At 67.2% G+C, this 42,686-nt stretch carries 39 protein-coding genes, 1 tRNA gene and 1 pseudogene (1 of these 41 only partly in view); 13 read left to right on the top strand and 28 right to left on the bottom strand.

What is annotated here, in order from left to right; translation table 11 throughout:
* Positions 1 to 760, top strand: partial view of a baeRF2 domain-containing protein gene (locus ACWEO7_RS17175; protein ID WP_452424333.1) — the 3' portion only. Its footprint begins 317 nt before the window's first position; only the last 760 of its 1,077 coding nucleotides appear in the window; the start codon falls outside the window, past its left edge; it ends in the stop codon at positions 758 to 760.
* 9 nt (positions 761 to 769) lie between these two features.
* Here the strand turns inward: ACWEO7_RS17175 and ACWEO7_RS17180 are convergent, their stop codons facing one another.
* The 13 genes and pseudogenes from ACWEO7_RS17180 to ACWEO7_RS17240 all read right to left on the bottom strand — a co-directional run bounded on the left by ACWEO7_RS17180 (position 770) and on the right by ACWEO7_RS17240 (position 15,247).
* A complete protein-coding gene (locus ACWEO7_RS17180; RefSeq protein WP_452424335.1) occupies positions 770 to 1,456 on the bottom strand; it encodes a PAS and ANTAR domain-containing protein in 687 nt (228 codons plus the stop codon).
* A gap of 214 nt (positions 1,457 to 1,670) precedes the next feature.
* Positions 1,671 to 1,922 (bottom strand): S1 RNA-binding domain-containing protein, encoded by a 252-nt coding sequence (locus tag ACWEO7_RS17185; protein WP_452424337.1) that lies wholly within the window; start codon positions 1,920 to 1,922, stop codon positions 1,671 to 1,673.
* Between the two features lie 231 nt (positions 1,923 to 2,153).
* Positions 2,154 to 3,761 (bottom strand): carboxylesterase/lipase family protein, encoded by a 1,608-nt coding sequence (locus ACWEO7_RS17190; RefSeq protein WP_452424339.1) that lies wholly within the window; start codon positions 3,759 to 3,761, stop codon positions 2,154 to 2,156.
* Positions 3,762 to 4,358: 597 nt separating this feature from the next.
* Complete coding sequence (locus ACWEO7_RS17195) at positions 4,359 to 4,709, bottom strand: hypothetical protein (protein WP_356965407.1); 351 nt, start codon at positions 4,707 to 4,709, stop codon at positions 4,359 to 4,361.
* A gap of 90 nt (positions 4,710 to 4,799) precedes the next feature.
* A complete protein-coding gene (locus ACWEO7_RS17200) occupies positions 4,800 to 5,207 on the bottom strand; it encodes an NYN domain-containing protein (RefSeq protein WP_452424341.1) in 408 nt (135 codons plus the stop codon).
* A gap of 4 nt (positions 5,208 to 5,211) precedes the next feature.
* Complete coding sequence (locus tag ACWEO7_RS17205; protein WP_452424343.1) at positions 5,212 to 6,891, bottom strand: S8 family peptidase; 1,680 nt, start codon at positions 6,889 to 6,891, stop codon at positions 5,212 to 5,214.
* A 201-nt stretch (positions 6,892 to 7,092) separates the two neighbouring features.
* On the bottom strand, positions 7,093 to 8,034 hold the full coding sequence (locus tag ACWEO7_RS17210) for a GlxA family transcriptional regulator (protein ID WP_452424345.1): 942 nt from the start codon (positions 8,032 to 8,034) through the stop codon (positions 7,093 to 7,095).
* A gap of 9 nt (positions 8,035 to 8,043) precedes the next feature.
* Positions 8,044 to 9,840, bottom strand: coding sequence for an NAD(P)/FAD-dependent oxidoreductase (locus tag ACWEO7_RS17215; protein WP_452424346.1), 1,797 nt, complete (start codon positions 9,838 to 9,840; stop codon positions 8,044 to 8,046).
* A 27-nt stretch (positions 9,841 to 9,867) separates the two neighbouring features.
* On the bottom strand, positions 9,868 to 10,671 hold the full coding sequence (locus tag ACWEO7_RS17220; protein ID WP_452424348.1) for a TauD/TfdA dioxygenase family protein: 804 nt from the start codon (positions 10,669 to 10,671) through the stop codon (positions 9,868 to 9,870).
* 151 nt (positions 10,672 to 10,822) lie between these two features.
* Positions 10,823 to 11,800 (bottom strand): annotated as a pseudogene (locus tag ACWEO7_RS17225) (L-tyrosine/L-tryptophan isonitrile synthase family protein); the annotation flags it as partial.
* A gap of 291 nt (positions 11,801 to 12,091) precedes the next feature.
* Complete coding sequence (locus ACWEO7_RS17230) at positions 12,092 to 13,237, bottom strand: acyltransferase family protein (RefSeq protein WP_452424350.1); 1,146 nt, start codon at positions 13,235 to 13,237, stop codon at positions 12,092 to 12,094.
* 5 nt (positions 13,238 to 13,242) lie between these two features.
* Positions 13,243 to 14,469 carry an acyl-CoA dehydrogenase family protein gene (locus ACWEO7_RS17235; RefSeq protein ID WP_452424352.1) on the bottom strand — a complete coding sequence of 409 codons (1,227 nt, stop codon included), beginning with the start codon at positions 14,467 to 14,469 and terminating at the stop codon, positions 13,243 to 13,245.
* A complete protein-coding gene (locus ACWEO7_RS17240; protein WP_452424354.1) occupies positions 14,432 to 15,247 on the bottom strand; it encodes an SDR family oxidoreductase in 816 nt (271 codons plus the stop codon). The genes ACWEO7_RS17235 and ACWEO7_RS17240 overlap by 38 nt, the downstream gene beginning before the upstream one ends.
* A 285-nt stretch (positions 15,248 to 15,532) precedes the next feature.
* Here ACWEO7_RS17240 and ACWEO7_RS17245 point away from each other — a divergent pair, with 285 nt between their 5' ends.
* Together ACWEO7_RS17245 and ACWEO7_RS17250 are read left to right on the top strand one after the other, a co-directional pair.
* Positions 15,533 to 16,825 carry a cation:proton antiporter gene (locus ACWEO7_RS17245; protein ID WP_452424356.1) on the top strand — a complete coding sequence of 431 codons (1,293 nt, stop codon included), beginning with the start codon at positions 15,533 to 15,535 and terminating at the stop codon, positions 16,823 to 16,825.
* On the top strand, positions 16,822 to 17,520 hold the full coding sequence (locus tag ACWEO7_RS17250; RefSeq protein WP_452424358.1) for an HAD family hydrolase: 699 nt from the start codon (positions 16,822 to 16,824) through the stop codon (positions 17,518 to 17,520). Before ACWEO7_RS17245 ends, ACWEO7_RS17250 begins: the two co-directional genes overlap by 4 nt.
* On the opposite strand, the gene ACWEO7_RS17255 is transcribed toward ACWEO7_RS17250, so the two are convergent.
* Entirely contained in the window at positions 17,517 to 18,485 is a 969-nt protein-coding gene (locus tag ACWEO7_RS17255) for a GlxA family transcriptional regulator (protein WP_452424360.1), read from the bottom strand. The two genes, ACWEO7_RS17250 and ACWEO7_RS17255, sit on opposite strands and share 4 nt — an antisense overlap.
* 106 nt (positions 18,486 to 18,591) lie before the next feature.
* On the opposite strand from ACWEO7_RS17255, the gene ACWEO7_RS17260 reads away from it, so the two are divergent.
* Positions 18,592 to 19,851, top strand: a complete 1,260-nt coding sequence (locus ACWEO7_RS17260) for a KasA/KasB family beta-ketoacyl-ACP synthase (protein WP_450017327.1) — start codon at positions 18,592 to 18,594, stop codon at positions 19,849 to 19,851.
* Between the two features lie 28 nt (positions 19,852 to 19,879).
* Here ACWEO7_RS17260 and ACWEO7_RS17265 read toward each other — a convergent pair whose 3' ends face one another.
* The 3 genes from ACWEO7_RS17265 to ACWEO7_RS17275 all read right to left on the bottom strand — a co-directional run bounded on the left by ACWEO7_RS17265 (position 19,880) and on the right by ACWEO7_RS17275 (position 21,578).
* The gene (locus ACWEO7_RS17265; protein WP_452424362.1) at positions 19,880 to 20,281 is read right to left on the bottom strand and encodes an ArsR/SmtB family transcription factor; all 402 of its coding nucleotides are present in this window, start codon (positions 20,279 to 20,281) and stop codon (positions 19,880 to 19,882) included.
* Positions 20,281 to 20,937, bottom strand: coding sequence for an SRPBCC family protein (locus ACWEO7_RS17270; protein ID WP_452424364.1), 657 nt, complete (start codon positions 20,935 to 20,937; stop codon positions 20,281 to 20,283). The genes ACWEO7_RS17265 and ACWEO7_RS17270 overlap by 1 nt, the downstream gene beginning before the upstream one ends.
* Positions 20,938 to 21,038: 101 nt before the next feature.
* The gene (locus tag ACWEO7_RS17275) at positions 21,039 to 21,578 is read right to left on the bottom strand and encodes a TetR/AcrR family transcriptional regulator (protein WP_452424365.1); all 540 of its coding nucleotides are present in this window, start codon (positions 21,576 to 21,578) and stop codon (positions 21,039 to 21,041) included.
* A 169-nt stretch (positions 21,579 to 21,747) separates the two neighbouring features.
* Here ACWEO7_RS17275 and ACWEO7_RS17280 point away from each other — a divergent pair, with 169 nt between their 5' ends.
* The gene (locus tag ACWEO7_RS17280; protein WP_452424367.1) at positions 21,748 to 23,070 is read left to right on the top strand and encodes a lipase family protein; all 1,323 of its coding nucleotides are present in this window, start codon (positions 21,748 to 21,750) and stop codon (positions 23,068 to 23,070) included.
* Between the two features lie 774 nt (positions 23,071 to 23,844).
* Positions 23,845 to 25,092 carry an alkane 1-monooxygenase gene (locus ACWEO7_RS17285; protein ID WP_452424369.1) on the top strand — a complete coding sequence of 416 codons (1,248 nt, stop codon included), beginning with the start codon at positions 23,845 to 23,847 and terminating at the stop codon, positions 25,090 to 25,092.
* A gap of 30 nt (positions 25,093 to 25,122) precedes the next feature.
* Here ACWEO7_RS17285 and ACWEO7_RS17290 read toward each other — a convergent pair whose 3' ends face one another.
* The 4 genes from ACWEO7_RS17290 to ACWEO7_RS17305 all read right to left on the bottom strand — a co-directional run bounded on the left by ACWEO7_RS17290 (position 25,123) and on the right by ACWEO7_RS17305 (position 30,040).
* A complete protein-coding gene (locus tag ACWEO7_RS17290) occupies positions 25,123 to 26,034 on the bottom strand; it encodes a class I SAM-dependent methyltransferase (protein WP_452424371.1) in 912 nt (303 codons plus the stop codon).
* A 399-nt stretch (positions 26,035 to 26,433) separates the two neighbouring features.
* A complete protein-coding gene (gene mhpA, locus ACWEO7_RS17295; protein ID WP_452424372.1) occupies positions 26,434 to 28,152 on the bottom strand; it encodes a bifunctional 3-(3-hydroxy-phenyl)propionate/3-hydroxycinnamic acid hydroxylase MhpA in 1,719 nt (572 codons plus the stop codon).
* Positions 28,149 to 29,177 (bottom strand): VOC family protein, encoded by a 1,029-nt coding sequence (locus ACWEO7_RS17300; protein ID WP_452424374.1) that lies wholly within the window; start codon positions 29,175 to 29,177, stop codon positions 28,149 to 28,151. Before ACWEO7_RS17300 ends, mhpA begins: the two co-directional genes overlap by 4 nt.
* On the bottom strand, positions 29,177 to 30,040 hold the full coding sequence (locus ACWEO7_RS17305) for an alpha/beta hydrolase (protein WP_452424376.1): 864 nt from the start codon (positions 30,038 to 30,040) through the stop codon (positions 29,177 to 29,179). Before ACWEO7_RS17305 ends, ACWEO7_RS17300 begins: the two co-directional genes overlap by 1 nt.
* Positions 30,041 to 30,214: 174 nt before the next feature.
* Here ACWEO7_RS17305 and ACWEO7_RS17310 point away from each other — a divergent pair, with 174 nt between their 5' ends.
* Positions 30,215 to 31,246, top strand: a complete 1,032-nt coding sequence (locus ACWEO7_RS17310) for an amidohydrolase family protein (RefSeq protein WP_452424378.1) — start codon at positions 30,215 to 30,217, stop codon at positions 31,244 to 31,246.
* Between the two features lie 81 nt (positions 31,247 to 31,327).
* On the opposite strand, the gene ACWEO7_RS17315 is transcribed toward ACWEO7_RS17310, so the two are convergent.
* From ACWEO7_RS17315 to ACWEO7_RS17325, 3 genes are all read right to left on the bottom strand, one after another.
* The gene (locus ACWEO7_RS17315) at positions 31,328 to 32,152 is read right to left on the bottom strand and encodes an MBL fold metallo-hydrolase (RefSeq protein WP_452424380.1); all 825 of its coding nucleotides are present in this window, start codon (positions 32,150 to 32,152) and stop codon (positions 31,328 to 31,330) included.
* Positions 32,153 to 32,311: 159 nt separating this feature from the next.
* Positions 32,312 to 33,100: an oxidoreductase gene (locus ACWEO7_RS17320; RefSeq protein ID WP_450017303.1), complete on the bottom strand. Its 789-nt coding sequence runs from the start codon at positions 33,098 to 33,100 to the stop codon at positions 32,312 to 32,314.
* A 73-nt stretch (positions 33,101 to 33,173) separates the two neighbouring features.
* Positions 33,174 to 33,749: a TetR/AcrR family transcriptional regulator gene (locus ACWEO7_RS17325; RefSeq protein ID WP_452424381.1), complete on the bottom strand. Its 576-nt coding sequence runs from the start codon at positions 33,747 to 33,749 to the stop codon at positions 33,174 to 33,176.
* A gap of 207 nt (positions 33,750 to 33,956) precedes the next feature.
* Here ACWEO7_RS17325 and ACWEO7_RS17330 point away from each other — a divergent pair, with 207 nt between their 5' ends.
* From ACWEO7_RS17330 to ACWEO7_RS17355, 6 genes are all read left to right on the top strand, one after another.
* A complete protein-coding gene (locus ACWEO7_RS17330) occupies positions 33,957 to 35,414 on the top strand; it encodes an MFS transporter (RefSeq protein WP_452424383.1) in 1,458 nt (485 codons plus the stop codon).
* Positions 35,415 to 35,531: 117 nt separating this feature from the next.
* A complete protein-coding gene (locus ACWEO7_RS17335; RefSeq protein ID WP_452424385.1) occupies positions 35,532 to 36,269 on the top strand; it encodes a GNAT family N-acetyltransferase in 738 nt (245 codons plus the stop codon).
* Between the two features lie 534 nt (positions 36,270 to 36,803).
* Positions 36,804 to 37,988: a cytochrome P450 gene (locus ACWEO7_RS17340; protein ID WP_452424386.1), complete on the top strand. Its 1,185-nt coding sequence runs from the start codon at positions 36,804 to 36,806 to the stop codon at positions 37,986 to 37,988.
* Positions 37,989 to 38,090: 102 nt separating this feature from the next.
* Complete coding sequence (locus ACWEO7_RS17345) at positions 38,091 to 38,711, top strand: TetR/AcrR family transcriptional regulator (protein WP_452424388.1); 621 nt, start codon at positions 38,091 to 38,093, stop codon at positions 38,709 to 38,711.
* A complete protein-coding gene (locus ACWEO7_RS17350) occupies positions 38,708 to 39,511 on the top strand; it encodes an SDR family oxidoreductase (RefSeq protein ID WP_452424390.1) in 804 nt (267 codons plus the stop codon). The genes ACWEO7_RS17345 and ACWEO7_RS17350 overlap by 4 nt, the downstream gene beginning before the upstream one ends.
* Before the next feature lie 127 nt (positions 39,512 to 39,638).
* Positions 39,639 to 39,712: transfer RNA gene (locus ACWEO7_RS17355), tRNA-Pro, on the top strand.
* Between the two features lie 44 nt (positions 39,713 to 39,756).
* Here ACWEO7_RS17355 and ACWEO7_RS17360 read toward each other — a convergent pair.
* Genes ACWEO7_RS17360 through ACWEO7_RS17375 form a run of 4 tightly spaced genes read right to left on the bottom strand, consistent with a single transcriptional unit; the run spans position 39,757 to position 42,597 of the window.
* A complete protein-coding gene (locus ACWEO7_RS17360; protein WP_452424392.1) occupies positions 39,757 to 41,028 on the bottom strand; it encodes a site-specific integrase in 1,272 nt (423 codons plus the stop codon).
* A complete protein-coding gene (locus ACWEO7_RS17365; protein ID WP_452424393.1) occupies positions 41,028 to 41,255 on the bottom strand; it encodes a helix-turn-helix domain-containing protein in 228 nt (75 codons plus the stop codon). The genes ACWEO7_RS17360 and ACWEO7_RS17365 overlap by 1 nt, the downstream gene beginning before the upstream one ends.
* Before the next feature lie 2 nt (positions 41,256 to 41,257).
* Entirely contained in the window at positions 41,258 to 41,890 is a 633-nt protein-coding gene (locus tag ACWEO7_RS17370) for a helix-turn-helix transcriptional regulator (RefSeq protein ID WP_452424395.1), read from the bottom strand.
* Positions 41,887 to 42,597 (bottom strand): hypothetical protein, encoded by a 711-nt coding sequence (locus tag ACWEO7_RS17375; protein ID WP_452424396.1) that lies wholly within the window; start codon positions 42,595 to 42,597, stop codon positions 41,887 to 41,889. The genes ACWEO7_RS17370 and ACWEO7_RS17375 overlap by 4 nt, the downstream gene beginning before the upstream one ends.
* Between the last annotated feature and the right edge of the window lie 89 nt (positions 42,598 to 42,686).

The raw sequence follows: 42,686 nt of genomic DNA on the forward strand, positions 1-42,686 counted from the left end.
GCTGATCGAAGCGCAGGCGGAGAAAGTACCGCATGTCGTCGCGCTCGTGGGCCGGGTGGGCTCGGAGCTGTACGCACTCGACGGCCACGGCAGCGAAACGAGGCAGACCCTCCGCACCGCCGGCCATCCGGTGCTCGAGCCTCGGCGCGACGACTGGTCGCACCGCACGATCCGGCAGCGGATCGAGGACACGGCGCGACGCAACGTCCGCGAGTTCGCGGGCGAGCTGGACCGGCTCGCCGATACCGTGCGCGCGGAGGTCGTCGTGCTCGCCGGGGAAGCCTTGGCCCGTGCGGAACTTCGGGCCGTGTTCGATGCGAAGGGCAGGGACGTCATCGACGCCGAAACCGGCACGCTGACAGCGGGTTCGGACCCCGAGGCGCTCGACGCCGAGGTCCGCGAGATTCTGCACCGGGTGGCGGCGCAGCGGCGCCGCCGGGTCCTCGAGCGCTTCGCCGCCGAGATCGAGCGCCCGGACGGCTTGGCGGTGGCCGGACTGGCCGCGACCACCAGCGTGCTGCGCGCCGCCACCGTGGAGCGGCTACTGCTCGATCGCGGAGTGCTGGGCGACCGATTGGTGCCGGCCGGGTCCGCCCCGAACCCCCTGATCGGCCCGGCCACGAACGGCTCGGCCGGTGAGATGCGCCGCGCCGACGAGGCGCTGCCGGTGGCGGCTCTGGCGATCGGGGCCGAGATCGTCCTGGTCGACGCCGTGGCGGCCCTGCACGACGGGGTCGGCGCCGTGCTGCGCGACCACTAGGGCCGATCCCTACGACTTCGGGATGCGCTCGTGCAATGTGAGCAGCATATGGTCGAACGCGGTCTGCACTCCGGGCGAGGCCGGGGGGAGGCGGTCGATTTCGGCGATGAGCTGGGCGGCGAGGTCGCGCAGCTTGACGTTGGTCTCCTGCGAGCGCCACTGCAACACGTGGAATGCCTGGTCGGCGTTGATCCGGTAGACCCGCATCAGCACGCCTTTGGCCTGCTCGATCAGCGCGCGCGCTTCGACGAGTCGCGGCAGCGTGTCGTCGAGCAGATCCTGGCGGTCCTCGGCGATGGTGGCCGTCAGGTCGACGTAGTAGCCCGCGGTGCCGACCACGGTGCCGTCCTTGTCGGTCATGGTGTCGCCCAGTACGAGCACATGGTGCGGCACGCCCGCGGTGTCGATGATGCGATGACGGCTGCAGAACGGTTCGGCGTTGCGCACCGACTTCTCGATCGCCTCCGCGACATGATCCCGATCCTCGGGGTGCTTGTGCGCGAGTAGCAACTCGGTCGTCGGCGTCACCGCGTCAGGCTCGTAACCGTGCATCGAGGCGACCTCATCCGACCACTCCCAGTGCTGGTCGGCGAACCAGAACCGGAAGCTTCCCGTGGCCTGCGGGGTCCCCGCACCGACCACCCGGGCTACGGTGTCTTCGGCCGTGTCCACGATTGGGTCGCCCGATCCGTTCATCGCGTCAGTATGCTCCTACCTGCAGCGTTTCACCGTGATCCCGGCGATCCAAGCGAACGTCCCGACCGCGCACCGCACGCGGTGACAACATCATCTTATTCCCGGCGGAGCCTGGCCGGCCGGACGATCCGCCGCAAGCCCGTCACCGTGGCCGGATAGTCTTGGGGTCGTGCCGGGGCAGGTGGAGTCTGCCCCGGCACGCCCGTGCCGAGCCTTATTCAGCGTGCGCCAGAGCGACCCGCTGCCTCTCGGTATCGATATCGAGGATGCGCACCGTCAGAGTGGCACCGACCTGCGGTTCGGTGGACCACTCGGTGCGGTGCAGCAATCCGTGAACTCCTGGAGCGACCTCCAGGAACGCGCCGAACGGCGCGATCTGCACAACGGTGGCCTCCAGCACTCCGCCCCGAGTGTGTGCGGCGACGAAGTCCGGCCACCCGCGCTGCTGCGATTCCGAATGGGACATGTATTTTCACCTCCTTCCGACGTCCCTGTAGTGACATGGGATTTCGCGAAGAAGGCGGCGGGCCCCTGGCCCGCCGGATGATCACAGCGCGGCCGGGTAACCGTTCTGTGTGCGGCGTGTCGCCGACCCGGCAGTCATGGCGACGACCATAACTCAGCGCGACGCGGCACGGCAAGATCAAGAGCCGGAGAACAACGAAAAGCGCAGTCCATTACGGACTTCGGCGATGGATCAGCGGTCGATTTCCGCCCAGAACGCGCAGTCGTGCCTGGCGGCGAAATCGTCCGTCATCACGCTGCCGGTCGCCCGCATGAGCAGAGCGGATCCATCGGGGCCGTTTCCCGTCGACGCCGGCCAGGGCTGCCATTCGGGGGAACCCGGCGCGTTCGGGTCACCGGTGTGGGCGAAGGTGGTCCACCATCGCCGCATCTGCGCGGCGAAAGCGGCGGACGCGCCCGTCCAAGGAATCGGCACGCCCATGAATCTGCTCAACAGATAGTAGAGCTCTGCGGAGTGAAAGGCGCCGGGCAGAACCGGATTGGCGTCACCGAGCGGCGCCTGATCGAATTCGTACTGCCACAGTGGATGTCCGGCATCGCGCGCCGTTCGGCTGGTGGACAGGGTGGGACAGGCGAGCTCGCTGTCGGTGATCACCGCGACCTGGGCTGCTGCCGGTGACGGGAATCGGTCCAGCGGATATCGGGCCAGGACGCGGTCCGCGTCGGCGCCGAAGGACCGGCGCACGAAACGCTCGTAGCTCGCCGCGTCCGGGATATGGCCGCGGGCATAGTCGGTCTCGGCGACGATCAACGCGCCTTCCGCGGTGGTGGTCCCGATGAGGATCGGCGCTTTCCTCGCATCCCCCACCAGGCCCTCGTCGAGTGTCCGAGTGATGACGACGCCGTCGATGGCGGGAAACCAAATGGGATTCTCACCCTCGGATCGGGCGATCGGCGAGTCCAGGAGTCTCGATACCGGCAGTGCGCGCAGGCAGGCCAGCCGGGTCGCGGCGTCGCCGCATCCGACGCTGTCCGCATAGCGCTGCGAGCGCGCGAAAGCATCGGCACGATCGCTTGGTGCCAGCGGCGCTTGGGCACAGGGACCGCTCTGGATGATCGCCTTGGCGAACAGGGCGTCGGAGCCGGGCGCGGCGAAGTGGGTGCAGACACTGACGGCGCCTGCCGACTCCCCGAAGATCGTGATGTTGTCCGGATCGCCGCCGAAGACGTCGGCGTTGTCGCGCAACCAGCGCAGCGCGGCTTGCTGATCCTGGATGGCGACCGTACCGGTGGCGCCGCCCGATTCGGCCGCGAGTTCGGGCAGTGCCAGGAAGCCGAACGGTCCGAGGCGGTAGTTGGGGATGGCCACGACGACGTCGCCATCCGCGGCCATCCGGGTGGGACCGTCGTATTCGGTGTTGGAGCCGTCGAGATAGCCGCCACCGTGGAAGAACACCATGATCGGCCGCGCGCGGTCGCGGTCGCCGTCCGGCGCGTAGACGTCGATGGTCAGGCAATCTTCGCCGGTAGGCGCGAGCGACGGTATGCCGGGCAGGTATCCCGTCTGCGGACACTGCGGCCCGTGGTCGCGCGCAGGGCGCACGCCGGGCCACGGCGACACGGGGCGCGGCGGCGCGAACCGCGCTTCGCCCCCGGTGGGCGCGGCGAACGGGATGCCGAAGTACTCGGTGATCCCGTCGACGGCGCGGCCGGAGATCGCGCCGCCGGTCACCACCACATCCAGCGGCGGCGACGCGACCACGGACGCCGGGGCACCCGCGAACCACGTACCGGCGGCGACCGTCAGAACGGTCGCGGTTCGCACGATCGAGCGAATCATGGCTGTGCCCTACCTCCGATGCGAGCGCTACGGTCGGCGGCGAGGCAGGCGGCCTCGTCCACCGCGGTAGCCGGCATCGATCGGCTGGGCGTGCACCCTCGGATCAGGAGTCGACCGGACGCACGCGGCGGGAACCGAATCGCCGCTCGAACCCTTCACCTGGCAGTCACACGTGTACGACGCCCGTGAACCCTCCTGGCCGACTGCGTCGACGGCGTTCGAACAACACCCGACAGCGGACGCCGTGCCCGGCCCTCATCGTCCATCCAGCCCGCGGAAAGTCGCCGTCACCGATTTGAGCTGCGGTAATGGCACCCGGCTGATGCTACAGCGGTCCGGTGCGCGTCGCGGTACACGACGCAGAGGTTCCGGTCGCCGCGGACTGGTGGCCGCCGTCGGTACGCGTCCGCCCGGCGACAGCCGAGTCGCGCGTCAGCTGTCGGCGAGCAACGCGAGTTCCTCGGCAAGAATCCCGAGCGTGTCGCGGATCTGGTCTTCGGTATGTCAGGCGGTGGCGAAGAACCGCAGGCGCGCCAGATTCTCCGGCACCGCCGCGTACAGGATCGGGGTTGACGTTGACGCCACGGCGCATGCGATTCAGCGGGGCGGACGCTCGGCGGAGCGCAGATCGACGGTCGTCGCCGAGGTCAGGGCGACGGCCAGGCAGCGCAACTCCCCTGGTATCAGAATCGATCGGATCGCGCCCTGGAAACACTCGAGCATCGCGCCGTCAGACCACCGCACGTCGTAGCGGTACCAGCACCGACCCGCGCCGCCGGCGCGCTGGACGTCCCGCTCGACCCGCACGGCCAGTTCGGCGAGCGCCGCGCGGACCTGACCGGGCGCGCCGGTGCTGGCGATCTTCCACCACGGCCGATTGAAGTAACCTGGCTCGGAGATCTCGACCAGGTAGAGCAACGGCATCCCCACGACGTCGGAGGCGGTCATACCGCTCAGACTGCCCCAAAACGGACTGGACAGATGGGTGAAACGCCGGGCGTCATCAATGCGATACCTACTGGCCCGGCGCTGACCGCGTCAGGAGCCGACGCGGTCGAGCAACCAGCGTGGCCCGACAGTCTCGGCACCGTAAGCCGCCACGCGGTCACGCAGTCCCCGGTCCGCCGTCACCACCGTGATCGGACGGCGGCTGTCCTGCGCACGAGCCGCGGCCACCACACCGACGATGGCGTCGTCGCCCGAACCGTCCGCACAGACCACCCGCACGCCGCCGACCTCCGGGTCCACCGCATCGACCGCGGCCTTCGCCGCTCCCTCGAGCACCACGATCACTTCGGCGCGTTCCCCCAGACGTTCCGGCAGGCCGGTCATCCGCTCGAGCAGTCGCCGAGCGGCGCCGGAGCGGTCACGCCACCATCCGTCGGGTCGTGAACCGATGACATTCGCGGCGTCCACCACGATCAACCGAATACTCTCCGCCGTCACCCCCTCAGTCTCCTCCCACGGTGAGCACCGCATCGGCGGCGGGTTCGGCGCCCGCCCGCCGCGCCGCTCGCACCGCGGCAAGGGCGTTGATCCTGCCGTACCCGTACTTGTCGCTGTGGCCGTCGGCCCCGTAGCCGCCACCCTGCGGATCGATCTTGTCGCAGGCGCCTTTCAGCAGGTTCTTCACCTCATCCCAGGACAGCTCGGGATTCACCGCCAGCATCAGGGCCACTGTCCCGGCTACTCCAGGGCAAGCGCTGGACGTACCACCGAAGTCGTTGGTGTAGTCGCCCGCCGCGTCGCCCGACGCCGCCGCGCCGGGGTTGTAGCCGTCGGCACCGTGCCGATCCACCGTCCAGATTCCGGGCGTGAGCGGGTCGGGATGTCCGAACGGGCGGTGCCCGATGTCGCTGCTGGGGAACGCACACCACACCGCTTTGCCGAAATCGCTGTACACGCTGCGCTTACCGGTGTCGTTGCAGGCCGCGACGGCGATGACCTTCGCGAAACCGGCATAGCCGTCGTTGTCGACGGACTCGTTGCCGTTGCCCGCCGCGAACAGCACCACACAGCCCTTGCCGCCACGTCCGCTGGTGACGGCGTGTTCGATCGCCAGTCTGGTGCTCGCGGGCAGCGCCACGACCCGGTTGTGCGCCGGATCGCCCGGCTGGAACCATGCGCCGTCGGCCGGGCCCCAGCTGCACGAGATGACGTCCGCGCCGTGATCGGCGGCCCACTGAAAGGCGTCCGCCTCGGCCTGCGAACCGAGCCCGGAGGCGAGCCGGATCGGCATCAGCGTGGCTTCCGGCGCTACTCCGGATGCTCCGGCCGTGCCGTTGGCGCAGGCCACGCCCGCGCACGCGGTGCCGTGATTGTCACCGTTGTCGGGGCCGGTTCCGAAAGTGTCCTTCGGGCGCGGATCGCCGGTCTTCGCCGTGACGTCCCGTGGCGCGACGATCTTGGCGGCACCGGCGAATTCGGGATGGTCGATGTCGATGCCGTCGTCGATGATCGCGATCGTCACCCCGGCCCCTCGGGTGATCGCATGGGCGGCTTCCACTCCGGCATGCGCGTCGATCGTGACACCGCCGATGGTGGTCTTCTTCAGATGCCACTGCTGGGGAAAGATGGTCTTCTTGGCGCGGCTGCGGATCAGCTCGGGATGGCAGTACTCGACGTCGTCGCGATTCAGCAGCGCGGCGGCGATGTCGAACACCTGTTGGCCGGTGCCCTCCGGAGCCGCCGTGAAGTACGCATTGGTCGCGTACGAAACCTCTTGCTTGACAGTGAGATTCGCAGCTGCGAGCACAGCGAGACAATGCTCGCGATCGACGCGGTCGACGAACTTCACGAAGATGTTCTCCGTGTAGAGCACCGGTTCCCCGGTGCCCGGATCCACCAGGACGTGCCCGGCGAACCGCACCTCCGGCGCGGCGTCGAGCACCGGCTTGCGCTGCTCCACCGATCTCGATCCCGCGGGCAGCCGGTAGATCTCCACCCCCGCGTCGGGGTAGGCCTGCACCAGTGTCGCGTCGTCGAGTTCGGCGCCGAGCGGGGTGCGCACCGACCCCGATTGCCGCCGGATCCCGCGACCGCTGTGCGTGCGCACCGCGATCAGATCGGGACTCTGCGCCAGTTCGAAACCAGGCTCGTCCTTCGTACCGAAATTCGCCGTGGGCACCATGATCTCCTTCGCCGTGGGGACCGAAGCACCAACTATGAACCAAAACTCCGGCCACCGCGGAAACACGGAGGAGAGCGACACTCTCGTGTCGGCAGACCCATGGAACCCGCAGGCCTCGCGCCCGGGACTGCTCGCCGTGGATCCGGACTACGCGAATCCACGGCGAGAGACGACGGGTCACGCGGACAGCCGCGCGACGGGTCAGCGGAAGGCCCGCCGGTACTCCTGCGGCGTCACCCCCACGGTCTTGCGAAAGATTTTCCGGAATGCGGCCACCGAAGGAAATCCCGTTCGAACGGTGATGCACTCCATCGTCAGAATGGTCGTCTCGAGCAACACCTGCGCCCTGCGCACCCGGGCGGTCTGGAGCCACTCGTTCGGCGTCATCCGGACCTGCTCGTGGAAGCGCCGGATCAGCGTGCGCTTGCTGACTCCGGCGCGTTCCGCGAGATCCAGCACGGTGATCTGCTCACCGAGCATCATCTCCGCCCACTCCAGTGTGGGGTTGATGGACTTGCTGTCCGCCTCCGAGCGCGGACGTTCCACGATGAATTGCGCCTGTCCCCCGTCGCGGGTCAGCGGCATCACCGATAACCTGGCGGTATCCGCCGCCACAGCGGTCCCGTAATCCGTGCGCACCATATGGAGGCACAGATCCAACCCGGCCGCGGCGCCGGCCGAAGTAAGGATGCTCCCGTTGTCCACGTAGAGCACGGTGGGATCCACTCGAACGCGCGGATAGCTCCTCGACAATTCGGTAGCGGCCATCCAATGCGTCGTCGCACGCTTTCCGTCGAGCAACCCCACCGAGGCGAGAGTGAACGCGCCCAAGCAGATCGATGCCACCCTCGCACCGCGCTCGTGGGCGCGCATCAACGCCTTTCGCAACCGATCCGGTATCTGCGACCGATAACTCATCGCTCCCGGTACAACGATGGTTTCGGCCTCGTCCTCGAGATAGTCGATCCCCCCGAGACATGAGATGTCGAAGAATTTCGACGGAACGTCCGACTGCACCCCGCAGACCTGAACCTCGTACGCCGCGGTGCCGTCCTCCTGCATGGCCCGCCCGAAGATTTCGAGCGGAACCGAGAGATCGAACGGAATCACGTCGTCGACCGCCAGAACAGCCAATGACCTCATGTCCTCGACCTAGTCGACCCGCTGCTGCGAGTCCGGTCCCGTCACCACCAACCCGGCGCGGATCAAGCGCTTCAAGGCGCGCCCTTGCAGCACCGTCAACTGTGGCGCCAGCTCCGACCACCGGGCGGGACCACGGTTCAGCGTTTCCCACAGTTGCTCGCCACCGTCGCGCTCCAGGCACCGCACCTCGATGTCCGGGTCGGCTACGGAGTAGATCCGGTGGCAGGCAACGGCGTCGGCGAGCGGCGACGGCGCGGCGTCGCTGTTCGCGATGGGGTCCCGCCAGTAGGCGGCCAGTCCGTCGCGAACCACCTGCGGAATCTCGAACGGCGGCGACATCCCTTTGAAGCCAGGGATGTCCGCCGCCACGCCGGCGCGAATGCGTGCGTCCGGAGACAGCGCCACGATGTCCTCCTGCGCCAGTTCGACCGCGTCGGCCGCGGTGAAAGCCCGCAGGTACGGCCCCTCGGTGGCGAGATCACGCGGATCTCGGGTGCCCTTGGTCATGATATTCAGCAGGTCGGGCACCAGCGCGGTGTTCAGCAACGCCTGGAAGGTTCCCTCCGTCGCGTTGTCGGCTTCGACTCGCCTGCCTTCCGCGCTCCAGTAGGGGCTGTCCGGATGCGAGCGAGAGATCTCGTGGTACCACTGGTCGATACTCAGCGCCCAGGTCTCCGCCATCCCGCGCCACTCGACGTCGTAGTCCCGCCAGAGATCTCGCTTGGACTGCTCGTCCAACTCCTGGTCGAACGTCTTGCGCAGCACCAAGGCGGCCGCCCACGCTTGCGTGACGGCGAAGGACATGCCGGAGGAGAAGAGCGGATCGACGAAGTAGGACGCGTCCCCGACCGCCATCCAGCGATCCTCGTACGAGCCGAAGCATTCGCTGACCCTGGAATAGTTGGTGGCCGTGAGCATCTCGTCACGGATCGGCTCCGCGTTCGCCACCAGATCCTGGAGCACCGGAATCGACTTGATCGTCTTCAGGAAGATGTCCGGATCACGCAGATCCACCCGCGCGATCGACTCCGGATTGGTCACGACGCCGATCGACCACACCGTCTCGCGCACGCCGTCGACCAACCGGGGCGTCGGGATGTACCACACCCATCCGTGCTCGAACGCCACCGCGTAGATCGGGGACAGATCATCCGCGCGGAAGACGTTCCAGTCCCCCGCCGCCCGCTGGGCGGGCACGCAATTGCGGTAGTGCGACCACACGGCCACATTGCGGTAGTCCGAGAGCCACTGCTTGTCGCGCTGCGACCCGCGGGCCGCCACTTGATTCGCCCGGCCGGAAGCGTCAACGAAATAGCGTGCGGTGACCTCGGTTCCGTCCTCCAGCACGACCGTGGCCCGATCGGCGTCGGCGAGGAACCGCACCACCCGCACGCCCTGGAAGACGTGCGCGCCACAGGACTCGGCGTGCTCGAGCAGCACGGTGTCGAATTCGGCGCGGTTGATGTGCACCGACCAGCGGTACACACCGTCGAGCAGATAGTCCGAGTGCTCGAAGAAGCCGACGAACGGGCGCTCGGTGTCCCACTGATAGATTCCGCCGAACTTCTGGATCCAGCACTCGCTCGCCAGCACCTTCTCGAGCGCGCCGCTGGCTTGCAGAACGGGGACCAGCGGGTGTGCCCCCGATTCGCCGATGTGCTCGCGCGGGAACACCTCGCGGTCGAACACCGCCACACGCAGATCGGTGTCGCGGCAGAGCATCGCGGCGAGCGTGGACCCGGCGGGCCCACCGCCCATGATGACGACGTCGTAGTCGTCCGCTGGTCCGGAGATTGAATTAGCCATTGATATTCCTCCCTGATGGCCGATTTCTCAGATGATCTGGATGCGCTGGAGGTGCCGCGAGACCGACCCGGTGAACGAGTTCCGGCCGTGCAGCAGAGCGTGGTTCTCGGCCACGACGATGTCGCCGGTTCGCCACTCGTGTGCGTAGCAGTAGCGGGCGGCGTGCAGCCGCTCGCGCAGGTCCTCCATGACGCGCACGCCGTCCTCGGCCGAGATGCCGTCGACGGTCAAGAACAGCGGATTGGCGTAGCGCGCGGGATCCAGGGGCTCGGCGTATCTGATCGTCGTCTCGCCGGTGGCCGGATGGGTGCCGAGCAAGGGCCATTCGGCGAGGCCGCCGTAGTGCGCGAGTTTGTCGGTGCGGTACGTGATCGAGGTACGGGCCCACAGTTCTTTCAGGTCTTCCGGCGCGTCCCGATAGGTTTGGACGCTGTCGCAGAACACGGTCTCGCCGCCAGCGCCCTCGCCGCGCAGACATTGGAAGAGGAAGAATCGAGGCACCTGCTCGGCGAACGCGCCGTCCCAGTGGAACGGGACATCGCCTTTGTCGAACAGATAGTTGTCGGGAGTGTCCCGGACCACCAGATCCAGGATCGACCCGAAGTTCCATTGCAGGATCTCTCCCGCTGCCCGGCAATAGTTTTCGAGTTCCTGCTTGCCGAGCAGGCCGAATCCGCGGAGTACGACCACTTTCGCATCCAGCGCCAGCGCGAGCAGGTCCTCGACCGGCACATCGGCGAGGGTTCGTCCTTCCGAATCGGACTCCACCAGGCGGCCGAACGGCCGCAGCGGCTCGCCCTCGAGCAGTATCTCGTTCAAGCTTTTCGTCATGTGTTTCCTCAGGTTCACTGTGTTTCGATCTCTGGTGTCCGTCCGAGGACGAAATGACTGGGCGACTGTTGCGCCATACCAGACGAGCACCAAGCTCCTCGGCGTGCATCCGCTTGACCAGCGAGTAGTTCGTTCCGTCGTCGAGCACCACGCCATGCCACGGAGTCAGCCAGCTGTCCTGGGTCCGCAGCAGCTGGAAGCCGATCTTCTCGGAGTGATTCGTCTGCGGATGGATCGACAGCCGCACCGCGTCGGGGAAGATCTCCCCCATCAGGCGGCTCCACGCCTGACTGCGCTGCACCACCGCGTAAGCGGTTTCCTTCGATCGGTTGCGCCGCTGCGTGGCGGACAGATCGGGTAACAGCACGGCATTGTCCTCGACCATGAACCGGTGTATTCCGTTGAACATGCGCCGGGCCGCCGGTTCCGTCCGGATCGCCTCGCGCAGCGCGTCGATGCCGTCGGAGTACTCGGCGAGCAGGCGGCGCCTGCGTTCGTCCCAGGGCATCTCCGGCATGGCGTCGCGCAGGCCGTACAGGCCGACGGAGCCGCCGCCGGTCGAGCGGATGACGCGGCGGAGCTCGTCACCGTAGTCGTCCACGTGAACGTCCGGGATGCCCAGCGTGTCACTGAACACGTGGCCGTCGGAGCAGATGGTGACGATGGCGCCCGGCCGGTAGACGGCCGAGACCTGGTCACAGAATCCCTGCACGGACTCGATCGCCAGAGTTTCCGCCATGTCGGGCAGGCGCCCCAGCGTCTTGCGGCGGTTGCGCGACTTCGCCGGGAACGCGGGGATGATGAAATGGACCGGCACGCCGGCCTTGATGTATCGGATCACTTTGCTCAGGTGCGGCGCGAAGCAGTCCGCACAGGGAGCCACATCGCACAGCGACTTCTCCTCGGCACTGCGCCGACGGGCGAAGACCATGCGAAGGATCCGGGTGGCAACCGACTCGACGTCGTCGTCGGGTCTCGGGTGGGCTTGTGGTCGCTCGAGCTCCTGGAGTCGCTCGGAGCCGTTGTCGACAGTCGTACTCATCACTACCTTCCGGACACACAAAAAGAGCGCACGCAACCGGACGGCACAGAAAAATTCCCGCGATCGGCGCGACCGAGCCGTCGGCATCTGCTTGCGATCAGAACGTCGTGCTGGGATACGGATTCAGTGCCGAAATTCATTCGATACCCGAGAACGGCGAGCCCCGATGCTCACAGCCGGATCCGAATCACATACCCCAATTGATCCAGCACCCCCATGTTTTAATGGTTCTGTGGTTTATAACACCAGGATAGCGCTGCCCGGACGGGGCGGCAACCATATTGTTTTCACCACAGAGAAGGCAATTCGGCGGCGCATGGCATCACCATGCGCCGCCGAACAGGTAATTCGATAGTTGCCGACAATAAACCGAAGCGCCTAACTCGCCACCTTTTCCGGAGCAACCGCGACGCGTTTCGGCCGAGCGAAGCGACGCATCGCGGGAGATTCCACGAAGGTGAACAAAGACCATGCGGCGACAATATTCAGGAAGAACAACGCGACGATCAGCGATACCGCGACCGGCGCGCTGAACGTGGCGGCGTCCATCGTGCGGCGGACGTAGAACAGCGTCACGCCTTGACAGATGTAGAAGGCGAACGAGATCTCACCGAGCCGCACCATGAGCCTGCTGGACAGGAACCGCGAGGCGCCGTCGAGGTCGGACTGGGCGGCGGACCCGATCAACGGCGCGAGAGGCACCGCGGTCGCCAGGACGAAGCCGACGTAGAACGGCGTGTACATCGCCACCACGTATCCCGCGACCACCGCTGCGAGAGACGCCCAGAGCGGCACCCGTATCCAGCGCCCCTCTTGCACTATCCGTGCCACGAACACGCCGAGGAAGAATTCGAACAGCCGCGACGGCGGAAAGAGATAGCCGAACCAGAGCTGCAAGACGGGTATGGGCGTGAGCTCCGACTTCTCGGAACTCGGTATGACGAATGCGGTCAGCAGCACGATCACACAGATGCCGGCCACCATGGCGGCGGCGCAGTACCACAGGTATTTCGACTCGATGCGCAGTACGACCGGTATCAGGAGCGGGAACAGAACATAGAACAGGAGCTCACAGGACAATGTCCAGGACGGCGTGTTGACCCCCGCGTTGATGTAATTCTGCGGGAACCAGGCATGGATCAGGAATAAATTCGGCAGCCATGCCTTCCACGGCGTGATAGCCGCCGCGAACAACACCATAGAGGCCACCCACAGCGTCAAGTGATTGGGAAATATCTTGACCACTCGCCGCCGAATGAACTGCAATTTGCTCGATCCCGGTTTCCACGACCAGGTCAGCACGAAGCCGCTCAAGACGAAGAAGAACGACACCCCGAGAAAACCCGCCTTGCCGACCACCCATGCCGCGTCGTAGGCGATATCCGGGTCGGAGAACAGATTGACCGGTTTGTAAGGCGGTATCGGCGAGGCGGGCAGCATCACATGGAATACGAACACCGAGAACGCCGCGAAGAACCGCAGTCCGGTCAGGGACGGCAGCCGTTTGCGATTGTCGACTTCCATCGCGATCAGCCCAGACCCACGACGAAGGGGAATTCCGGCCTGCCGCCCATCACGAAGGCGCCGGTGGACTGGATCACCTGGTCGTGCGCGATGATGTGCCGCGCCATCGTGTTCGTGTCACGCAGCCAGATGTCCAGCGGATTCGGCCGGTAGATCGAATCGGTGCCGACGAGTTCGCACAGACGGGTGAGGATCCGCTGCGCGGCGCGGAACGCGTTGGTCCTCGCCAAGGCGGTCGCGATCCGGAGATCGGTCGGCAGGTCCGCGAAACGCCTGTGGTCCAACGCGTTCCACAGCTCCTCCACCGTGTTGACGACGGCGCCGCGCGCGACGATGTACTCCATCTCGCACTCACCGAGCAGGTACTGGGCGCGGTAGTTGTCCGCCCACTTCTGACCGGTCGCGTTCACGGTCTTTCCGTCCGCGAGGCCGCGGACGTAGTCGAGGGCCGCACGTGCCGTGCCGAGCGGGACGCCCGGCATGATGCGGGCCAGCGCCTCCGGTTCGGAGAGCTTCCCGCGACAGCTCTTCCGTTCACTGAACGCGAAGGAATGGTGCTCCGGGACGAAGAGACCCTCGACCGCGTAATCGTTGCTGCCGCTGCCGCGCAAGCCCGTGGTGTCCCAGGTGTCGAACACGGCGACCTGATCGCGGGGCATGAAGAAGAGCCGGACGACCGGCGCGCCCTCCGCGGTCTCTTCCATGCGGCCGCCCGATGTCACGAAAGCGCCGCCGATGACCAAGTCCGCGTGCGTGATGGCGCTGCCGAACTTCCAACGCCCCGTCAAGCGATAACCGTTCGCCACCCGCTCGGCGCGGCCGGCCGGGAAGATCAGTCCCGCGGTGATCAGATCCTGGGTCGGCATCAGCTCCGCGACGGCCCGCTCGTCGAGATAGCCGGCGTAGATGCCGGTCGCGGCGCCGATCATCGCGCACCAGCCGGTGGCGGTGTCCCCGTAGGACAGCGCCTCGACGACCTCGAACTGCTCCAGCGACGTCAGGCCTGGTCCACCGATCTCCGCACTGAAACACATGCGGTACACACCGATCTCACGCAGCCGCTCGACGATGTCCGAGGGAAGCCTGCGCTCCGCATCGATCTCACTGCGACGTGCCGCCAGATCGGGAACCAGCGAACGCACCGCGGTCAGCAGGGAGGTCGCCGAAATTGTTGCTGCAGTCATTGCGGAATTCCTAAGCCAGAGAAGTTGCGTGCGGTCGCGACCGCTCACGCTGGAGCAGTTCGATCGCCGAAGTGGTCTGCTCGGGACCGAGGGCCGAGTAACCGCCGTCCACCGTCCATTCGGCGCCGGTGACGAAACTCGCCTTGGGCGAGGCGAGAAACGCGGCCACTTCGCCGATCTCGCGCGCGTCTGCCGCCCTGCCCAGCATGTGGAACCGTGCGGCCACCGCATCGGTGCGGGCCCGGTCCCCTTCGGTGATCTCGTTCATCACGCGAGACCAGGTCCAGCCCGGCGAGATACTGTTCACCCGGATCCCGTCGCCCGCGTATTCAAATGCGAGACTGCGGGTCAGCTGCAACAACCCCGCCTTGCTGACCGGGTATCGAACGCGCCCGGCCTGAGCGATTCGCCCGCTGGGCGAGGTGAAGTTGACGATGGACCCCGCCGTGTCCCGCAGTCGGTTCCGAGCCTCTTCGCACAACATCGCCGTGCCGACGACATTGGTGTTCAGCACCTCGAGCCACTCGGCCCGCGGATCTGCGGCAGGCCCGTCGTCACCGTAGACGCAGGCGATGTTGACCAGCGCGTCGATGCGTCCGTGCGCGTCGGCCGCGGCCGCGACGAACGACCTGACCGACGAATCGCTGCGCAGATCGACGGGTACGAAGAGAGCGCGCTCGCCGATCTCGGCGGCCGCTGTCTCTCCCCCGTCCGTATCCAGGTCACCCAGTACGACATTCGCCGAATAATCGGCGAAGACGCGAGCGACTTCGGTGCCGATGATGGTTGCCGCACCGGTTACGAGTACTGTCTTACCTTCGAACAACGTCGACTCCCCTCGGCTACGCCCTCCGACCGGCGTAAGCCATGGATCGAAGTATTCCGAACGAAAAGAGCGACCAGCCAGTACCTTTCGCGACAGACATGCACACCTTTGCGCCAGCCCGCGCCGGCACCCCCGTGAATGTGTCGTAAATCACTCTCGACTCTCGCTCGTAGGGCCGGTGCGATATCGTCTGAGCGCAGGCAGTCCATGTTTCGGGGGTTTCACACTGCGGTCGACGCGTCACGGAAATACCCCGTGCGAGTGTCGGATCCGTTCCTCCCCTCGATGTCGAACGGAGTCGAGGCGTTGCCGAGCGACCAAATGATCTTCTTGTTGTTGGATCTCGTACTGATCGTGGCCGCCGCGCGTGTGCTGGGTTGGCTGGCCGAGCGATTGGGCCAGCCTCCGGTGATCGGCGAGATCGTGGCAGGCGTACTCGCGGGCCCGACGTTGCTCGGGGCGCACTTGTCCGAGACCGTCTTCCCGCACGACATTCGCTCGTATCTCACGGCATTCGCGAACGTCGGCGTGATGATCTTCATGTTCTCGGCGGGCCTCGAGATGGATCTGCGGTCCGTCGCGGGACGGCGACGATCGGTCACCGCGGTCGCGCTCTCGGCCTACCTCACACCGTTCGCGCTCGGTTCCGCCGTCGCGGTGTGGGCGCTGGCCCGGCACGACGGCGGCAACCGGCTGAACTTCGCGCTCTTCATCGGTTGCGCCCTGGCCGTCACGGCGTTTCCGGTGCTGGCCCGCATCCTGCACGACCGCAAGCTGCTCGGCACCCGGCTGGGCCAGACGGCAATGACCTGCGCGGCATTGGACGACGTCCTCGCCTGGTGCGTCCTGGCGGTGGTCATCGGCATCGCCCGGCCCGGCCTCGGTCACCACTGGCGGTTGCTGTTGTTCGTTCCGCTGGTCGTGGTGTTGTGGTGGGCGGTGCGCCCCGCCCTGGACCGCATCGCGGGCGCCGGATCCGAGAAGAACCCGTCCAACATGGTCTTCATCGGCGTCTCCGGCGCCCTTCTGCTGGGAGCGACCACCGAATGGATCGGCTTGCACCTGATCTTCGGCGCGTTCCTGTTCGGGGTCGTCTTCCCCCGGCGGCTGCGCGCGGCCGTCGACAGCGGCGCGCAACTGCTGAGCAGCATCTTCCTGCCCGCGTTCTTCGTGGTGGCCGGCCTCCAGGTCGATCTGGGCGGACTGGATCGCACCAGTATCGCCGAGTTCGCGGCGATCATGTTCGCAGCGCTCGTGGGGAAACTCGGCGGTACCTACTCGGCGGCTCGCTTCGGCCGGACCGGCCGGACGGAATCCGCCGCGCTGGCCGCGCTCATGAATACCCGGGGGTTGACGGAGCTGGTGATCCTGAATGTGGGGCTCACGATCGGCGTCATCGACCAGCGGCTGTACTCGCTGCTGGTCATGATGGCGTTGATCACCACGGCGATGACAGCGCCGTTGCTCAAACTGTTCGGTGTCCCGCACACCCTGCGCGACGACGGCGCGCCCGAGGGCACAGGGAAAACCGAGCGACGCGCGGAATCCGCTGTTCAGACGGAGGCCGCGGCCTCGTGAACCATCCGCACGCGGCTCCCGATCCCGCCGGCGCGCCTGCGGTCGACGGTCGCCACGTCCCAGCGGCTTTCGTCGACGTCGACGAAACGTTGGTCCGTGATGTCACCTTCCTGTCCTTGTTCGTCTTCGACGCGCGACGCCGTGGGCGCGGCGCGGAGGCCGACGCCGTGCTCGAGGAGTTCCGCGCGCTGCGCGCGGCGGGGATGAGTCGCGGCGAATCCCACCGGTGGTTCTATCGGCACTGGGCCGGCCGCGAAGTCGCCGAGGTGTCGCGCACCGGCCGGGACTGGTTCGCGTCCCGTGCCGCGGATTCGGCCTTCTTCAATATCGCGGTGCGGCGCCGGTTGGGCGAGTTGCGCCGCGCCGGGACTCGCATCGTCCTGGTATCCGGCTCGTTCGTCCCAGCACTCCACCCGATCGCCGAAGCCGTCGGCGCCACGTCGGTCTTGTGCACGACGCTGGAGACCGCGGACGGCGCGTACACCGGTGAGGTGCCCGCGACGATGGTCGGCGCCGACAAGTCGGCGGCGCTGCTGCGCTACGCCGAGCGAACGGCCGTGGACCTGTCGTCCTGCACGGCGTTCGGCGATCACCACTCCGATGTCGCGATGTTAGACCTGGTCGGCCACCCGGTCGTCGTCGGCGACACCGACCGGCGGCTGCACGGCTATCCCGCGGAACGGCTGCCCGGCTAGCTTCCCTGCTGCCTTCCGTTGCTGATCGTGAACATGTGCCGATACTGCCCAGGGCTGACACCGAGATGGCGCTTGAACAGAGCCCTGGTGTTCGCCGGGTTCCCGAGACCGACGCGGTAGCCGATCTGGTCGATCGGGAGTTCGGTCGTCTCGAGCAGTTCCCGCGCCTGGTTCAGGCGCGCGCTGGTGATCCAGACGTGCGTGGAGGTTCCGGTCTCTTCCCGGAATCGCCGTATGAAGCTGCGGCGTGAGAGATTCGAACGCTTGGCGAGATCCTCGAGCGAGTGCCTGCGGTCGAGGTTCGCGAGAATCCACGCCCGTGTCTCGGCGAGCGCGCCGGAGGAGGTCTGCTTGGCGAACTGCCGGGTGTACTGGGCTTGGCCGCCCTCGCGCACCGGGGGCGCCACCAGATCGCGAGCCCGTTCGTTGGCGGCCGCCGCGCCGATGTCTTTGCGCACCACGTGCAGGCAGAGATCGATACCGCTGGTCACTCCGGCGGAGGTCAGCACATCGCCGTCGTCCACGAACAGCCGATCCGCGTGCACCTCGACGTCGGGGTATTCGCTCTGGAGCAACGGAGCGGCCCGCCAATGCGTCGTGGCGGGCCGGTGCGACAGCAACCCCGCGGCGGCCAGCGCGAAAGCCCCGGTACAGATCGACAGCATTCGCGCGCCGCGGCCGTGGGCCTCGCGAAGCGCCCGCAGCACCGGTTCCGGCGGCGGCGTCGCGAAGGACGCGTACCCGGGCACCACCACCGTCTCCGCGTCACGCAGCGCCTCCAGCCCGGCCACCGTCACACACGACAGCCCCGGAAACGAGGTCGCCGCCGTCCGCGAGACCGCGCACACCTCGAGCCGGTAGTTCGGGTCGGATCCGAACACGTCGATCGGGATCGCGGCGTCCAGAAGCACTACTTCATCGGGAATGACCACCGTGACCCGACGCTCTCCCCCATCCGGTTGCATGGCCCGATCGTAGCGGTGAACGGCACTCGGGCTACTACCCCGGGCTTCCGGCGCGCACATAGCCTCGCTCGAGTATGCGAGCCGACAAGCCGAAAGAAGGGGTTTGATGTCCGATTTGACGGACTTCTCGACCAGCAACGGAGGGTTCCGGAGCGTCGTCGTGACCGCTGTCGAGATGTCGACCGCCGTCGGCACCGGCACCGATGCGACATGGAAGGGACTGCTCGCCGGAGAGACCGGGATCGCCAAGGTGCAGGACCCCGACTTCGAGCGTTTCCGGGTTCCCGTGGACATCGGCGGCCAGTTCAAACTCGATCCGACCGAAGAGCTCAGCCGCGTCCAGAAGCGCCGTATGTCCTATGTCCAGCAAGTCGCCTATGTCATGGGCAAGCGGATCTGGGACACCGCCGGCCGCCCGGAGGTCGATCCCGATCGACTCGGCGTCTGCATCGGCACCGGTCTCGGTGGCGCCGATACGATCATCGAGTCCAACGACCTGATGCGGGAATCGGGCTACCGCAAGGTGTCCCCTTTCGCGGTCCCCATGGCCATGCCGAACGGCGCCGCCGCGGTGGTCGGGCTGGAGCTCGGCGCGCGAGCCAGCGTGATCACACCCGTCTCGGCGTGCGCTTCGGGATGCGAGGCGCTGGTCCACGCGTGGCGCTCGATCATCCTGGGGGAAGCCGACATGATCGTGGCGGGCGGTGTGGAAGGCCGCATCAACCCGCTGGCGGTGGCCGGATTCGCGATGATGCGGGCGTTGAGCACCCGGATCGACGAGCCCGAGCGCGCGTCGCGCCCGTTCGACCGTGACCGCGACGGTTTCGTCTTCGGCGAAGCCGCCGCGCTGTTCGTGCTGGAGTCCGAAGACCACGCGCGGGCGCGAGGCGCGAAGCCCATGGCTCGCCTGATGGGGGCAGGCCTGACCGCGGACGGCTACCACATGGTGCTCCCGCACCCGGAGGGCGCGGGGAACATTCGCGCGATGCGCCGCGCGCTGGAAACGGCAGGCGTGAGCGGGAAAGACATCGACCACGTCAACGCCCATGCGACGGCCACCTCGTTCGGCGACCTGGCGGAGGCCAAGGGGATCCGGGCGGCGGTGGGCGATCACCCCTCGGTCTACGCCCCCAAATCCGCACTGGGACATTCCGTAGGCGCGGTGGGCGCGGTCGAGGCCGCCTTGACCGTGCTCAGCGTGCGCGACGGTGTGGTGCCGCCCACCTTGAACCTCGACAACCAGGATCCCGAGATCGATCTCGACATCGTGCACGGCAGCGCGCGCACCCAGAATATCGAGTACGCGCTGAACAACTCGTACGGATTCGGCGGCCACAACGCGGCCGTGGTGTTCGGCCGCTGCTGACCGCGGCGACGCCCGATGCGCCCGCCACTCATGCGTGGCGAGCTCGCCTGCCGGAATCCTCGCCGCCGGTTCGACCGGCCCCGCTGCGCGTGCGTTTTCCACGGGCGATCTCCGTCGCGAGCGCGTCGAGCGGTTGAGCGAACTGGCGCATCGGGTCCGTCAGCCCGGTCAGCCAAGCCCGCGCGGCCTCGATACCGGCGGGGTCGAGGGCGTACAGCCGTCGCGTGCCCTCGGCGCGGACGTGTACCAGCCCGGCGTCGCGCAGCACCTTGAGGTGCTGGGAGACGCCGGGCTGGGAGATCTTCGTGCGCTGTTGCACGGCGGCGACCAGCGCGCCCGCGGGCTGCTCTTCGGCCGCCACCATTTCGAGGAGAAACCGGCGGACCGGGTCGCCGAGCGCCTCGAAGATCTTCGCCGGGAATCGATCCATCAGGACTCGGCGCCGTCCTCCGGGACGACCGTATAGAAGTCGATCGTCCGCCGCGCCGCCGAGTTCGCGGTGTCCGGGTCGTCACCGTCACTCACGGCGGCCTCGGCCCAGCCGAGAGCCGCCATCCGGACGAACGTCAGGCCCTCGGGTGTGGTCGGGAAGGCCAACCCCTCGGCCGGGTCCACCGGATCTCCGCTCGACAAGTGCAGCCCGAGGCCCATGAGGGCGAGATCCCAGCCGACGCCCACCGCACCCGGCCCGTATTGCGCCCAGAACTCGGGGGCGACCGGCGCCTCGTGCAGCAACTCCAATTCGGTGCCGTCCGCGGTCGGCGCGAGAACGACGGTGAGCCAGGAGATCTGCGGTCCCATCTCCCAGGTCACGGCGAACCGCTCCGGCGCGTCGCACTGTTCGACGACGCCGTTGGCGTTGCCCTCGAGCTGATAGCGCCCGCCGACCCGCAGATCACCGCTGATCGGCAGGAACCAGCGCGGAATCCGCTCGGCATCGGTGAGCGCGTCCCAGAGATCCGCTCGATCGGTCGGGTAGTTCCGGCGGGCGACAGCGATTCGGGTGGGTACGCCGTCGCGGGACCCGGTGCGGACCTCACGGGTTACGAGCCCGGCGATGGCGGCGGGATCGGTGAGCAACGCCATGACAACCTCCTTGATAAGTTTTGACTTATATTAGCGGCCCGCGGCGTGACCGCAAGACCGATGCGGCGCCACCCCGCGGGACCGGACGCGCGCCGCCCCGATCAGTCGTCTGGAGACAACCCCGCGATCGCGCGCAGCGCGGAGATCATTCCCGCGACCGGGATGCCGGGATCGATCGACCGGAACAGACCCAGCCCCACGCCGAGGGCCAGCACGGCGACGGCGGCTTCGCCCCGGGGCATCGGGGTGTCGAGATCGTCCGTCGCGCGCAAGGCGGCGCCGACCATGCCCACGATGTTGTCGAGCCGGGTCGCCAGCTCGGCGCGCAGGTGCTCGTCGCGCCGAGCGTGCACGCTGAACTCCAGTTCGAGATGCGTCCAGCCGGGCTCGCCGACCACCCGTTCGGCCCATTCCGTCATCCGGAGCAGTCGCTGCGCGGCCGTCGGCGCGGCGATGATCTCGGCGACCTCCGCCGCCCGCTCACCGTGAATTTCGTCGAGCACCGCCAGACACAACTCGTCTTTGGTGCGGAAGTTCGAATACACCGCCCCTTTGGTGAAACCGGCGGCTTTCGCGACCTTGTCCAGAGTCGTGGCCTGAAAACCGTCCTCCAGAAAAAGCCGCTTGGCGGTCGCGATCAAAACGGCGCGCGTCCGCGCCTGGCTCTGCGCCCGGGTCGGCCGGGAACGCCCCGCCCCCGCGAGCCGCCGACACTCATCGCTATTCCAGGACAATCTCGACCCCTTACAGATACTCTCAGTATCCGATTCTAGATGCCAGGGGTATCCCAATCGCAGGAAGGATCGCATCGTGAGGAGCCGCATACTCAGATTGGCCACAGCTTTGACGGGAACCCTCCTCGTGGCCGGGGGTGGGGCCGTCGCCGCCCCACACGCATGGACGGAACCTGCGGCGGAAACCGTCGCCGGCGACGATTTCTACATCCCACCGGCGGCACCGGCGGGCGCACCGGGCTCCATCATCCGCGCCGAAGGGTCGCGGCTGGCGATCTCGGTCCCCGGCGCCCCGGGACAGATCCCCGCGACGTCGACGCGCATCATGTACACCAGCAGCGATACCCACGGTGCCCGCACAGCGGTGACGGGAACCTATCTGGAACCGTCCCAGCCGTGGACCGGTCCGGGCGAACGGCCGCTGATCTCCTACGCGGTCGGCACCAAGGGGCAAGGCGATCAGTGCGCGCCGTCGAAATTGCTGGCGCAATTCATCCAATACCAGCCCCCGTTCGACGTAATCGTCGAATACGACGTACTGGCGATCTACACGCTGCTGGCCCGCGGCATGTCGGTGATGGTGACCGACTACCACGGTCTGGGCACACCGGATGTGCACGACTACCTCAACCGCAAATCTCAGGCCTACGCGGTCCTCGACGCCGCGCGCGCGGCGTTGCAATTGCCGGGCACCAGCCTGAATCCCGGATCGCCGGTCATTCTGTACGGATACTCCCAGGGCGGCATGGCCTCCGCGGGCGCGGCCGAACTGCAGCCGAGCTACGCCCCCGATCTGAACGTGCGGGGCGCCTACGTCGGCGGGCCGGTGGTGGATGACGAGTACTTCATCGCCTTCAACGACGGACGAGCCCCGCTCGGACCCGCCTTCGCGTGGATCCTCAACGGCATCGCCGCCAATTACCCCGAGACCCGGCCGGTGCTCGACGCCGAACTCAACGACACCGGTAAGGCGATCATGCGCGAGTCGATGGACAAGTGCGCCGTGCCGCTGGGACTGGCCCAGCAGTTCCCGAATACCTCACAGTGGACCACCAGCGGGCAACCACTGACCGCGGTGATCGATCAGTCCCCGGTGTTGAAGGCGGCGTTCAACGACCAGCGGGTCGGCACGATGACCCCGGGAGTGCCCGTCCTCATCGCCTCGAACCAGGCCGACGAGGGCGCGCCGTACGTGCCCGTGCGCGAACTGGCCGCCGGATGGTGCGGCGGTGGCGCACCCGTCCAGCTGAATGCGAATGCCGAACTACCCAGCGTCATCACCGGGTTGCGGGTTACCCACGTGCTGGCGTTCTTCCCGTCGCTGGGGGCCTCGCAGGATTGGATGACCGAACGGCTCGCGGGCCAGCCCGCGCCGACCAACTGCGGAGCGCTGCCCTGATTTGCGAAAGCACGACCAACTCGGATACCGTCAGTATCTGAATCATCGCGGCACACCTGAGGCACCCGGGCGTGGCCGAAGCAACATCGGAGTTTCGGCACGGCGCGCCGCGCACAGCGGTTCTGCTCGTAGTGCCGCGAGCTTCGTACACCATGGTCGGCCGCGGTTCGGTTTCACGACCGAGCCGCGGCCGACTGCCCGCTCGGAGGAGCACAAGCGTCCGTGCGGCAGGTGGAGCCTCCGGTCTCCCGATGCCCGGAACCGGTGCATTGATTTGCAGAAAATTTGCTGTTGATCTTCGCTAGCTGGGTCGAAATCGGGACGGAAAGGTGCGGATGTCGGAGTTGACTCACCCCCGCCGACCTGAGCCACTCAGGTGCGCGCAACGGTGACACTCGGACATCCGGCACGAATCGACCCGTGTCCGATCCGGCAACTTCGACCGCCCGAAGGCCGGCTATCGAACCTCGGCTGTCGAAATTCGGCGCGCTTCCAGGCAGTCGACGGCACAGCGGCGAACAAGCACACCGTTGCCGATCCCGTCCACGCCACGCCGAATCGAACAGGCGACACACGTGAGACGGGTCCCGAAAACCTCCCCACCGATCAGGCGTCGGACCGTGTGCGCATGATGAGGATTGCCCGCTCACACAGCGGTTTCCACGGTTCACTACCACCTGGCGAACTTCCAGTTATCCTGGATTGGCGCGCATGGTTCAGGTGTTGTCCGCAGTCGGAACTGTCGGTTGAGTGTCGTCCTCACGGATCGGCGAGATGACTATGACGATCTTCGAGCACACGCGAGCCCGCGACCCCAAGCGGTACCTCTGGATTCTGGGTTTGATCGCCCCGGGTTGCGCACTGCTGCCTTCCACGTTGGTGGCACACACCGGACTGGAACTGTTCTGGTGGATCGGCCCGATCATCGTGCTGGTGGTGATCCCGTTGCTGGACTGGTTCATCGGCGATGACGGGAGCAACCCGCGCGACGAAGACTACGAAGCGCTGTCCAACGATCGTTATTACCGGTGGTGCACCTTTCTGTTCCTGCCGATGCAATTCATCGGCCTGCTCATCGCCGGCTATATGTGGGCCAGCCATGAGCTGAGCCTCCCCGACAAGCTCGGCTTGGCGGTCACCCTCGGCTTCGTCTCGGGTATCGGTATCAACGCCGCCCACGAACTCGGCCACCGCGCCGAACATCTCGAGCGGTGGCTGGCCAAGATCGCGCTCGCGCAGTCCGGATACGGACATTTCTTCGTCGAGCACAACCGCGGCCACCACGTTCGCGTCGCCACGCCCGAGGACCCGGCCAGCGCCAGGTTCGGCGAATCGCTGTGGCAGTTCCTGCCGCGTACCATGACGGGCGGGTTCCGGTCGGCACTGGCGCTGGAACGCACGCGCCTGGCCCGTAACGGCAAACGCTGGTTCAGTCCCGGTAACCATTTGTTGCAGGCCTGGGCGATGAGCGCGGTGCTGTTCGGCGGCCTGATCGTGACCTTCGGCCCCGTCATCACGCCGTACCTCGTCATCCAGGCGATCATCGGCGCGGGCCTGCTGGAAACCGTCAACTACGTCGAACACTACGGACTGCTGCGTACCCGCCGACCGGACGGGCGTTACGCGCGCTGCTCGCCGCGCGACAGCTGGAACAGCGACCGCCTGGTCACCAATATCTTCCTGTTCCACCTCCAGCGCCACAGCGACCACCACGCCAACCCCGGCCGCCGCTATCAGACCCTGCGCAGCTGCGACGTGGCGCCGCAACTGCCCGCGGGCTACGCCACCATGGTCGTGCTCGCCGCGATCCCCCCGCTGTGGCGTGCGGTCATGGACCCCCGCGTCCTCGCCCACTACAACGGCGACATGACGCTCATCAACCTCAAGCTCCGCAGACGCAGGCTACCGCTGCCCATCCGGCACCCGCGCGATGACGTGCGATGGGCCGCGGACCCCGGCACGCACGGCATGAGCCCGTCGACCGGCGACGACGACCTGTTCCCAACGGAGGCGAATCGCTGATACGGCCGCCCGGCAGGCGAGGGTACGGATTCAGTGCGGCCGGGGCGGGCGCCGAGCGTCGGGTTTGAGACAGGTGAACTGCATGACGTCGGTATGCCCGCGGCGGAAGTACTCGGCGGAACCGGTCAGATACCGGATATAGGCGTTGTAGGTGTCCCGCCCGGCGAGCTCGATTGCCCGGTCCCTGCTCTCGTGGAGGGCGTCGGCCCAGCAGTCCAGGGTCGTGGTGTAGTGCGGTCCCAGTGCCTGGATGTCAGCGACGGTGAATCCGGCGTCCTCGGCGTATTCGGTGACCCCTTTGGGATGATGACCGGTCGGCAGCGGAAGCTCGCCGCCGGGGAAGATGGTCTCGCGCAGGAATCGCAAGAACGCGAAGTCGTCGCTGGTGATCTGGGTACCGTGTGCCCGCAGATGTTCGCGGCTGTAGCTGACCACGGTCTGCAACAGCAGCACCCCGTCGGAGGGCATGATCCGGTAGGCGAAATCGAAGAACTCTCCGTAGCGGTCCACCGGCAGGTGTTCCAGCGCTCCGATGCAGACGATCCGGTCGGTGCGCCGGTCGAAGTCCTCCCAGCCCTGCACGCGCACCCCACCGTACGGACGGCCCCGGATCAGCCGGTCGACGAGCATGTCCCGCACGTATCGGTACTGGTTACGGCTGCGGGTCAGCCCGATCGTGTTCACCCCGTAGGTGTCCATGGCGCGCAGCATGGTGGAGCCCCAGCCACAACCGACGTCCAGCAGCGCCATTCCCGGCTGTAGATCGCACTTGGCCAAGGCCAGGTCGATCTTCGCCGTCTGGGCTTTCTCCAAGGTGTCGTCGGGGTGGGACCAGAAAGCACAGCTGTAGGTGCGGGTCGGGTCGAGGAAGAGTCCGAAGAACTCGTCCGGCAACTCCTCGCGGGAGAGCACCTCGTGGTAAAGGGGGGCGCGAACACTCATGATGGCGGATCTTTCGCACGAACCGGCACTGCTGTTCAGCGGAAGCCGCCGGGCGGCTTCCGGCCGGGTACGGACCACGATGTGAACGCACCGACCACGCGCTGCCGACGGGGACGACCACGCTGTTTCGCCGTGGCCTGCCTCGGCCGACACCTCTTCACGCTACCTCGCTCCACCAGAACACGCCCTACAACGGTCCATCTCGGCAAACTCGAGGCCAATCGCGGCTCGCCCGACTCCCTGGGCCGGATCGGGCGGCAAGGCAGCGCGCGGGGCTCGACCGGCAGCCCGATGCTGATGCCGGTGCGCTGTCGGACGAGGTGACCTCTCACGTGCTGCAAGCCGGTATCCGGGCCGCTGCCACCGCAGCCGCAGCTGTGCACATGCGGCGCGAGGTTGTCAGGCCTGCTCGTACTGCGCGCGGGTGTCGGGCTGTTCCACTCGCGACATCGGAAAGATGCCCAGTTGCCGTGCGAGTTCGGTGACCAATGACGCGCCGTGCCCGGCCGCGGCGGCGCCGAAGACGAATCGGTCGGGGCGCAGCACGAGGACACCGCCGGGACGCAGTCCGGCCTTGCCGAACCAGCGGGTCAGAGTGCCGGTGTGGTCTTCGATGTCGGTGACGTCGTCGCGGCCGTCGCCCGGCTTGCCCTGCGGGCGTCCACCGAGCGGATACACGGTGACGAAGGAGGCGTCGAGACCACGCAGGAATGCCAATTCCTCCGGCCCGAAGGCCCGGCGCGGATCGGTGCCGTAGCCCAGGACCGCGAATCCGATGCCCAACGCCTCGTCCAAGCGCCGGTGACGTCCGTTGTAGTCGCGGATGTCCGGTTGTGGGGCAAGGGTTCCCTCGATACCACGCAGCACGCGCCGGGGCAGACCGAGATAGGCGCCGCGACGGAAGCGCGGCCGCGGTTTCATTTTCGCGCCGCGGATCCAGCCGCCGAGCCCCGGCACCCGCAGCGCGGTGGTGAGCCCGATGTCCCTGGCCGCCGCGAGCAGCCTGTTGTCGAGCGAGACGATCTGCTTGTTCAACACCGACAGATCGATCATCGCCTTCGCGTGCGGCCTCCGCTCGGACTCGTAGCTGTCCAGGATGTCCAGCGCCGCACCGTGTTCGATGATCGCGGTCAGCTTCCAGGACAGGTTGTCCGCGTCGCGCACTCCGGAATTCATGCCTTGACCGATGAACTGCGGGGTCATGTGCGCGGCGTCCCCCGCAACGAGGATCCGCCCGTCGCGCCAGCGATCGGCGACAACCGCGTTGAAGGTGTAGACGAGTTTGCGCAGCACCTCCACTTCGTCCGGGTCGACGAAGCGTGCGATGTAGCGGCGTACGGTCTCCGGGTCCTCCATCTCCTCTTTGGTCTGGGATTCCGACAGCATGAACTCGAACCGGTGATGCCGGTCCGGCTGCGGGCAGGACACGATCGGCAGTTCCGGGTCGCACACGAAGTTGAAATACGGCAGATGCCGGAACGCATCGACACCGTCACGGGCTCTCAGATCGACGACCAGCCACCGTTCCGGAAAACTGGTGCCGGACATCTCGATACCGAGCTTGGTGCGCACCACGCTCCGCCCGCCGTCGCAGCCGACCAGGAACTTCGCCCGCACCCGTTCGGCCGTGCGCGGATCGGTGTCCGCCGGGTGCTTGCCGTAGCCCGTGCCCCGGCATTCGGCGTGCTCGACGTGCACGCCGTCGGCATCCTGGTCGAAGTCGACCACCTCGCGACCGCGCCGCACCGTGACATGCGGATAGCGGTCGAGTGTCCGTTCGAGCGTGTTCTCCAGATACGGCTGGTACAGGAAGTTGACCACGGGCCAGCCCAGCGGCCGGTCGGTCCGATGGAACTGCGCCAGCACCGAGCCGTCCCCGCGCACCCACTGCACGGTCGAATCGACGTTCATGTCCGCCGCCAATTCGTCTGCGGCACCGTCTGTCTGGAACACCCGCATGCCTTCGTCATCGGTGTAGACCGCGCGGGCCAACCCGTAGTACTCCGGCTCCCGTTCCAGCGCCAGCACTCGCACCCCTCGCCGTCCCAGCAGGTTGGCCAGGGTCAAACCGGTCGGGCCGAGGCCGACCACCACCACATCGACATCGAGAGCGCTCATCGCGACAGTCCTCCCGTCAGTTCGGCGACAGTGGGTTCCGGAGTCCTGATGGTCCGCAGGGCTTGCCGGAACTGGGCGAACTTGTCCAGCACCGTCTCCCCCACCGCGGTGTGGCCCCAGATGCTGATGCCCTGATAGGTGCTCGGTTCCCAGGTCGATTCCAGTTCCGGGCCGATCACCACCGGATTCCAGCCGACCTCCAGCTCGAAACCGGACGGCGTCACGCAATAGAACGACAATTCGCGATCGTTGGTGTGCTGGCCGACCGACCACGCCATCCGGAAACCCAGATCGGTGACCCGGCCGAACGCTGCCAGCATGTCCTCCAGGCTCGCGGACTGGATATTGATGTGCTGCACCCGGGTCCGCAGCGGATCGATCTTCATCCCGCGCAGGTTCGCGATCGCGATCGAATGGTGACGCTCGTTCACTCGCAAGAACCGGATCTTCATCGTCAAGCCGGAGATGTTCTCGTCGATGTAGTCCGTCAACCGCGCGTCGAACACCGTGTCGTAGTAGCAGCGCATCGACTCCGGTTCACGGGAGACGATCGCCACGTGGCCCATCCCCGCCTCCCCGGTGACCCAGCCGGAACTGAGCATCCGCAAGGGTTCCGGACCGGTCACCGGCGTTGTGAAGATTTCGGTGGCGATGCCCTTGGGGCCGGGGAAGCGCCACAGGCGCTGTACACCGCGAGCCGCCGCCTGCTCGGCGGTGCCTTCCTCGATCGGCACGCCGCGGTCGCTGACCCGGGCAAGGATGCGGTCGAAGGTCTCGTGGTCGTCCACCTGCCAGCCCAGCGCGGTGACGTCCTCTGCCGTGCCGTGCCGGACGAGGAGGCGGCAGGCGTGGTCGTCCAGACGAAAGCGCAACACATCGGTGTCCAGTTCGTCGACGTGCATCCCGATGGCCAACCCGCCGAACCGGCGCCAGTCGGCCAGTCGCCGCGAATGCACGACGACATAGCCCAGATGTACCGCGCCGAACACCGACCCACCGGTTGCCCGGCCCGTGCGCTCGCTCATCACGCCGCTCCCAGGAACGCGACGGCCAGCTCGTTGAACAGCTCCGCGCGCTCCCACTGCACCCAGTGGCCGGTCTCCGCCGCCAGGTACAGATCGCAGTTCGGCATCCGCTCGGCGAGCATGCGCCCACCGTCGGGCCGGTTCACCTTGTCCTCGGCGCCCCAGATCACCAGCGTCGGATTGCGCACGCCCGACAACCGGGCGTCGCGGGTGAAGTCCATCCGCCACAGCGTTCGCAATGCCGACGGTCCCGGGGGGCGCCGCAAGGGCGGATCGGCGAGCACGTCGGGATCGAGACTGGCCCGAAAACGGTCGTCGATGATCTCCTCGGTGACACCGCTGGCATCGTGAACCAGATACTCGCGGATGAACTCGGCCAGCTTGGCCCGGCTCGGGCCGTCACCGCCGTAATAGGACAGCAACGACTGCAAGCCTTTGGTCGGCAACGCGCGCGTGGTGCCCACCCCACCGGGGCCCATGAGGATCAGCTTCCGCACCTTCTCGGGCCGGTCCATGGCCAACCGCAACGCCGCCGCTCCTCCATAGGAGTTGCCGACCAGGTGTGCCGAGTCGATATCGAGGGCGTCGAGCAACCCACCGACCGCCGCGGCCAAGTCGCCGAACGGATCGGACTGGTCGATGCACTTGGTCGAGCGCCCGTAGCCGGGCATGTCCGGAACGATCACCCGGAAACGCCGGGCCAGCGCCTCGATGTTGCGGGAGTAGTTCGACCTGCCGCTGGCTCCAGGTCCGCCCCCGTGCAAGAGCACCACGGCGGCGCCCGCGCCGGCTTCGCTGTAGAAGATGTCTCGATTGCCGACCCGGATCATCCGCCCGGTCTCGGCGGCACTGCCGGTTGTCATCACTACCTCCAAGATCGTACATCTGATGCAATCATCAGTTATGTAGAAATAGTCTGTCAAGCAAAGATGATGAAATCATCAGAACTGCTTGCGCAACGCCCCGGGAGTGGGCCAGAGTGAGGATCCGGACCTCTTCGAGCCCGGTGCGCACGGAGAAAGGACTGGTAGAACCCCATGAATCGCATCGACGTGCATCAGCACCTGATCCCGCCGGACTATGCCGAAGCGCTGCGGGCGCACGGCGTGACCGCCCCGGGCGGGCGTGCACTGCCCGAGTGGAGTCCCGAGGCGGCGCGTGCGTCGATGACGCGGGCCGGGATCGCTTCGGCGGTGCTGTCGGTGTCGACGCCTGGCACCACCTTCCTGGCCGACCCGGCGCAGGCGGCCGCACTCGCCCGCTCGGTCAACGACTACACCGCCGCGCTGGCGCAGTCCGAACCCGGCCGGTTCGGGTTCTTCGCCACCCTCGCCATGCCCGACGTCACCGCGGCCGCCGACGAGGCTCGACGTGCCCTCGACGACCTGCACGCCGACGGCGTCGTCCTCCTCGGCAACGCGGCGGGGACCTATCTGGGCGAGGACGGGCAGGACGACCTCTTCCGGGTGCTGGACCGGCGATCGGCCGTCGCGTTCGTCCACCCCGCGGACCTGCCCGCGCCCGCCGTGCCGGGCGTCGCGCCATTCGCGGCGGATTTCCTACTCGACACCACCCGCGCGGCATACCTGCTCGTGCGCAATGGCATTCGGCGGCGGTATCCCAACATCCGCTTCGTCCTCGCCCACGCCGGCGGGTTCGTCCCCTACGCCGCACACCGCATGGCACTGGCCATCTTCAACGACACCGGGCGCAGCCCGCTGGACATCCTGGACGACTTCGCCGGATTCTATTTCGATACCGCGTTGTCGGCGAGCGCGGCGGCACTGCCGTCCCTGCTCGCGTTCGCCGAACCCGGGCACGTGCTCTACGGCAGCGACTGGCCTTTCGCACCCGAACCCGCCGTGCACTATTTCAACGCCGGGCTCGACACCTTTCCCGGATGTGACGACGGCACGCGGCGAAACATTCAGCGCGAGAATGCCATCGCGCTCTTCCCCCGCTTCGGCGCGACCGCACCGGCGCCGGTGCCACCGCTGCTCGCCAGGGCACGGACGAACCTTCGGCGCAAGCTCTTCCGCAGCGTGGCGCGGGCGATCGCCCGGCGATGAACCCGCCCCTCGGGGTCGGCCGTCGCACCGATCCCTCGGCGGCGGATCACGGAAGGCGCGTGCCGCTCCGGGCGTCGGGTGTCAACCGCGAAGTCGTTCGAACTCCGTCGCACAGTGGGCGGAGAAAACCGTCACCGCTTCGCCGTTGTCGCGGACGAGTTCCCGTAGCCGCTGCTGATTCTCGATGCGGGACTGTCGCCGAGTGTCCACATACCACTGGAAGATTCGCGCGCCCAACGGCATCGACGGCTTCGCACGCATCTGCCCGTGATAGGTGTACGCGTCACCGGCGTGCAACAGCCAGCCGTTTCCGGTGTCGACGGCGACGCCGACATGACCGCGCGTGTGTCCGGCCAGCGGAACCATGAGAATTTCCGGCGGCAGCCCCCGCAGTTCACGCACCGCCTGGAACCCGAACCAGCGCTCCGCGTCGCTGTCGGTTTCGTCGTACACCGACCACTCGGGGCCGTGCTCGAATTGTATCGGCCGATACCGCAACTTCTCGCGCCTGCCGAAGGGGCCCGCGACGGCATCGAGTTCCGCTCGGTGCACATGCACGGTGGCCTGCGGGAAATCGGCGAGGCCACCGGCGTGATCGAGATCGAGGTGCGTGACGATGACGTCGCGGACGTCGTCGCGGGAAAAGCCCAGCGCCTCGACCTGGCGTGCGATCGGCTGGTCGAGAACCGGATTCGATTGCCGGATGAGTTGACGCCCCACCCAGGCATCCGGCCGGGACAGCGCCTGCTCGCCGTAACCCGTGTCGACCAGGACCAATCCAGCGGAGTGCTCGATCAGCAAACAGTGGCAAGCTCCGGCGGCCGTACGCCGAAACCCCGGCCGGCCGTCGAACAAACGGCCTCCGAAGGGACGAGTTCCCCCTGCATCCAGATGATGGACACGCACCAGTCCGCTCCTATCCGCGCCGTCCGGCCAGCCACGCTACACGCTGACGCTTCCGGACGCGACAGATACCGGTCAAGACCGTAATATCAAGTGCGCGAATGCATTCGACCCAGGAAGCCATGCGGCGGGAGCACGAGAGCACTCCCGCCGCGGACTTCGTCAGGCGATCTTCAAGGTGCCTCCGTCGATGACGTAATCCGCACCGACGATATTGGCGGCTTTCGGTGACGCGAGGAAGGCGACGAGAGCGGCGACCTCCTCCGGCTCGCTGATCCGGCCGGAGGCGATGCCGAACTGCTCGGGCACGGCCGCGAGCAGTTCTTCCTGCGAAACCCCCTGCGCGGCAGCGAACTTGGCGCCGACGCCATCGGGTCCACGCCACAGCGGCGTGCCGACCACACCGGGAGAGACGGTGTTGACCCGCACTCCGCGCGGCCCGAACTCCTCACTGAGCCGCTTGGTGAGGGCGGTCAACGCGGCCTTGGCCTCGCTGTAACCGACCGGGCCCGCCGCGGGCAGATGCTTGTTGATCGATGAGATGGTGACGATCGAGCCGCGCCGTTCCAGCAGGCTGGGCAGGGCCGCACGGGTGACCCAGATCGCACTGAACAGATTCAGGTCGAACAACTCGCGCCACTGCGCGTCCTCGACCTCGAGGAATCCGCCCAACTCCAGGCGCGCGGCGTTCACCGCGCCGACGTTGTTGATCACGATATCGACGCCGCCCAGTTCTTCGAGGGCGGCATCGATCAACCGAGTCGCCCCCTCGGAAGTGGAGAGGTCGACGGGAACGGCCGCGACACTTGCCTTTTCGAGCTCTGGGGTGATGGTGCGCGCGGCGCCGACCACCCGGACACCTTCGGCGGTCAACGCCTCCGCCACCGCGAGGCCGATGCCGCGACCGGCTCCGGTGACGACGGCGGTCTTGCCGGACAGTTCGAGATCCATGAGGGAACCTTTCTTTCTTGAACTACAGGTCAAAAATGTGGGCAGCAAGCGGGCCGACGACGGGCATCGGAATTCAGAGGCTGGTCAAAGCGGTATCGATGACGCGATGCAACGTGGGCGCATCGTAGGTCTTGGCCATCACTCGCAGGCCGACGATGGTGTTCATCAAGAATTCGGCCGCCGCCCGGGGGTCGGCCTCGGCGCGCACGTCACCGTCGCGCCGCCCCTGATCGATGCGAGCCTCCAACGCTCCGATCACACGGTCCTGCATGGCGCGGACCGCGCGGGTGATCTCCGGGTCGTGTCCGCCCAGTTCCATGGCGGTGTTCACCGCCAAGCAGCCGCGCCGAACCGGCTGGGCCAGGTCGGAATCCACCAGACCGCACAGGAACGTGGCCAGACAGTCGCGAGTGGAACCCGGGCGGGACAGGATCTCGGCGGCCAGCTCGGCACCGAGCCGGTCGTAGCGATCCAAAGCCTTGTCGAACAACGCCCGTTTGCTACCGAAAGCGTGGTAGAGACTCCCCTTGCCGACCCCGGTGGCCTCGGCCAGTTGCGCTGGCGAGGTGTTGGCGTACCCATGGGTCCAGAACGCCTCCATGGCCCGCTCCACCACCGTGTCCGGGTCGAAGTTGCGCGGCCTGCCCATGATTCGAACCGTAATAGTTTTCGACCGGAAGGTCAAGAAAGCGTGTGATTCGGCGCCCCTCCGGCGCGCATGCCGGGCAGTCGGCCATGAGATCGGGGCGATCCTAAAGCTTCCGATCGGTTCGTCGCGGCTCGATACTTCCGGCATGCATGCGACGACCACCGGCGGCCGGATCAGGCCGCACGGCGGTGCGGGACAGGTGCCGAGTTGAGGCACTCACCGCAATCCCCGGTGACCCGCCCACCGGGCATCCGTGATCGGGCTGCCGCTCTCTGGTGCTGTCTGGGGGCGGGCTTCGCGACGCTGCTCGACTCCGCGGCGGTCGCTTTCACGGCGCCGGACGTGCGGTCGACGCTCGGTCTGGCGAACTCGGACGTGCAGTGGTACCTGGCGTCGTACTCGCTGACCTTCGGCCTCGGGCTCGCCCCCGCCGGGCGGCTCGGCGACGCGTACGGCCGGCGCAACCTGTTCGTCGCCGGACTCGGGCTCTTCCTCGTGGGCGCCGTCGTCTCCGCGTTCGCCCCGGGCGCGTGGCCGCTGATCGCGGGCCGGTTGGTGCAGGGCTTCGGCGCGGGCGTGATCAGCGCGCAGGTGCTCGGCGTCATCCAGGATGTCTTCACCGGAGCCGCCCGCCTGCGCGCTCTCGCGGCGTACACCACCGCGGGCGCGCTGGCCGCGATCGCCGGGCCGGTCCTCGCCGGGACGGCACTCTGGGTGCTGCCGCCGGATCTGGGCTGGCGCGCCGTGCTGGTGCTGCCCGTGCCGTTCACGCTCGCGACGGTCGCGCTCGGCCTCCGCGGGCTCCCTCGCGACGTCCGTGGGCGCCGCTCGACCGATCTGGACCTCCCAGGGATCGCGGCGCTCGGGCTGCTCGTCGTCATCGTGACGATCCCCGTCATCGATCCAGGTCTTCCCGCCCCAGCGGTCGCCGCCATCGTCGGCGCGAGCGGACTTCTCGTCACCGGACTGGCCATCTGGGAGCGCGCATACGCCCGCCGCGGCCGTCTGCCGCTGTTCGCGCCGCCCTTGATGCGTTCCCGGGGCTACGTCACGGGAAATGTGGTGGCGCTGCTGTGGTTCGGATCGATGCTCGCGTTCACCACGGTGAAGACCGTGTACTTCCTCCAGGTCCACAAGATCCCCGCGCTGGTGGTCGCGCTGGCGCTGATTCCCTCCGCGCTGGCCCGGATCTTCGCGGCGCGTTGGGGGCAACGGCTTTTCGCGGTGCACGGGTCCGTGGTCGTCGCCTACGGGCTCGTCGTCCAAACCGCCTGCATGGCGGCGACCGCCGCCACGACACTGTTGCTGGACGGGTGGATTCTGTTCCTCGTGCTGGCCGCGATCCAAGTCGTCTGCGGTCTCACCAGCGGTGTGGTGGAGCCGCCGCTGCGGGCGGTGACGCTGGCGTTCTCGCCCTCGTCGTTGCACGGGGTGGCCGCGTCCTTCCTGCAGTTGACGCAGCGGCTGTCGGCCACGTTCTGCATCGCCCTCACCACCGGCGTATTACTGGCGTTCGGTGGAACCGCGTCGTCGGCGTCACTCGGCTGGGCGGTGCTGCTGTGCTTCGCGGCCTCGGCCCTGGCGACGGTGGCGGCGTTCGCGCCCGACTTCCGCACCGGCGCGAATACGTCGCAGACATTGCAGGTTTCGACACACGCGCGATGACCCGCCCAGTCTTCCACGCGGTCTATGAATCGGAATCGCGGTGAGCGCAACCCGTGTCGGGTGATCGTGCGCCTCGCTAACGTTCTCTCGTCGGACGCTGCTGTGGAGGAGTGCGCGGTGACCACTGATTCGATTGTCGACGTCGATACCTCGCTACACCCGCTCGACGACCCGGTGCGGGCGTCGCTGCGTGGCGAACACCGCCGGTTCGCCGGCTGGGTGGGCCGGATCGGCCGCTACGACCCGGAGGTCGCCAGGTTCGTCGGCCACCCGCCGGTGCTCGACGAACGAGACTGGGCCGACCTGGCCACACTTCTCGGGCCGGGCGGCAGCACCGCGTTGCGCGGCTACGGCCACGTGCCGCCCGACGGCTGGACGGTCCTGAACCGAATGGACTCGGTGCAGATGGACGGCACCGCCCTGCGCGTCGCCAACGACCCGGAACTGGAACGGCTCACCGCGGCGGACGTGCCCGAGATCCTCAAGCTGATCGCTCGCACCCGGCCTGGCCCATTCGCGCCACGCACCATCGAGATGGGCACCTATCTGGGCCTGCGGGTCGACGGCAGACTGGTGGCGATGGCCGGAGAGCGCATGCACCCGCCGGGCTGGACCGAGATCAGCGCCGTGTGCACCGACGGCGGATTCCGTGGCCGCGGCTTCGCCACGCGCCTGGTCCGCGCGGTCGGCGCGGGCATCCGCGCGCGGGGAGAGACACCGTTTCTGCACGCTGCCGCCGGCAATACGTCGGCGATCCATTTGTACGAGACGCTGGGATTCACGCTGCGCAAACGTTCGAAATTGACTGTCGTGCAGGCCCCTGCGCAGTCGTCGCCCACGCGTGTCATGGTTTGACGCACCACGTCTGGGGCGATCAGTTCACGCGTTTGTCAGAGACGCGTTGACAAATATTCATGCCCGGGCAGAACGTCGCGGATGCGAATGGCTCGCGGGGCATGGCTGTCTCGAATTGCTCGCGCTGCGAAGGACGACAGACCTGGGTATGCTCCCCTCGTTAGTCGAATTACGCTGCGGTCGAACACTTTTGGCGGACCGGTCGGTATGACGACCGGGTTGGGCCGTGGCGCTGAATACCGGCGGCGTAAGCAGGGGAGTTCAGAAATGTCGAGGTGGCACCGGGTACACGGATCGCCAGGATGCACGATCCGATCGGCAGGCCTGCGACTATTTTCACCCGCTGCGTGTCGTCGGTCTCTCGCACACGCTTTCCTTCGGTAGCCGACCCGGCTAATCCGCGCAGGGCCGGATTCGCGTACGCCGGAGAAGTCGTGCGGATTCCGCTCTCGATCGTGCATTTCCTTTCCAGGAGCCTGTCTTGACTGATCCCTCGTCTCTTGCGCTGTCCTTCGATCGCCACGGTGCGCGCGGGTGAAGCTGTATTCGAACGAGTTCGCGGCCGACCCGCACACCGCATACCGGCGGATGCGCAGCGCTCACGGTCCGCTCGTCCCGGTCGAAGTAGCGCCGGAGGTGCCCGCGACATTGATCATCGATTACCGCACGGCATTGGACGTGCTCACCGACGCCGCGCATTTCTCGGCCGATCCCAGCGAATGGGAACAGAACGTGCCGGAAGGATGTCCGGTGCCGTGGGCGATGCGCTGGCGGCCGGACGCGTCGCGGACAGCGGGAGAGGAGCATGCTCGCTACCGGAACGCCGTCACCGGCAGCCTCGATCGCATCGACCTGCACGCGCTGCGCGACACCGTGGAACACACCGCGCTGTCGCTGATCAACGGTTTCTGCGCGGCCGGTTCGGCGGATCTGCTCAGCCAGTACGCGATCCCGCTCACCGTCAGGGTGCTGGAAGAGGTATTGGGATTCCCGCCGGAGGTCCGGCAGAACGCCTATACGGCGATGATGAGCCTGCGCGACGCCGCCGACGCGGCCTCGGCGGAGGCGAGCCATCGAACGCTCGCCGCGGCGATGCTCGAGGTGATCTCGGCCAAACGCGCGGTGCCCGCGGCGGATGTGGCGTCCTGGCTGGTACAGCATCCGGCTCGGTTGAGCGAAACCGAACTCGTGCAGCAGATGGCCTCGTTGTACACCACGGGCGCCGAACCTACGTGGAACCTCATCGCGGTCACCGTGCTGTTGCTGGTGACCGATGAACGATTCGGCGGCGAACTGCTCGGCGGAGCGCTGTCCACCCGGGACGCCATCGACGAGGTGCTGTTCACCGATCCTCCCACGGCGAATTCCTGCGTGCGATACCCGAACCAGCCGCAGATCGTCGGGAATGTGTGGCTGCCCCAGCACCAACCGGTGTTGATCGGTTTGGCGGCGTGCAACAACGATCCCGCGGCGGTGGCAGGCGAACGCCAGGGCAACCGTTCGCACCTGGCCTGGGGCGCCGGGCCGCACACCTGTCCGGCCCAGTCGGTCGCCATGGTCATCGTCCAGGAAGCGCTCGACCAACTGCTGGACGCCCTTCCGGAGATCCGGCTGTCGGTGCCCGCCGACGAACTGGAGTGGCTACCGAGCTCCTTCCACCGCGCACCGGCGGCCGTTCCGGTGACCTTTCCGGCATCTCCGCCTCTGGCGTTCGTTTGACAGCGATGGGGCGGCTTGCGGTGCGAGGCAACACACCTCGGCCTATCCACCGAGCGTCTAAAACAATTAGCCATTTGTAAAATAGTGACCTAATCTGGGCATGTGGCGACACACCGCACACCTGATCCCGCTCACCGCGTCCGCGACGCCGAACGCACCAAACGCTGCCTGCTCGAGGCCGCCTTGGAGGAGTTCGCCGCCAAGGGCTACGCTGGTGCCCGGGTAGGTGATATCGCCCAGCGGGCCGGTGTCAACAAGCAGTTGATCACCTACTACTTCGGCGGCAAGGAAGGTCTCTACCGGGCGCTCCAGCAGAACTGGCTGGAGCGTGAGGCCGCCTTCAGCGATCCGGCGCTGCCGTTGGCCGAGGTGGTCACGAACTATCTCCGCGACGGTCTGCGCGACCCCCGCGGCATCCGCTTGCTCATGTGGCGGGGATTGTCCGATGCCGCGCCGACCGGTACGCACCCGATCTCCGAGACCGACATCGCCGAGACCAGGCGGCGGCAAGAGCGCGGCGAGGTCGCCGCCGACCTCGACCCGGCCGCGTTCCAGCTCGCGGTGATGGGGATGGTCATCGCCCCGCTGCTGCTGCCGGCCCAGGTTCGCGAACTGTTCGGCGTGGAGGCCCAGACCGCCGAATTCGAGCAGCGCTACGGCGAACAGTTGCGCCGCATTCTCGCCCATCTCACCGATTCCCGTTCCGAAGGAGATATTTCATGACCTACCTCGTCACCGGCGTTCGCGGCATCGTCGGCCGGACCGTCGTCGACCAGCTGCGCGCGGCCGGAAAACCGGTGCGCGCGGCCAGCTCTCGTCCCGCCGAGACCACCGTGCCGGACGATGTCGAACTCGTCGGACTCGACCTGACCGACCCGGAATCGGTCAACGCCGCCCTCGCGGGTGTGGACAAGGTCTTCTGCTACGCCGCCGAGGAAGGCATCGGCAACTTCATCGACGCCGCCGAGGCCGCTGACGTCACCCACATCGTGCTGCTGTCCTCCATCGCGGCGGAGAACGACCAGAACCCCATCGGCGCAAGGCATCTCGCGGTCGAGAACCCGCTGCGCGCATCGGGCCTGCCGCTGACCGTCCTGCGGCCGGGAGCCTTCGCCGCCAACGCCCGCACCTGGTTTCCCACCATCAAGGCCGAGCGCGTCGTCCGCGTCCCCTTCCCCGACCTGCACCTGACCCCCATCCACGAGGCCGATATCGCCGACGCGGCCATCGCGGCGCTCGACGACCCCTCCCACGCGGGCAAGACCTACCCGCTCACCGGCCCGGAATCCCTGTCGCACCACCAGCAGGTCGCCGCCATCGCCGCCGCCCTTGGCGAGCCGGTCCAACTGATCGAACTGACCTATGAGGAAGCAGCCGACGTCTACTACCGCCCCGTCCTCGACATGTGGGCGAAGGCCGGCTCGGAACCGAGCCCGGTCGGCCCCACTTCCGAGTCGGTCACCGGCGTACCCGCCCGCACCTTCGCCCAATGGGCCGTAGACCACGTGGACGACTACCGCTGACCACCCACCCCTCCCCGACCGGCGATCCACCCCGGCCAGCCCAACACTTCACCCCCTCTGACCAGCCGATTAGCACCCCTCCAGCCTCGTGCGGTAATCTCTTCGAGCGCCCGCACAGCGGACGCAACGGGCTGTGGCGCAGTTTGGTAGCGCACTTGACTGGGGGTCAAGTGGTCGCAGGTTCAAATCCTGTCAGCCCGACACAGAGAAAACCCCTTCCGACCAGCATCGGAAGGGGTTTTCTGCTATCTGGCTACCCGAAGGCTTGGGACCACTTTGGGACCAGAACCACCCTGTAGTTGCTGTGACAGCCTGTTCCCGTCATCCCGGAGGGCTTCCAGATCCGGGTGCAGGTATCGCTGAGTGATCCGTGGATCGGTATGTCCGGCGATCCGTTGCAACCGGTGCAAGGGCACGCCCGCGTCGGCGAACCAGGTCAGCCCAGTGTGTCGCAGATCGTGCCGCCGGAGATGCTCGTAGCCCAGCTGCGCCACGACCTCATCCCAGTGCGTCGCCTTCCGCAGGACGCCGGTCGCGATCCGGCCGCCCCGCGGCCCGACGAACAACCGCGCGTTCATCAACGCTTCCCGCAGGTCGTCGTCGCTCGTATCCCGCAGAGCACGATCAGAGTTCACGCGGGCGCGAGCGGCGTTGATCCGGCGCAGGATCACGGGCTGTATCTCCGCGATGAGCGGAATGGTGCGCGCCCGTTTGCCTTTCGTGCCCTTGTCCAGCATTCCGCCAGGGCCGGGAGTGGTCTGGCGCCGCAGCGTCCACACCCACTGATCGGTGTCGATGTCGCGCACCCGGCACCCGGAGACCTCACCGATACGGGTTGCCGTGCACGCGGCGAACACCACCGCGTCGCCCCATCCCTGATACCGACCGGCCGACGCCTCGACGAGCGCCGTAGCGAGCTGTTGCAGCGTCGCCCAGTCCGGCAGCGCCAGCGCCCGAGGATCATCGAGTTCGTCTTCATGCCGCGCGAGCTGGTGCTGCCAACCCGTCACGTCGACGCGGTTTCGGTCGATGACCTCATCGCGAACGGCCTGATTCAACACCCGCGCCAGTGCGGCGAGCGTGTTCTTGATGGTGGACTGGCCGCAGCCGTCCGCGATCCAAACGGATACCGCCCGATCGGCGAGGCCAGTCGTCATCATCGTGACCGGCAGGTGTCCGAGCGTCGGCACGATCCGGAGCCGCCAGCCAGCGCGGTACGGATCGAGCGTCTTGGGCTCCACACCGCGCATCGCGGTATCCCAGTGCGCCTTTCCGTACTCTGCGAGGGTGGCCGTAGCGGTCTTCGGGTCGACACCGCGAGCGGTCGCCTGCTCGATACGTTCGATCCAAGCCTCCGCTTCCGCCCGGGTGCTGAAGGACTCCGATTTGGAGGCGCGCCGCTTCGTCGCCGGGTCGGTCCACCGCACGCGCGCACGGTGCGCGCCAACCTTCCCACGGAACTCGATGTCACCGCGGATCGAGACCCCGAGCGGGATCACCTGTACTTGGCCGTCCATCACGCCGCCGCCGGATCGATGCGCTTGGTCTTCAGGTAGGCCCTCAAATCGGCGCCGCTGTAGCGGATCACCCGATCGGAGACCACAACGAACGGAGGACCTTGCGGAGGACGAGCGGTACGCCAGCGGCGCAGACTGGACGCGTCCACGCGGAGAAACACCGCCACCTCTTCGGTTGTGTACCAAGCCGACTCGTCGAGCTGCCGCCACTGTTCGTCGCTGTTCATGGCTACGCCACTCCCCCGGTCTGGGTGCGAGCTTCCTGCTCGGCGATCCACGCTTCGATCACACTCTGGCGATAGACGCGGCGACGACCGAGTTTGAAGCTCGCCGGGCCGACGCCCTTGTGCGCCCAGTAACGCCAGGTAGCCGCAGGGATGCCAGTGAGACCTTCGAGGTCGGCCGCCTGCAAGAAATTCTCGGTGGTCATGGTGGTGTCTCCGTTTCGGTGCGGCGCGGTGGTTCGGGTGGTGGTGCGCTGGGCGTAGGTGGGTGGTGCGTCCGGTGCGCTGTTGTCACATCCGGTGCGCGGGCTGGTGCGCGGCGCACCGGCGGGTGTCGCTTGGTGCGCACCGCTGTCGCTGCCGGTGCGTTGCGTCGTGCGCACGCTGTCGCCCCTGGTGCACACGCTGTCGCTTGATGTGTCCCGGTTGGTCGGGTCGGCGGCGGCTCCAGTCGATGCGTGCTGGCCGGTGGTCTCGCTCGTCCCGAACGTGTAGCGCTGTGACCTGGCGATATCCGAGGCTCGATGGGCGGTGTCGGCTGCTGTCGCCTGCTGTGCACCGCTGTGCCGCCTGCTGTCACACGTGGTGCGCACCGTGTCGCCTGCTGTCACATCGGTGGTGCGTAGTGGTGCGTTCATGCGACACCCCACGGGGTGAGGACCGGGATGTTCGGGTCGGTGAGGTCGTCGTAGTCGACGGCCGCGACGGTCAGTGCACCGTTGTCGAGGACGCCGTGACGGGTCAATTCGTCGATGGTGCGCAGCACGGTGTCTGGTTCGGTGTCTCCGGTGCACACGTACAGCAGCCCGTCGCACAGGTCGGTGGCGGTGCGGATGGTGCGCACCAGCGTTTCGGCGAGTTTGCTCGGCGTGGTCGAGTTGCCGACGTCGACCTTGACTCCGACTGTTGCGCCGCCGAGGATCAGCTGCCCGTCGTAGGGGTAGGCACCGCGGTATTCGGTGTCGTAGCGCAGTTCCCGTTCCGAGCGCCAGTCGTAGAACCCGTTCGCGCCCAACGCGATCCGGACTTTGGCGATGGCACGGCCTCGGGCAGACCACAAGCGGGAGGGCTGCCAGTCCGGCATCGGGTGGCCGAACACCCGCACCACGGCCGCGCGGGTCGGCACGATCCACTTCGGGCCGGTCGAGATCCGGGTGAGCGGGTGCACCATTCCGCCGGCGCGCAACCGGCCCAGCATCTCGTAGACGTGGTTGCGGCCGGTGCCGAGGAACTCGGCCAGCACATCCGGTTGCATCGCGCGGTGCTGCACCAGGGCATAGATGGTGCGGGACTCGCGGCCGGTCGCGTAGAAGTGGTCGTCGGTATCGCGGGCAGAGAGGGTCACTAGGGCACCATCCTTTGCGCGGATCTTGTTACGGGGTTCGTGGAAGGGACTCGGGGGGAGCCGGGGTGACGGCCTGGGTCGGTCGCTCG

The organism is Nocardia sp. NPDC004260 (assembly GCF_053603155.1).

Excerpts from the sequence above, each read along its gene's own strand:
- ACWEO7_RS17180 (WP_452424335.1), bottom strand. The coding sequence starts at position 1,456 with ATGAACGGATCGGGCGACCCAATCGTGGACACGGCCGAAGACACCGTA.
- ACWEO7_RS17185 (WP_452424337.1), bottom strand. The coding sequence starts at position 1,922 with ATGTCCCATTCGGAATCGCAGCAGCGCGGGTGGCCGGACTTCGTCGCC.
- ACWEO7_RS17190 (WP_452424339.1), bottom strand. The coding sequence starts at position 3,761 with ATGATTCGCTCGATCGTGCGAACCGCGACCGTTCTGACGGTCGCCGCC.
- ACWEO7_RS17195 (WP_356965407.1), bottom strand. The coding sequence starts at position 4,709 with ATGACCGCCTCCGACGTCGTGGGGATGCCGTTGCTCTACCTGGTCGAG.
- ACWEO7_RS17205 (WP_452424343.1), bottom strand. The coding sequence starts at position 6,891 with ATGGTGCCCACGGCGAATTTCGGTACGAAGGACGAGCCTGGTTTCGAA.
- ACWEO7_RS17210 (WP_452424345.1), bottom strand. The coding sequence starts at position 8,034 with ATGAGGTCATTGGCTGTTCTGGCGGTCGACGACGTGATTCCGTTCGAT.
- ACWEO7_RS17215 (WP_452424346.1), bottom strand. The coding sequence starts at position 9,840 with ATGGCTAATTCAATCTCCGGACCAGCGGACGACTACGACGTCGTCATC.
- ACWEO7_RS17220 (WP_452424348.1), bottom strand. The coding sequence starts at position 10,671 with ATGACGAAAAGCTTGAACGAGATACTGCTCGAGGGCGAGCCGCTGCGG.
- ACWEO7_RS17230 (WP_452424350.1), bottom strand. The coding sequence starts at position 13,237 with ATGGAAGTCGACAATCGCAAACGGCTGCCGTCCCTGACCGGACTGCGG.
- ACWEO7_RS17245 (WP_452424356.1), top strand. The coding sequence starts at position 15,533 with ATGTCGAACGGAGTCGAGGCGTTGCCGAGCGACCAAATGATCTTCTTG.
- ACWEO7_RS17255 (WP_452424360.1), bottom strand. The coding sequence starts at position 18,485 with ATGCAACCGGATGGGGGAGAGCGTCGGGTCACGGTGGTCATTCCCGAT.
- ACWEO7_RS17260 (WP_450017327.1), top strand. The coding sequence starts at position 18,592 with ATGTCCGATTTGACGGACTTCTCGACCAGCAACGGAGGGTTCCGGAGC.
- ACWEO7_RS17265 (WP_452424362.1), bottom strand. The coding sequence starts at position 20,281 with ATGGATCGATTCCCGGCGAAGATCTTCGAGGCGCTCGGCGACCCGGTC.
- ACWEO7_RS17270 (WP_452424364.1), bottom strand. The coding sequence starts at position 20,937 with ATGGCGTTGCTCACCGATCCCGCCGCCATCGCCGGGCTCGTAACCCGT.
- ACWEO7_RS17285 (WP_452424369.1), top strand. The coding sequence starts at position 23,845 with ATGACTATGACGATCTTCGAGCACACGCGAGCCCGCGACCCCAAGCGG.
- ACWEO7_RS17290 (WP_452424371.1), bottom strand. The coding sequence starts at position 26,034 with ATGAGTGTTCGCGCCCCCCTTTACCACGAGGTGCTCTCCCGCGAGGAG.
- mhpA (WP_452424372.1), bottom strand. The coding sequence starts at position 28,152 with ATGAGCGCTCTCGATGTCGATGTGGTGGTGGTCGGCCTCGGCCCGACC.
- ACWEO7_RS17300 (WP_452424374.1), bottom strand. The coding sequence starts at position 29,177 with ATGAGCGAGCGCACGGGCCGGGCAACCGGTGGGTCGGTGTTCGGCGCG.
- ACWEO7_RS17305 (WP_452424376.1), bottom strand. The coding sequence starts at position 30,040 with ATGACAACCGGCAGTGCCGCCGAGACCGGGCGGATGATCCGGGTCGGC.
- ACWEO7_RS17310 (WP_452424378.1), top strand. The coding sequence starts at position 30,215 with ATGAATCGCATCGACGTGCATCAGCACCTGATCCCGCCGGACTATGCC.
- ACWEO7_RS17320 (WP_450017303.1), bottom strand. The coding sequence starts at position 33,100 with ATGGATCTCGAACTGTCCGGCAAGACCGCCGTCGTCACCGGAGCCGGT.
- ACWEO7_RS17325 (WP_452424381.1), bottom strand. The coding sequence starts at position 33,749 with ATGGGCAGGCCGCGCAACTTCGACCCGGACACGGTGGTGGAGCGGGCC.
- ACWEO7_RS17350 (WP_452424390.1), top strand. The coding sequence starts at position 38,708 with ATGACCTACCTCGTCACCGGCGTTCGCGGCATCGTCGGCCGGACCGTC.
- ACWEO7_RS17360 (WP_452424392.1), bottom strand. The coding sequence starts at position 41,028 with ATGGACGGCCAAGTACAGGTGATCCCGCTCGGGGTCTCGATCCGCGGT.
- ACWEO7_RS17365 (WP_452424393.1), bottom strand. The coding sequence starts at position 41,255 with ATGAACAGCGACGAACAGTGGCGGCAGCTCGACGAGTCGGCTTGGTAC.
- ACWEO7_RS17370 (WP_452424395.1), bottom strand. The coding sequence starts at position 41,890 with ATGAACGCACCACTACGCACCACCGATGTGACAGCAGGCGACACGGTG.